This is a genomic window from Rhizobium sp. WSM1328 (assembly GCF_057653715.1).
The window spans coordinates 336539-393259 of record NZ_CM172788.1 but is presented as its reverse complement, the minus strand read 5'-3'; the positions used below and the strand labels follow the sequence as shown (position 1 = coordinate 393259).

54 protein-coding genes (2 of these 54 only partly in view) are annotated in these 56721 nt (G+C 61.1%); 8 read left to right on the top strand and 46 right to left on the bottom strand.

The window, feature by feature from the left end:
• A protein-coding gene (locus AC2444_RS01975) for a LysR family transcriptional regulator (RefSeq protein WP_012756105.1) crosses the window boundary here: on the bottom strand, positions 1-660 show its 5' portion. It extends 210 nt beyond the left edge of the window; the window shows 660 of its 870 coding nt (coding positions 1-660); it begins with the start codon at positions 658-660; the stop codon falls past the left edge of the window.
• 90 nt (positions 661-750) lie between these two features.
• Here AC2444_RS01975 and AC2444_RS01970 point away from each other — a divergent pair, with 90 nt between their 5' ends.
• On the top strand, positions 751-987 hold the full coding sequence (locus tag AC2444_RS01970; protein ID WP_012756104.1) for a hypothetical protein: 237 nt from the start codon (positions 751-753) through the stop codon (positions 985-987).
• Here the strand turns inward: AC2444_RS01970 and AC2444_RS01965 are convergent.
• The 4 genes from AC2444_RS01965 to AC2444_RS01950 form a co-directional block, all read right to left on the bottom strand.
• On the bottom strand, positions 960-2807 hold the full coding sequence (locus AC2444_RS01965) for a methyl-accepting chemotaxis protein (RefSeq protein WP_017992964.1): 1848 nt from the start codon (positions 2805-2807) through the stop codon (positions 960-962). The genes AC2444_RS01970 and AC2444_RS01965 overlap by 28 nt on opposite strands.
• A 231-nt stretch (positions 2808-3038) precedes the next feature.
• A complete protein-coding gene (locus AC2444_RS01960; protein WP_012756102.1) occupies positions 3039-5570 on the bottom strand; it encodes a methyl-accepting chemotaxis protein in 2532 nt (843 codons plus the stop codon).
• A 313-nt stretch (positions 5571-5883) separates the two neighbouring features.
• A complete protein-coding gene (locus tag AC2444_RS01955) occupies positions 5884-6027 on the bottom strand; it encodes a hypothetical protein (protein ID WP_012756101.1) in 144 nt (47 codons plus the stop codon).
• A 244-nt stretch (positions 6028-6271) separates the two neighbouring features.
• On the bottom strand, positions 6272-7492 hold the full coding sequence (locus AC2444_RS01950; RefSeq protein ID WP_012756100.1) for a BaiN/RdsA family NAD(P)/FAD-dependent oxidoreductase: 1221 nt from the start codon (positions 7490-7492) through the stop codon (positions 6272-6274).
• Between the two features lie 88 nt (positions 7493-7580).
• Between AC2444_RS01950 and AC2444_RS01945 the strand changes: the two genes are divergently transcribed.
• From AC2444_RS01945 to edd, 5 genes are all read left to right on the top strand, one after another.
• The gene (locus tag AC2444_RS01945) at positions 7581-9017 is read left to right on the top strand and encodes a glutamine synthetase family protein (protein ID WP_012756099.1); all 1437 of its coding nucleotides are present in this window, start codon (positions 7581-7583) and stop codon (positions 9015-9017) included.
• Positions 9018-9029: 12 nt separating this feature from the next.
• The gene (locus AC2444_RS01940) at positions 9030-10328 is read left to right on the top strand and encodes an NAD(P)/FAD-dependent oxidoreductase (protein WP_012756098.1); all 1299 of its coding nucleotides are present in this window, start codon (positions 9030-9032) and stop codon (positions 10326-10328) included.
• 134 nt (positions 10329-10462) lie between these two features.
• Entirely contained in the window at positions 10463-11938 is a 1476-nt protein-coding gene (gene zwf / locus AC2444_RS01935) for a glucose-6-phosphate dehydrogenase (protein WP_012756097.1), read from the top strand.
• A 10-nt stretch (positions 11939-11948) separates the two neighbouring features.
• Positions 11949-12647 (top strand): 6-phosphogluconolactonase, encoded by a 699-nt coding sequence (gene pgl / locus AC2444_RS01930; protein WP_128449662.1) that lies wholly within the window; start codon positions 11949-11951, stop codon positions 12645-12647.
• A gap of 77 nt (positions 12648-12724) precedes the next feature.
• Positions 12725-14548, top strand: a complete 1824-nt coding sequence (edd, locus tag AC2444_RS01925) for a phosphogluconate dehydratase (RefSeq protein WP_012756095.1) — start codon at positions 12725-12727, stop codon at positions 14546-14548.
• Positions 14549-14628: 80 nt separating this feature from the next.
• On the opposite strand, the gene AC2444_RS01920 is transcribed toward edd, so the two are convergent.
• From AC2444_RS01920 to AC2444_RS01895, 6 genes are all read right to left on the bottom strand, one after another.
• Complete coding sequence (locus tag AC2444_RS01920) at positions 14629-14982, bottom strand: hypothetical protein (protein ID WP_003545591.1); 354 nt, start codon at positions 14980-14982, stop codon at positions 14629-14631.
• Between the two features lie 176 nt (positions 14983-15158).
• A complete protein-coding gene (locus AC2444_RS01915; RefSeq protein ID WP_017992956.1) occupies positions 15159-16247 on the bottom strand; it encodes an ABC transporter ATP-binding protein in 1089 nt (362 codons plus the stop codon).
• 50 nt (positions 16248-16297) lie between these two features.
• A complete protein-coding gene (bglA, locus tag AC2444_RS01910) occupies positions 16298-17950 on the bottom strand; it encodes a beta-galactosidase BglA (RefSeq protein WP_012756092.1) in 1653 nt (550 codons plus the stop codon).
• A gap of 33 nt (positions 17951-17983) precedes the next feature.
• On the bottom strand, positions 17984-19147 hold the full coding sequence (locus AC2444_RS01905) for a carbohydrate ABC transporter permease (RefSeq protein WP_012756091.1): 1164 nt from the start codon (positions 19145-19147) through the stop codon (positions 17984-17986).
• Position 19148: 1 nt separating this feature from the next.
• Entirely contained in the window at positions 19149-20162 is a 1014-nt protein-coding gene (locus tag AC2444_RS01900) for a carbohydrate ABC transporter permease (RefSeq protein WP_003545587.1), read from the bottom strand.
• A 188-nt stretch (positions 20163-20350) separates the two neighbouring features.
• A complete protein-coding gene (locus tag AC2444_RS01895; RefSeq protein WP_012756090.1) occupies positions 20351-21712 on the bottom strand; it encodes an ABC transporter substrate-binding protein in 1362 nt (453 codons plus the stop codon).
• Between the two features lie 308 nt (positions 21713-22020).
• Between AC2444_RS01895 and AC2444_RS01890 the strand changes: the two genes are divergently transcribed.
• Positions 22021-23046 carry a LacI family DNA-binding transcriptional regulator gene (locus AC2444_RS01890; protein WP_012756089.1) on the top strand — a complete coding sequence of 342 codons (1026 nt, stop codon included), beginning with the start codon at positions 22021-22023 and terminating at the stop codon, positions 23044-23046.
• Positions 23047-23096: 50 nt separating this feature from the next.
• On the opposite strand, the gene folD is transcribed toward AC2444_RS01890, so the two are convergent.
• From folD to AC2444_RS01760, 26 genes are all read right to left on the bottom strand, one after another.
• On the bottom strand, positions 23097-23996 hold the full coding sequence (gene folD / locus AC2444_RS01885; protein WP_012756088.1) for a bifunctional methylenetetrahydrofolate dehydrogenase/methenyltetrahydrofolate cyclohydrolase FolD: 900 nt from the start codon (positions 23994-23996) through the stop codon (positions 23097-23099).
• Positions 23997-24114: 118 nt separating this feature from the next.
• Positions 24115-25887, bottom strand: coding sequence for a GumC domain-containing protein (locus AC2444_RS01880; protein ID WP_012756087.1), 1773 nt, complete (start codon positions 25885-25887; stop codon positions 24115-24117).
• A 156-nt stretch (positions 25888-26043) separates the two neighbouring features.
• The gene (locus tag AC2444_RS01875; RefSeq protein WP_012756086.1) at positions 26044-26883 is read right to left on the bottom strand and encodes a WecB/TagA/CpsF family glycosyltransferase; all 840 of its coding nucleotides are present in this window, start codon (positions 26881-26883) and stop codon (positions 26044-26046) included.
• Between the two features lie 291 nt (positions 26884-27174).
• Complete coding sequence (locus AC2444_RS01870; protein ID WP_012756085.1) at positions 27175-27714, bottom strand: hypothetical protein; 540 nt, start codon at positions 27712-27714, stop codon at positions 27175-27177.
• Positions 27714-28079 (bottom strand): hypothetical protein, encoded by a 366-nt coding sequence (locus AC2444_RS01865; RefSeq protein WP_012756084.1) that lies wholly within the window; start codon positions 28077-28079, stop codon positions 27714-27716. Before AC2444_RS01865 ends, AC2444_RS01870 begins: the two co-directional genes overlap by 1 nt.
• Before the next feature lie 124 nt (positions 28080-28203).
• Entirely contained in the window at positions 28204-28767 is a 564-nt protein-coding gene (locus tag AC2444_RS01860; protein WP_012756083.1) for a rod-binding protein, read from the bottom strand.
• Between the two features lie 32 nt (positions 28768-28799).
• Positions 28800-29213 carry a hypothetical protein gene (locus AC2444_RS01855; protein ID WP_012756082.1) on the bottom strand — a complete coding sequence of 138 codons (414 nt, stop codon included), beginning with the start codon at positions 29211-29213 and terminating at the stop codon, positions 28800-28802.
• Positions 29214-29220: 7 nt separating this feature from the next.
• The gene (gene fliR / locus AC2444_RS01850) at positions 29221-29973 is read right to left on the bottom strand and encodes a flagellar biosynthetic protein FliR (protein WP_012756081.1); all 753 of its coding nucleotides are present in this window, start codon (positions 29971-29973) and stop codon (positions 29221-29223) included.
• A complete protein-coding gene (flhA, locus tag AC2444_RS01845; RefSeq protein WP_012756080.1) occupies positions 29970-32057 on the bottom strand; it encodes a flagellar biosynthesis protein FlhA in 2088 nt (695 codons plus the stop codon). Before flhA ends, fliR begins: the two co-directional genes overlap by 4 nt.
• Before the next feature lie 215 nt (positions 32058-32272).
• The gene (gene fliQ / locus AC2444_RS01840; protein ID WP_009992823.1) at positions 32273-32539 is read right to left on the bottom strand and encodes a flagellar biosynthesis protein FliQ; all 267 of its coding nucleotides are present in this window, start codon (positions 32537-32539) and stop codon (positions 32273-32275) included.
• A gap of 99 nt (positions 32540-32638) precedes the next feature.
• On the bottom strand, positions 32639-33073 hold the full coding sequence (gene flgD, locus AC2444_RS01835; protein WP_012756079.1) for a flagellar hook assembly protein FlgD: 435 nt from the start codon (positions 33071-33073) through the stop codon (positions 32639-32641).
• A complete protein-coding gene (flbT, locus tag AC2444_RS01830) occupies positions 33064-33513 on the bottom strand; it encodes a flagellar biosynthesis repressor FlbT (RefSeq protein WP_012756078.1) in 450 nt (149 codons plus the stop codon). The genes flgD and flbT overlap by 10 nt, the downstream gene beginning before the upstream one ends.
• Positions 33510-33857, bottom strand: coding sequence for a flagellar biosynthesis regulator FlaF (gene flaF / locus AC2444_RS01825; RefSeq protein ID WP_003556569.1), 348 nt, complete (start codon positions 33855-33857; stop codon positions 33510-33512). Before flaF ends, flbT begins: the two co-directional genes overlap by 4 nt.
• 34 nt (positions 33858-33891) lie before the next feature.
• Positions 33892-34944, bottom strand: coding sequence for a flagellar hook-associated family protein (locus AC2444_RS01820; RefSeq protein ID WP_012756077.1), 1053 nt, complete (start codon positions 34942-34944; stop codon positions 33892-33894).
• A 3-nt stretch (positions 34945-34947) separates the two neighbouring features.
• Positions 34948-36435, bottom strand: coding sequence for a flagellar hook-associated protein FlgK (gene flgK / locus AC2444_RS01815; protein WP_012756076.1), 1488 nt, complete (start codon positions 36433-36435; stop codon positions 34948-34950).
• A gap of 19 nt (positions 36436-36454) precedes the next feature.
• Positions 36455-37753, bottom strand: a complete 1299-nt coding sequence (locus AC2444_RS01810; RefSeq protein ID WP_012756075.1) for a flagellar hook protein FlgE — start codon at positions 37751-37753, stop codon at positions 36455-36457.
• A 123-nt stretch (positions 37754-37876) separates the two neighbouring features.
• On the bottom strand, positions 37877-38548 hold the full coding sequence (rem, locus tag AC2444_RS01805; protein ID WP_003545558.1) for a transcriptional activator Rem: 672 nt from the start codon (positions 38546-38548) through the stop codon (positions 37877-37879).
• Between the two features lie 280 nt (positions 38549-38828).
• Positions 38829-39386, bottom strand: coding sequence for a transglycosylase SLT domain-containing protein (locus tag AC2444_RS01800; protein WP_012756074.1), 558 nt, complete (start codon positions 39384-39386; stop codon positions 38829-38831).
• The gene (gene fliK, locus AC2444_RS01795) at positions 39334-40767 is read right to left on the bottom strand and encodes a flagellar hook-length control protein FliK (RefSeq protein WP_012756073.1); all 1434 of its coding nucleotides are present in this window, start codon (positions 40765-40767) and stop codon (positions 39334-39336) included. The genes AC2444_RS01800 and fliK overlap by 53 nt, the downstream gene beginning before the upstream one ends.
• Complete coding sequence (motC, locus tag AC2444_RS01790; RefSeq protein WP_012756072.1) at positions 40764-42059, bottom strand: chemotaxis protein MotC; 1296 nt, start codon at positions 42057-42059, stop codon at positions 40764-40766. Before motC ends, fliK begins: the two co-directional genes overlap by 4 nt.
• A gap of 4 nt (positions 42060-42063) precedes the next feature.
• Positions 42064-43395, bottom strand: a complete 1332-nt coding sequence (locus AC2444_RS01785) for a MotB family protein (protein WP_012756071.1) — start codon at positions 43393-43395, stop codon at positions 42064-42066.
• Complete coding sequence (locus AC2444_RS01780; RefSeq protein ID WP_012756070.1) at positions 43392-44021, bottom strand: FliH/SctL family protein; 630 nt, start codon at positions 44019-44021, stop codon at positions 43392-43394. Before AC2444_RS01780 ends, AC2444_RS01785 begins: the two co-directional genes overlap by 4 nt.
• A 203-nt stretch (positions 44022-44224) precedes the next feature.
• Complete coding sequence (locus AC2444_RS01775) at positions 44225-45187, bottom strand: flagellin N-terminal helical domain-containing protein (RefSeq protein ID WP_012756069.1); 963 nt, start codon at positions 45185-45187, stop codon at positions 44225-44227.
• A 300-nt stretch (positions 45188-45487) separates the two neighbouring features.
• Entirely contained in the window at positions 45488-46399 is a 912-nt protein-coding gene (locus tag AC2444_RS01770; RefSeq protein ID WP_012756068.1) for a flagellin N-terminal helical domain-containing protein, read from the bottom strand.
• Between the two features lie 247 nt (positions 46400-46646).
• A complete protein-coding gene (locus AC2444_RS01765; RefSeq protein ID WP_011650481.1) occupies positions 46647-47555 on the bottom strand; it encodes a flagellin N-terminal helical domain-containing protein in 909 nt (302 codons plus the stop codon).
• 282 nt (positions 47556-47837) lie between these two features.
• Entirely contained in the window at positions 47838-48743 is a 906-nt protein-coding gene (locus AC2444_RS01760) for a flagellin N-terminal helical domain-containing protein (RefSeq protein WP_012756067.1), read from the bottom strand.
• A 430-nt stretch (positions 48744-49173) separates the two neighbouring features.
• On the opposite strand from AC2444_RS01760, the gene AC2444_RS01755 reads away from it, so the two are divergent.
• A complete protein-coding gene (locus AC2444_RS01755; RefSeq protein ID WP_012756066.1) occupies positions 49174-51147 on the top strand; it encodes an O-linked N-acetylglucosamine transferase, SPINDLY family protein in 1974 nt (657 codons plus the stop codon).
• 141 nt (positions 51148-51288) lie between these two features.
• Here AC2444_RS01755 and fliP read toward each other — a convergent pair whose 3' ends face one another.
• The 9 genes in view from fliP to flgC are tightly spaced (at most 19 nt apart) and all read right to left on the bottom strand, a layout consistent with a single transcriptional unit that may run on beyond the window.
• The gene (fliP, locus tag AC2444_RS01750; protein ID WP_003556541.1) at positions 51289-52026 is read right to left on the bottom strand and encodes a flagellar type III secretion system pore protein FliP; all 738 of its coding nucleotides are present in this window, start codon (positions 52024-52026) and stop codon (positions 51289-51291) included.
• Complete coding sequence (locus AC2444_RS01745; protein WP_012756065.1) at positions 52023-52529, bottom strand: flagellar basal body-associated FliL family protein; 507 nt, start codon at positions 52527-52529, stop codon at positions 52023-52025. Before AC2444_RS01745 ends, fliP begins: the two co-directional genes overlap by 4 nt.
• Before the next feature lie 12 nt (positions 52530-52541).
• Positions 52542-53258 (bottom strand): flagellar basal body L-ring protein FlgH, encoded by a 717-nt coding sequence (gene flgH / locus AC2444_RS01740; RefSeq protein WP_003556536.1) that lies wholly within the window; start codon positions 53256-53258, stop codon positions 52542-52544.
• Positions 53255-53797 carry a MotE family protein gene (locus AC2444_RS01735; RefSeq protein ID WP_012756064.1) on the bottom strand — a complete coding sequence of 181 codons (543 nt, stop codon included), beginning with the start codon at positions 53795-53797 and terminating at the stop codon, positions 53255-53257. Before AC2444_RS01735 ends, flgH begins: the two co-directional genes overlap by 4 nt.
• The gene (locus AC2444_RS01730; RefSeq protein WP_012756063.1) at positions 53794-54915 is read right to left on the bottom strand and encodes a flagellar basal body P-ring protein FlgI; all 1122 of its coding nucleotides are present in this window, start codon (positions 54913-54915) and stop codon (positions 53794-53796) included. Before AC2444_RS01730 ends, AC2444_RS01735 begins: the two co-directional genes overlap by 4 nt.
• Positions 54912-55394 carry a flagellar basal body P-ring formation chaperone FlgA gene (gene flgA, locus AC2444_RS01725; RefSeq protein ID WP_012756062.1) on the bottom strand — a complete coding sequence of 161 codons (483 nt, stop codon included), beginning with the start codon at positions 55392-55394 and terminating at the stop codon, positions 54912-54914. Before flgA ends, AC2444_RS01730 begins: the two co-directional genes overlap by 4 nt.
• A gap of 16 nt (positions 55395-55410) precedes the next feature.
• A complete protein-coding gene (gene flgG, locus AC2444_RS01720) occupies positions 55411-56199 on the bottom strand; it encodes a flagellar basal-body rod protein FlgG (protein ID WP_012756061.1) in 789 nt (262 codons plus the stop codon).
• 19 nt (positions 56200-56218) lie between these two features.
• Positions 56219-56560 carry a flagellar hook-basal body complex protein FliE gene (gene fliE / locus AC2444_RS01715; protein WP_003556525.1) on the bottom strand — a complete coding sequence of 114 codons (342 nt, stop codon included), beginning with the start codon at positions 56558-56560 and terminating at the stop codon, positions 56219-56221.
• Positions 56561-56562: 2 nt separating this feature from the next.
• Positions 56563-56721 carry the final stretch of a flagellar basal body rod protein FlgC gene (flgC, locus tag AC2444_RS01710; RefSeq protein ID WP_003556520.1) on the bottom strand. 258 nt of this gene lie beyond the right edge of the window, so the window shows 159 of its 417 coding nt (coding positions 259-417); the start codon falls outside the window, past its right edge — the gene reads right to left on this strand; the stop codon is at positions 56563-56565.

Genomic DNA, 56721 nt, shown 5'->3' with positions numbered 1-56721 from the left:
GCCGGCGCCGGCGCGCACCAGATCCGGCAGCGAACGCGGCCGATTGACGGTAGCGACGATCCCTGTTGCGGCATGGGCGTGCGGCCAGCGCAGATAGGCCGATATCGCCTCTTCCTCAGCAACGGCAATCCAGCGCTCGTCGGTCTCGGCGGCGTTGCGCCTGATATAGACGGCATAGGCCACCTCTCCGAGCAGACGTGCGGCAAGATTGGCCTCCTCAGGCTCGAAGGCGCGAATACCGATATCGCTCTCGCGATAGGCAAGGCTTGCCCGCGCCTCGCCAATGGTGAGCGAAATGGCGAAGGCATCGCCCGGCATGCGGATTGCGGCGAAATTCTCGGTCAGCAGCCAGGCGAGCCAGGTGCCGGCAGCGACCCTGACGGTCGTGCCGCCCTCGCCGGATTGCCGCCACGCCGCCACCTTGCGGGCGGCGGCCTCCATCTCCTGCAGGTGATCGAGCAGGGCCTGGCCATCCTGGGTCAGACGGTATCCGGTCTGGCTGCGCGAAAACAATGCGCGGCCGATTTCCTGCTCGAGATCGAGCATACGTCGGCCGACGGTCGCAGGACTGAGCCCGCTTGCGGTGCTTGCCCCCGTCAGCCCGCCAAGCCGGGCCACCTGCAGGAAAAGCTGATAGGAATCCCAACTTGCGTTTTTCATCAATGAAAAACATAGCGGGATTTTTCCCGTTTATAAAGAGAAATTCGACGCCTAAATCAGGTGATGTCTTATACAGGAAAGGACATCGTCATGATCGACATGCTCACCATCGCGGGCACCATCGGCTATCGGCACTATCCCAAGCGAAGCGGTTGCAAGGCGGAAGAGGACAGATTCTATGCCGAGTTCGGAAACAATAGCCTCATTGGCTTCGCCGCCTGGCTGACGTCGCTCGACCTCGACCTCAGAAGGCACCGCAAGACCGCGGCGCAATCCCGCAGCGGCTGCGGCTGCGCGGTTCAGGCGACTCTTCTTGCTCCGAGATGAGCCGGTGCCGATTCTGCGACGATGCGGAAGCGCTCGATCAGCGCCATCAGCGTATCGGCTTCGCCGGCAAGCAGGCGGCTTGCCTGCGTCGTCTCGGCAACCATCGCCGCGTTCTTCTGGGTCATCTGATCCATGGCGTTGACCGAACCGTTGACTTCCTGCAGCGCGGCCGACTGATCGCGGCTGGCGGTGGCGATGGTCTCGACATGGCCGCTGATCGCGATGATCTCCTGGCTGATCGAGGCAAGGACGCTGCCGGTCTTCTGGACCAGTTCGGAGCCTGCCGTCACTTCGCGGCTCGACGTCTCGATGAGCGACTTGATCTCGCGTGCCGCATCGGCCGAGCGCTGGGCGAGTTCGCGGACTTCCTGGGCGACGACGGCAAAACCCTTGCCCGCCTCGCCGGCGCGCGCCGCCTCGATGCCGGCATTCAGCGCCAGAAGATTGGTCTGGAAGGCGATGTCGTCGATCACCTCGATGATCTGCTCGATACGCTGTGATGCCTGCTCGATGCGATCCATGGCAGCAACGGCATCGCCGACGACGGCGCCGGAACTGTCGGCCGTTTTCTTGGTCGCAGCCACGACATTGTTGGCTTCACGGGCACGCTCGGCGGACGAACGAACGGTCACGGTGATCTCTTCCACCGCGGCCGCAGTCTCCTCGAGGTTCGCCGCCTGCGCCTCGGTGCGTTTCGAAAGCTCGCCGGCAGAGACGGAGACGGCGCCGCTGTTGCGCTGGATCGTCGAAGCGCTGTCACGGATACCGGACAGCGTATCCTGGAGCCGCAAGAGGGAAGCGTTGAAATCGACGCGCAGCTGCTCCAGCCGGCCAACGAAGGGCGTACCGATCGTCTGCGAGACATCGCCCTGCGACAGGCGCCCGAGGCCGGCGGCAAGCTGGTTGACGGCAAAGTCGATCTGGCCGTCGAGCGAGCGCTTGTCGGCATCGTTCCTGGCCCGTTCGGCATCGCTCAATTCGCGCTGTTCGGCAGCCTGGGTTTCCAGGTCGCGCCTTGCGCGGGCACTGTCGCTGAAAAGCGCCAAGGCCCGGCCGATGTCGCCGAACTCGTTCTTCTTTTCGACACAGGGGATCGCCCCTTCGAGATCGCCCGCGGAAATCGAGTGCACGCTCGCTGTCAGCGCCTGCAAGGGCTTCACCGACAGGCGGATCGCATAAAAGGCGAGAACGCCGACGATGAGCATGACGATGGCGCCGACACCGAGAACCAGCATCTGCAGCTCATACATGCGCTGGTAATAGACCTCCATCGGAATGCCGATGAAGAGAATGCCGACATTGGCGTTCGAGGCATTCTTGATGGGGAAATAACCGGTCATGAACTTGCGGCCGAAAAGCTCCGCCGGACCGTAATAAGCCTCACCCCTGGCGAGAACCGGCTGGGCCGGGTGCTCGGCTATCAGCTTGGTGCCGACGGCGCGGTCGCCGTTTTCCTTCTTGACGTTGGTGGATATGCGGACGTAGTCGCCGCCCTGCTTTTGGAAGATGGTCGCGACACCAGCGATCGACTGCGCGGTGCGGTCGACCAGCGAATGATCGGCAAGGGCCGGGATGGCGTCTTCGGTGACGGCGAAGAGCTGATTGTCCTTCAGTTCGATCTTTGCAGCCTGATCAGCCGCGCCGTAGAGGACAGCCATCGCACGGGCGGCGTCATTCGCATCGGAGACGGCCCCGTCCATGACCTGATGGCTCAAATTGTAATAGGTCACGCCAACGATGGCGGCCGTGCTGATCGCCAGCAGAAACAGCGTGATCGCAACGATCTGGCGTACGATCGACGTAGAGAATAGGCGCAGCATCGAGACCCCCGGGAGATAGACCGAGGTTAAATTAGACTAAAAGCGTTAAGGAAGATTCTCCGTAAATCAGGGTTGTCGGAGGTATTCATCGGTCTCGTTTCGGACGGACCGTCTCTGCGTGATGGCCACGCCGCCACTCGCAATCCGACCGGAGCGCGATTTCTGCGAAATAAAGAAAAACGGCCCCGGAAACTCCGGGGCCGCTCGCACGAAGGGCGGGTCGGTCGATGATCAGGCGGCGCGATAGACCGGCGCACTGGTGGCTTCGCCGTCGATCTTGAACTGCTGAATGAGCCGGCGCAGCGAACCGGCCTCGTCGGCCAGTTCGCGGCTGGCGGCAGTCGTTTCCTCCACCATGGCGGCGTTCTGCTGCGTCATCTGGTCCATCTGGTTGACCGTCGCGTTGACGCTCTGCAGCGCGTTGGACTGGTCGTGGCTGGCGCGAGCGATCATCTCGACATGCTGGCTGATCGTGACGATCTGGGCGCTGATCTTGGCGAGCACCGTGCCAGTCTCCTGCACGAATTGCGAGCCGGAATTGACCTCGTTGGTCGATTTGTTGATCAACCCCTTGATCTCCTGCGCCGCGGCTGCGGAGCGCTGGGCCAGTTCGCGGACTTCCATCGCGACCACCGCGAAGCCTTTACCGGCCTCACCGGCGCGCGCCGCCTCGATGCCGGCGTTGAGCGCCAGGAGGTTGGTCTGGAAGGCGATCTCGTCGATGACGCCGATGATCTGCTCGATCTGGCGCGAGGCACCTTCGATGCGGCTCATCGCGTCGATCGCATTGCTGACGACGACGGCGGAATCGTCGGCGCTGCGCTTGGCCTGGCGGACGATCTGGTCGGCATCCTTGGCGCGTTCGGCCGACGAGCGGACGGTGACGGTGATCTGATCGACGGCAGCCGCGGTCTCTTCGAGCGAGGCAGCCTGCTGTTCAGTGCGCTTGGAGAGATCCTCGGCCGACTGGGCCATCTGATTGCCGTTGCCCTGGATCAATTCGACATTGTCGCGGATCTGGCTCATCGTCGCCTGCAGTCGCATCATCGAACCGTTGAAATCCTGGCGCAGCTGTTCGAGGCGGCCGATGAAAGGCGTTTCGATCGTCGTTGAGATATCGCCCTGCGACATGCGTTCGAGGCCGGCGGCGAGCGCGTTGACCGCGAATTCGATCTGGCGATCCATCTCGCGCTTTTCGGCGTCGTTGCGCAGGCGCTCATGTTCGGCGGCGGCGCGTTCCTCGTCGCTCTGCTCCTCGATGCGGATCTTCGAGATGGCATTTTCCTTGAAGATGCCGAGCGCGCGGGCCATGTCGCCGATTTCATCGTGGCGCTGCTCGCCGGAGATGCTGGTGTCCAGCGCCCCTTCGGCGATGCGGCGCATGGCGGCGGTGATATGGCTGATCGGGCGCTGCAGCGTCAGCACCAGGGCAATACCGCCGAGGATCGACAGCAGGATGCCGAGACCGGTGGTCATGACGGAAATGCTGTTTGCCTGAGTGCGCTCGGTGCCGGCCGTCTGCTTCTGCAGTTCGGCGAAATCGGTCAGCTTTTTCCAGATCTGGTCGAGCTCCTGGCGGGCGGCGGCATAGGCCGTGACGCGCTCGCCGATCGTGTCGACGATCTTCGAGCCGCCGCCGGAGATGACGTCGAGCGCCGGCTGGATCGCGCCGGATATACCTTCGGCAAAGCCCATGCCCTTGGCGCTGGTGACCAGCACCTGCATGTCCTTGCCGAGCGTGCCGGCCTGCTGCTGCAGACGCACGAGATTTTCCTTGCTGGAGTCGGCGAGAAAGTCGGAAAGAACGATCTGCAGCGAATAGACGGAATTTTCGAGGCGCCTCGTATCCTGCAGGACCGAGTTGGCCTGGGCGATCCGGCCGTCGAGCGCCGCGAATTCCTGGGTCGCGTCACGCATCTTCTGCGTTGCGGTCAGCTGCGTATAGGTCGAGGTCTGGCGGAAGCGCGAAACAAGGCGGCCGAGTTCGGTGGCGGTCTCGTCGGTCGGATTGGGCGTCTGGACGATCGCCTTGATGCCGTCGATGGTCGCAGCCAGTGCCTCGATGACATTCTTCTGATTGCTCGGAACCGAGATGGCGATCAGACGCTGCGATTTGATGATCTCCGGCATCTGTTCGTTGATGAAGGCGATCTTGTCCTGCGGTGTCTGCGGCTTGCTGAAGCCGCTGGCGACGGTGCCGAGGAAATCGCCGCCCTTCAGCAGGCGGTCGGCCGTGCGAAGGGTGCTGGTGGCGGCGCTCTCGTCGCTCTGGACGGTGCTCTGCAACTGCTCGGCCTGGTAGGACACGGTGAAACGGGTGCTGATCACGCTTTTCTGGGCCGCGTCGATCTGCTCATGCAATGCCTGTTCCTGCTCGTGCAGGGCCCAGAGCTTGTCGACGACGCCCGAAATTTCCTTGGTGCGGCGCGATGCCTCCGCAAGGCTGTCACGGCCAGCGGCTTCGTCACCGACCTGGCTCAGCGTCTGGTCGAGCACGCCTTGCTGGATCTTCAGATCCGCGCTCAGTTTGTCACGCGCCTCAGGGCTGGTGACGCGCAGGAAATCATCCATCGAACCATAGAGATCCTTGAAGCCGCTGAGCGACTGCAGCACGCTGTTGGATATTTCCATGCGGCCCTGCAGTAGTCCCGAAGCGTAGAGGCCGGTCAGGCCCACCGCCGAAATGGTGACGACGAAAGGCAGAACGAAGATCAGAACCTTGGTCTTGATCCTGAAGCGGGAAAGAATCTTGTCAATCAACATGGCGTTCCGGGCCTTTCATACACCACTCCTCCCGCAGGCGGCCACATGGCGCCAGCCGGGTGCACATCGAGCTGTTCTTATTTTACATTGGGGAACCCGGAGGCCAGGCGGCAGTCATTGCCAGTTCACGTCCAAACAACTTGGAGATGCCCAAATATTCGCGAGCAATTGTGTCAGATTAGATATTAATTTTCGGATAAGCAGTGACGGCGGGTTAAGCCAAGGCAGTGAAATAGTTGCAAAATTATGGGCCGCGTCGTCGCGGTGAGGTGATCACCATGCCGGAACGTTTGCTCCAGGCCTGCGGACGGGATCAGATGAAGTGCGAGAGCAGCAGCGCGAGGCTGGCGGCGGTGGCGCCGGCTGCAAGCATCAGATAGCGCAGGGCGACCATTCGAGCGTTGGGCTTTGCCTCGGCAATTGCGATGGCGCGGGCGCGTCGTGCGTTTCTGTTCATGGTCGAAACCTCACTTCTCTCTGACACAACAACAATCCAACAAAACGGCTTGCCGGTAAAGCTTAATTTAGGAACGACCTTACAAACCGCCAATTGAGACAGGATGGCGCACCTCTATTAAAAAGTCTTGAATCGGCATTTCTAAAGCACGTCGCGCTGAATCGGGACCATGCGACGCGCTTTAGGTCTTTGTTTTATGCATGTCGTTATCTCAAAACCGCTGCACACTTTTGGGCGACCTGCATTAGACGCATTCGCCCGCGGCAAAACCGGAAGCCCAGGCCCACTGGAAATTATAGCCGCCGAGCCAGCCGGTGACGTCGACGCATTCGCCGATGAAATAAAGGCCGGGCACGGCTTTTGCTTCCATGCTGCGGGAATCGAGCGCTGCCGTGTCGATGCCGCCAAGCGTCACTTCGGCGGTGCGGTAGCCCTCCGAGCCGGAGGGTTTGACTGCCCAGTTCTGGACGCCGGCGGCAAGACGCAGCAGCGCCTTGTCGGGCAGGTCGGCCATGTTGCCGGAGATTTTCTCGCGCTCGACGAGAAATTGTGCCAGCCGCTTCGGCAGGATATCGCCGAGTGCCGTCTGCGGCGACTGACGGCCATTGAGCTGCTTTGCCACCTTCAGATGGGCGGCAATATCGATATCCGGTTCGATGGCGAGCACGATCTCGTCGCCCTCGCGCCAATAGGAGGAAATCTGCAGGATGGCCGGGCCGCTGAGCCCGCGATGGGTGAACAGCAGCGCTTCGCGGAAGCCGGTCCTGCCGTGGCGGATTTCGGCCGGGGCGGCAATGCCGGCGAGCGGCGCGATGCTTTCCAGCAGGCCGGGATCGAGCGTCAGCGGCACGAGGCCGGGTCGGGTTTCGAGCACGGCCAAGCCGAACTGCTCGGCGAGGCGATAGGCAAAGCCGGTGGCGCCCATCTTCGGGATCGACTTGCCGCCGGTGGCGACGATCAGCGACGATGCTTCACAGTGACCTTCGCTCGTCGATACCCGGAAGCCGGATTCGGTCTTTTCGACGCCTGATATCTCGGTGCCAAGATGCAGCGTTGCACCGGCCGCGCGCATCTCCGCCAACAGCATACGGATGATGTCTTTGGCGCTATCGTCGCAGAAAAGCTGGCCGAGCGTCTTTTCGTGCCATGTAATGCCATGACGGTCGACCATGGCGATGAAATCGGCGGGCGTGAAACGGGCAAGCGCCGACTTGCAGAAATGCGGGTTGGCGGAGAGGAAATTCTTCGGTCCGGCATGGATATTGGTGAAATTGCAGCGGCCGCCGCCTGATATGCGGATCTTCTCGCCAGGCGCCCTGGCATGGTCGAGGATGACGACCGAGCGGCCGCGTTTTCCGGCGCGGATGGCGGCCATCATGCCCGCCGCTCCGGCGCCGATGACGATAACGTCGCTTTTGCGCTGCAAACCCGTTTCCCCGATCAAACCCGCGTCTTCTTTTTCCATCAAAGGGCGAAAGTCAACGTTTGCCACCCCTCGCCAATTGGCAAAGTCTGGTTATGATGGCGCCACGATCAATACAAACCGGTGTGTCATGTCCCCAAAAAAGACGACGCTGAAGCCTGCCAGAAACGTACCCGCCTCGAAGAAAACTCCCCCGGAACCCGGATCCCTGCGTGGCGTTGCGAACTGGAAGGAAGCAGCGCGGTGGCTGAGGGCGAGAGGCATCGAAGACATCGAATGCATCACGCCGGACCTTGCCGGCGTTGCGCGCGGCAAGATGATGCCGAGCTCGAAATTCACCTCCAACACCTCGCTGGCGCTGCCTTCGGCCATCTACCGGCACACGATTTCGGGCGAATATCCCGACGAGACGGAGAGCTTCCGCTATGAGCCGCGCGACAGCGACCTGAAGCTGATGCCCGACCTTTCGACGCTGTCCGTCGTGCCCTGGGAGACCGACCCGACGGCGCAGGTGATCTGCGATATCGTCGATTCGGACGGCGGCGAAGTGCCCTATACGCCGCGCAACGTGCTGAAGCGGATCATGAGCCTCTATCATGAGCGCGGCTGGAAACCGATCGTGGCGCCCGAGATCGAATTCTATCTCGTCGCCAAAAACGACGATCCCGACTATCCGCTCCACCCGCCCAAAGGCCGGTCCGGCCGCTCGATCCTCGGCGGCCAGGGCTATTCGATCGCCGGCATCAACGAGTTCGACGAACTGATCGACGACGTCTATCATTTCTCGGAGAAGCAGGGGCTGGAGATCGATACGCTGATCCATGAAGAGGGACCGGCGCAGATGGAGATCAACCTGCGCCACGGCAATCCGATCGAACTTGCCGACCAGGTATTCCTGTTCAAGCGGACGATCCGCGAGGCGGCACTGAAACACGACATCTATGCGACCTTCATGGCCAAGCCGATGCAGGGCCAGCCGGGTTCGGCGATGCATATCCACCAGTCGGTGGTCGATATCGAGACCGGCAAGAACATCTTCTCCAATGCCGATGGCTCGGCTTCGAAGGAATTCTTCCATTTCATCGGCGGCATGCAGAAATTCGTGCCGAGCGCGATGGCGATGCTGGCGCCTTACGTGAATTCCTACCGACGCCTGCAGCCCGATATGTCCTGCCCGGTCAACAATGCCTGGGGTTACGACAACCGGACGACCGCCTTCCGTGTCCCGGTCTCCGATCCGCAGGCGCGGCGCGTGGAAAACCGGCTGCCGAGCTCGGACGCCAACCCCTATCTCGCGCTCGCCGCCTCGCTCGCCTCCGGCCTGCTCGGCATCATGAAGCAGATCGAGCCGACGGCGCCGACCGAGGATTCGGCCAATGAGGGATCGATCGACCTGCCGCGCGGCCTGCTGGAAGCCGTGGCGCTGCTCGAGGACGAACCCGCTTTCGAGGAGATGTTCGGCAAGCAGTTCATCGGCCTTTATGCCGGCGTCAAGCGCGGCGAGTTCGAGACCTTCATGCAGGTGATCAGCCCCTGGGAGCGGGAATTCCTTCTGCTCAACGTGTGAGGCAAGCATCAAATGGCATCGCAGGAGACGTGGCAGAGCCCGATCGCGCCCGGGCTGTCCTGGTATCAGGCAACCGTCGGGGAGCGGCCCACCTACCCCGCTCTCGACGGCTCGAGAACATGTGACGTCGCAATTGTCGGCGGCGGCTATACCGGCCTGCAGGCCGCCTATAATCTTGCCAAGTCAGGCGTTTCGGTGGTCCTTATCGAGGCCTACCGCTTCGGCGACGGGGCGTCCGGGCGCAATGGCGGCCAACTCGGCACCGGTCAGCGATGGTGGCCGGAAGAACTCGAGGAGAAGATCGGCTACGAACGCTCGAAGGCGCTGTTCGATCTTGCCGAAGCGGCCAAGCGCCATCTCATCGATTTCGCCCGCGAGCATCAGATCGAGATCGACTATGTGCCCGGCCAGCTCAACGTCGCACACAAGGCGAGCTACAAACGCGACTATTACGAAAATGCCGAAATCGCCGCCTTACGGTACGGCTATCCGCATCTAAGCTTTATGGACGAGAAGGAAACGCAGGAGAGGCTCGGTTCGAAGCGTTTCCATTGCGGTGTGCGCGATGTCGGCACCGGCCACATCCATCCGCTGAAACTGCTGGTCGGGCTGGCGCGGGTCGCCGCAAATGCCGGCGCTGAAATCTTCGAGATGACCAAGGCAACGGCGATCCGCCAAAGCGGCGGCAAGGTGACGATCGAAACCGAAAGGGGAACGATCACCGCCGAGCGCGCACTGATCGCCTGCAACGGTCATATCGGCGACCTTGAACCGGTAACGGCGAGCCATGTCATGCCGATCCGCTCCTTCATCGGCGCCACGGCGCCGCTCGACGGGCATGCCGGTGTGCTTCCCGGGGGCGAGGCCGTGGCCGATTCGCGCTTCGTCGTGCGCTACTTCCGCAAATTCGGCGATGGCCGCCTGCTGTTCGGCGGACGCGAAGCCTATACCTCGGACAATCCGCGCGACATTTCAGAGCACATCCGCCGGCAGATCGCCGAGATCTATCCAGAGCTGAAGGACATCGAGATCACCCATGCCTGGGGCGGCAGCGTCGGCATCACCCTGCCGCGCCAGCCCTTCGTGCGCGAGGTCATGCCCGGCGTCATCTCGATCGGCGGTTATTCCGGCCATGGCGTCATGCTGTCAAACTACTGTGGCAAGCTCTATGCGGAAACGGTGCTTGGAACATCCGGCGATCTCGATCTCTTCACATCGCTCGATATTCCCGCCTTTCCCGGCGGAGCCCGGATGCGCGCGCCGTTGCTTTTCCTCGCCTTGTCGTGGTTTGCACTTCGCGACAAGTTTTAGTCCGATTGCGGATTTCCTCTTCCGGAAATTCGCTCTAAAACCAGTTCCTGAGAGATTCATTGCACTGCACACTGGCTTTTTTAAATCGATTAGATTAAAAGAGCCGCCAACCAGCCTGATTGAGAGACAAGCTCATGAGCAGCCAAATCATTCCCGTTGAGCCCTTTGATTATGTCGTCTTCGGCGGCAGCGGCGACCTTGCAGAACGCAAGCTTCTGCCCGCGCTGTATCATCGCCAGATCGAAGGCCAGTTCAGCGAACCGACCCGCGTGATCGGCGCCTCGCGCAGCCCGTTGACGCACGAGGAATACCGCAAATTCGCCAAGGACGCGCTGAACGAGCACCTGAAGAAGGGTGAATATGACGAGGCGGAGGTGGAGAAATTCTGTGCCCGCCTCTACTACGTCTCGGTCGACGCCCGCACGGATGCCGGTTGGGATCAGCTGAAGAAGCTGCTCGACGAAGGCAAGGATCGCGTGCGCGCCTTCTACCTCGCCGTCGCTCCGGGCATCTTCGGCGACATTTCGCAGAAGATCCACGACCACAAGCTGATCACCAAGTCGACCCGCATCGTCGTCGAGAAACCGATCGGCCGCGACCTCGCCTCGGCGCTGCAGCTCAACGACACGATCGGCCGCGCCTTTAAGGAAGAGCAGATCTTCCGTATCGACCATTATCTCGGCAAGGAGACGGTGCAGAACCTGATGGCGCTGCGCTTCGCCAACGCGCTCTACGAGCCGCTGTGGAACGCCAACTACATCGACCACGTGCAGATCACGGTGGCTGAATCGGTCGGCCTCGAAGGCCGCGCCGGCTATTACGATACGGCGGGCGCACTGCGCGACATGGTGCAGAACCATATCCTGCAGCTGCTCTGCCTGACGGCGATGGAAGTACCCTCGTCGATGGATTCGGAAGCCGTGCGCGACGAGAAGCTGAAGGTGCTGCGGGCGCTGAAGCCGCTCAATGCCTCCAACGTCGAGCAGGCGACGGTCCGCGGCCAGTATCGCGCCGGCGCATCTGGCAGCGGCCCGGTCAAGGGTTACCTCGAAGAGCTCGAAGGCGGCGTCTCGAACACCGAGACCTTCGTTGCCATCAAGGCCGAGATCAACAACTGGCGCTGGGCGGGCGTTCCCTTCTATATAAGAACCGGCAAGCGCCTGACCGGGCGCATGTCCGAGATCGTCATCACCTTCAAGCCGATCCCGCACGCGATCTTCGACCAGGCGGCCGGGCGCATCAACGCCAACCAGCTGATCATCCGCCTGCAGCCGGATGAGGGCGTCAAGCAGTCGCTGATGATCAAGGATCCGGGTCCGGGCGGCATGCGCCTGCGCAACGTCTCGCTCGACATGAGCTTCGCCCAGGCCTTCAACGTCCGCAATCCCGACGCCTACGAGCGCCTGCTGATGGACGTGATCCGTTCCAACCAGACATTGTTCATGCGCCGCGACGAAGTCGAAGCCGCGTGGAAATGGGTGGATCCGATCCTCAAGGGTTGGGAAACGACCGGCCAGCAAGTGCAGGGCTATACGGCCGGCACCTGGGGGCCGAGCCAGGCCATCGCGCTGATCGAGCGCGACGGCCGCACCTGGCATGACGAAATCTAGGACGAAATCGATGGCATCGACCCTGCATTCCTTCGCCAGCGCCGCAGACCTCGCCGGCAGTCTCGCCGACAAGGTCGCCGATGCGCTTTCGGCGGCGATTGCCGCCCGCGGAACGGCGTCCATCGCCGTTTCCGGCGGCTCCACGCCGAAGGTCTTCTTCCAGACGCTTTCGACGCGCGACGTCGCCTGGGACAAGGTGACGATCACGCTTGTCGACGAACGTTTCGTGCCGGCCGACAATCCGCGCTCGAACCATCTGCTGGTCGATGCCAATCTGCTGCAGAACAAGGCAAAGGCGGCACGCTTCCTGCCGCTCTATCAGGATGCCGCCTCCGCGGAGGAGGCGGCAAGGCTCGCAACCGAGAAGACCAGGGCGATCAGTTCACCCTTCGACATCGTCATCCTCGGCATGGGTGGCGATGGACACACCGCCTCGTTCTTTCCCGGCGGCAGCAATCTTGCCAAGGCGATCGATGCGTCGACGCCGCGCGGCATCATTACCATGGAAGCGGAAGGAGCCGGCGAGCCGCGCCTGACCTTCACCTTCTCCAGTCTTGAGGATGCCGCACTCCTGGTTCTCCATATTGAGGGCGAAGGCAAAAAAGACGTTCTCGCCAAGGCGGAAGGCAGCGGTGACGAGGCAGAAATGCCGATCCGCGCCGTTCTGCGCCGGGCCACTTCCCCGGTCGAGATCTACTGGGCTCCCTGATCCACCGTCATCCGGATTGAGATTCAGGCCAGAGCCGCCGAAACAGATAAAGACAACGAACAAGGCAGGGATTTTCCATGTCCGCTCACGCACGCATTTCTGCGATCACCGATCGCATCGTCGAACGCTCGAAACCAAGCCGCGAGCGCTACCTGGAACGCCTGCGCGCCGCCGCTTCCAAGGGTGTCGCGCGCTCGGTGCTTGGCTGCGCCAACCTTGCCCATGGCTTCGCGGTCTGTTCCCCCGCCGACAAGGATGCGCTCGCCGGCGACCGCATCCCCAATCTCGGCATCATCACCGCCTATAACGACATGCTCTCGGCCCACCAACCATTCGAGACCTATCCGGCGATCATCCGCGAGGCGGCGGCCGAGGCAGGCGGCGTGGCGCAGGTGGCCGGCGGCGTGCCGGCGATGTGCGACGGCGTCACCCAGGGACAGCCGGGCATGGAGCTCTCGCTCTTCTCGCGCGACCTGATCGCCATGTCGGCGGGCGTCGGCCTGTCGCACAACATGTTCGATGCCGCCCTCTTCCTCGGCGTCTGCGACAAGATCGTGCCCGGCCTGGTGATCGCGGCATTGTCCTTCGGACACCTGCCGTCGATCTTCGTTCCGGCCGGTCCGATGACCACAGGCCTGCCGAACGACGAGAAGTCACGCGTGCGCCAGCTCTTCGCCGAGGGCAAGGTCGGACGCGCCGAGCTGCTGGAGGCGGAATCGAAATCCTATCACGGCCCCGGCACCTGCACCTTCTACGGCACCGCCAATTCCAACCAGATGCTGATGGAGATCATGGGCTTCCACATGCCCGGCTCGTCCTTCATCAATCCCGGCACGCCGCTGCGCGAAGCGCTGACGCGCGAAGCCGCCAAGCGGGCGCTGGCGATCACCGCGCTCGGCAACGAATTCACGCCGGCCGGCGAGATGATCGACGAACGCTCGGTCGTCAACGGCGTCGTCGGCTTGCATGCGACCGGCGGCTCGACCAACCATACGCTGCACCTCGTCGCCATGGCGCGGGCGGCCGGCATCCATCTTACCTGGCAGGACATTGCCGAGCTCTCGGAAATCGTCCCACTGCTTGCCCGCGTCTATCCGAACGGGCTCGCCGACGTGAACCATTTCCAGGCGGCCGGCGGCATGGGTTTCCTCATCAAGGAACTCTTGAAACACGGCCTGGTGCATGACGACGTGCGCACCGTCTTCGGCCACGGTCTCCAAGCCTATACGGTCGATGCCCGCCTCGGCGAAAACGGCGCCGTCCTGCGCGAGCCGTCGCCGGAAAAAAGCGTCGATCCCAAAGTGCTTTCCAGCATCGAAACGCCGTTCCAGGCGAATGGCGGGCTGAAGATGCTGCGCGGCAATCTCGGCAAGGCGGTCATCAAAATCTCCGCCGTCAAGCCCGAGCGCCACATCATCGAGGCCCCGGCAATCATCTTTCACAGCCAGCAGGAGCTGCAGGACGCTTTCAAGGAAGGTAAGCTCAACCGCGATTTCATCGCCGTCGTGCGCTTCCAGGGCCCGAAGGCGAACGGAATGCCGGAACTGCACAAGCTGACGCCGCCGCTCGGCGTGCTGCAGGACCGCGGCTTCCGCGTGGCGCTGCTCACCGATGGGCGCATGTCCGGCGCATCCGGCAAGGTGCCGGCGGCGATCCACGTCACGCCGGAAGCGGTCGATGGCGGTCCGATCGCCCGTATTCGCGAGGGCGACATCATCCGCCTCGACGCGATCAAGGGCACGCTCGAGCTGCTCGTCGATGCAGCCGACTTGGCCGAGCGCGACCCTGTCGTCGTCGATCTCTCCGACAATGAATTCGGCATGGGCCGCGAGCTCTTCGCGCCCTTCCGCCGCGCCGTTGGAGCTTCGGACCAGGGTGCGAGCGTGCTCTTCCACCACTGAGCATGGTCACTGGAGACAAACAAAAACCCGCGGAGCGCAAAAGCACCCGCGGGTTTTCTGTATCAGTCCCGTGCTATCCGTCAGGCTCGAATATCGAGAACGTAGTCGCGGTGCGCCGGATGGGTGCTGTAGACGAAGATCTTGTTCAGCTCTTTCTGCGTCAGCAGGCGCAAGAAGCGAACTTCCACTGTGTTGTTGGCGTTGACCTTCATCAGCAGGCATCCGACCTTGGTGATGCGGGCATCCGGAATATCCAGATAGAACTGCTTCGGCAGGCTGAACTGGGTCAGGATCGCGAGCGTCGCGCTGCTCATCGAGATCCGGACAATGTCGCAGCGGCGCGAAGCCGCGTGCATGACGCCCTTTTCCGTATATTCGATGCGCGCGGCGTTCATGGTGTCCTCCATCTTGAACCGCGCCTCGCGGTCATACATGAAGGATTCTTCCTTGCTCAGGAAATGAGATTTTGGCTGTGACGGATTGGAAGCGGCCACCTGCTTATCCCCCTCATAAATTGACAGGGAAAAGGTAGCAGCCGATCTTTAACAGAAAGTGAGAATTCGGCCCGTCCCGCACAATTCTTGGGGCCATCACCCCAAAAATGGCCGCCTCACTTTCGGTAGGTATGGCCGGTTGCGTCAAACAGATGCAACTTCTGCCTGTCGGCGGCAAACCGCATCCTCTGGCCCTTCTTCACATCATAGATGCCGGGCAGCTTGACGACGATCGGCTCGCCCGGGACCAGACCCTCGATATAAAGCAGCGTCACTTCGCCGAGCGCTTCGACGATCGACACTTCCCCTTCGAAAAGGTAGTCGGCGCCATCGGCAACCCGGAGATCCTCCGGCCGAACGCCGAAGCTTGCCTGCTTGCCCATTTCCGACGCGTCGGTCGCCACATCCAGCGTCACCGACATGCCGCCGGTCAGCGTCACCGTCGTCTGGCTTCCAGTCCCGGCGACCGTCGCCGGAATGATGTTCATCGCCGGCGAGCCGATGAATTTCGCGACGAAGAGGTTTGCCGGGCGCTCGTAGAGGTCCAGCGGCGCGCCGACCTGCTCGATATTGCCGGCGGAGAGAACGACGATGCGATCAGCCAGCGTCATCGCCTCGACCTGGTCGTGGGTAACGTAGATCATCGTCGTATCGGCCATCTGTTCGTTCAGGCGGGCGATCTCGATGCGGGTCGCGACGCGCAGCGCGGCATCGAGGTTGGACAGCGGCTCGTCGAACAGGAAGACCTTGGGATCGCGGCAGATGGCGCGGCCGATCGCCACGCGCTGGCGCTGGCCGCCGGAAAGCGCCTTCGGCAGGCGACCGAGATATTGGGTCAGCTGCAGGCTCTCGGCCGCCGCTTTGACGCGGCGATCGATTTCCTGCTTGCTTTCGCCGGCGATCTTCATGCCGAAAGCCATGTTGTCGAACACCGTCATATGCGGGTAGAGCGCATAGGACTGGAAGACCATGGCGATGCCGCGCTTGGAGGGCGGCACGTCATTGACGAGATGGCCATCGATATACATCTCACCGCCGGTGATCGCCTCGAGACCGGCGATCATGCGCAGAAGCGTGGACTTGCCACAGCCGGACGGACCGACGAAGACGATGAATTCGCCCTGCTTGATATCGAGGTCGATACCGTGGAGAACGTCCACGGAACCGTAGGATTTGCGGATATCCTTCAGCGTCAGTCCAGTCATTTCTCTCTCCCTGTGTTCCCTGGGCCTGTGTTTCCTTAGGCCTATGTTCCTTAGGCAAGACGGGCGAAATACGCCCCCCAGGCCGGAATATCGATCTTGTCGCCATAGTTGTTGCTGGTAAAGCCGTGGCCCGTCAATGCCTGCCATTCTCCCGCAGGCAGAATGACGGCGGCCTCGGCCGGGCTCATGTTGAAGATGCAAAGCAGCTTCTCGTTGCCGTATTCACGGGTGAAGACCAGGCTATCGGCCTGTTGTTCCTCGAATTCGATCTCGCCCTTGGCAAAAGCCGGATGCAGCTTGCGGAAAGCGATGAAGCGGCGATAGTGCTCCAGCACGGAAGCCTCGTCGCCCAGCTGGACGCTGACGGCACGCAGGATATGCTCGACCGGCACCGGCAGCCAGGGCTTGACCGTCGAGAAGCCGCCCTGGGCGACCTGGCTGTCCCAGACCATCGGCGTGCGGCAGCCATCGCGGCCCTTGAATTCCGGCCAGAACTGGATGCCATAGGGGTCCTGCAGATCCTGATAGGCGAGATCGGCCTCGGTCAGCGCCAGCTCCTCGCCCTGATAGAGGCAGACGGAGCCGCGCAGCGTCATCAGTAACGAGGCATAAAGCTTGGCAAAGGCGTCGTGATCGGCGACCAGCCCGCCCCAGCGGCTGACATGGCGCATGACGTCGTGATTGGAGAAGGCCCAGCAGGCCCAGCCATCGGGTGCGGCAGCTTCGAAATCCTGCATCACCTCCTCGACGCGCTCCGGCGTCAGCGGATCGGGCGCCAGGAACTCAAAGGCATAGCACATGTGCATCTTGTCATTGCCGGAGGTGTATTCGCCGACGATTTCAAGGCCGCGCTGGCTGTCGCCGACTTCGCCGACGGCGGCGATTGCCGGGAATTCCTCGAGAACGGCGCGGAAGCGCTTCAGGAAGGCAAGGTTCTCCGGGCGGTTCTTGTCGTAGAGATGCTCCTGAAAATTATAGGGATTGACCGCCGGCGCCGTCGAAGCGTTGCGGCGCTCGGGGGCAAGCGCCGGATTGTCGCGCAGCTGCGTGTCATGGAAATAGAAATTGATGGTGTCGAGGCGGAAGCCGTCGACGCCGCGATTGAGCCAGAAGCGCACGACGTCGAGCAGACGGTCCTGCACCTCAGGATTATGCAGGTTCATGTCCGGCTGCGAGGTCAGGAAATTGTGAAGGTAATATTGCATGCGCGTCGGATCCCACGCCCATGCCGAGCCGCCGAAGATCGACAGCCAGTTGTTCGGCGGCGTACCGTCCGGCTTGGCGTCGGCCCAGACATACCAGTCGGCCTTGGCGTTGGTCTTGCTGGAGCGGCTCTGCGCGAACCAGGGATGCTGATCCGAGCTATGGGAGATGACGAGGTCGATCATCACGCGGATGCCGAGGCGATGAGCCTCGGCGATCATCGTGTCGAAATCCACCAGCGTGCCGAAGATCGAATCGACATTCTCGTAGTCGGAAACGTCATAACCGAAATCGCGCATCGGCGAGGTGAAGAAGGGCGAGATCCAGATCGCATCGACGCCAAGGTTTGCCACATGCGGCAGGCGAGCGGTGATGCCCTTCAGGTCGCCGATGCCGTCACCGTTCGAATCCTGGTAGGAGCGCGGGTAGATCTGGTAGATCACCGCGCCGCGCCACCAGTCTTTGTCAGGGGTCGAGATCGATTGGGAAGCCACGTTCATGGAATATCCTGTTTGAAGTCACGTTTGGAATGGTCAGCCTCCCTTGACCGAACCCGCCAGCAGACCGCGCACCAGGTAACGCTGAAGCCCGAAGAAGACGAGCAGCGGCACGATGATAGTGACGAAGGCTGACGCCGTCAAAATCTCCCAATTGCCGCCGCGCGAGCCGAGCAGCGCGTTCAGGCTGCCGGTCAGCACGATGTGGTCCTTGTCGGTGCCGAGGAAGACCATGGCGACGAGCAGGTCGTTCCACACCCACAGGAACTGGAAGATGGCGAAGGAGGCGAGTGCCGGGAAGGACAGAGGCAAAACGATGCGGACGAAGATCTCGAAATCGCTCGCGCCGTCGACGCGGGCGGATTCGATGATCTCCTTCGGCAGGCCGGCGATATAGGCCCGCAAGAGATAGATGGCGAGCGGCATGCCGAAAGCGGTATGAGCCAGCCAGATGCCGGGATAGGTCTTGGACGGCTGGCCGAGCATGTTGCCGATCTCGTTATAGAGGCGCAGCAGCGGGATCAGGGACATCTGCAGCGGCACGACGATGAGGCCGACGACGAGCGCGATCAGCAGCCCGCGGCCGGGAAACTCCATCCAGCTCAGGGCATAGGCGGCGAAAGCGGCAATCAGGATTGGGATGATCGTCGCCGGGATCGTCACGGTCAGCGAGTTGATGAAGGATTGGCCGATGCCCTCGCCGGTCAGAACCGTGTTGTAGTTCTGCATCGTGAATTCCGGCGGCGCCGAGACGGATGCATAGATGCGCTTCGGGCGTTGGTCGGGCGAAAAGGCGGCGTTCTTCACATAGCGGTAGCTGCCGTCGCTGTTGATCTGCAGGGTTTCACCGTCGCCGAGATCGGCGGTCTCACCGGCCTTGAAGGCGGCCGGCTGCTGTATGCGGTTGCCGAAGGCCTTCACCGCGCGGCCGGTCTGGCCTTCCAGCACATTGCCCGAGATGACGTAGGTGGCACCCTCCTGCTTTTGCTGGTCGGGTGTACCAAGGCGGACCGCGGCCGTCTGGGTCGAGCCGACGAAGGCCGTCCACCAGCCGGAGACGACGATCTGGTCCTTGTCGCGCAGCGCGCTGACGAAGATGCCGAGCGTCGGGATCAACCAGATGATGACGATCAACAGAACGGCTGCGTGAACGAAGAGCCGGGCGGGGCCGATCTTGAAGTAGCTTCCGATAGCGGTCATCTCAGTGGCCCTTCAATTCGCGATTGGCGCGGCGCACGTTCCAGACCATGATCGGCGTGACAGCGAGCATGATGATGATGGCGATGACCGCACTTCGGCCGGAATCGCCGCCGCCGCGGAACATCCAGTCGAACATCAGGTTCGCCAGCACCATCGTCTGCCACTGGCCGTTGGTCATGGTCAGCACAATGTCGAAGACCTTGAGGACGAGGATGGTGATCGTCGTCCAGACGACGGCGATGGAACCCCAGACCTGCGGCACCATGATGCGCCAGAAGATCTGCCAGCCATTGGCGCCGTCGATCACGGCGGCTTCGATCGTCTCCTCGGGGATGCCGCGAAGGGCGGCCGACAGGATGACCATGGCGAAACCGGTCTGGATCCAGATCAGAATGATCATCAAGAAGAAGTTGTTCCAGAAGGGAATGGAGATCCACACCTCCGGCGTACCACCGAAGGTCTGGACGATAGCGTTCAGCAGGCCGATCTGGACGTCGTTGCCGCCGCGATATTCATAGATGAATTTCCAGATGACCGAGGCGCCGACGAAGGAGATCGCCATCGGCATGAAGACGATGCTCTTGGCGATATTGCCCCACCAGATGCGATCGGTCATCACGGCGATGACGAGGCCGAAGAAGGTGCAGGCGGCCGGCACGACGGCGAGCCAGAGGATGTTGTTGAAGATCGACTGGCGGAATTCGCGGTCGCCGAGCGCCCATTTGTAGTTGGCGAGGCCGACGAACTGCAGGCCGGCACGGTCGTAGAAGGAGAGGATGAAGGTCGCAACGACGGGATAGACGAGATAGACGACGAGCAGGAAGAGCGCCGGGCCGATGAACAACCACGGCCGGACGAGTGCACGCCGGTTGAGATTGCGCGATGCGGCGCGGATGTCACCATCCTTCACCGGCAGAGCGAGATCCAGGATCTTGTTCGAAAAATAGAAATAGGCCGAGCATGCGATAACGGCTCCGACCACGACGCCCAAAGCGGACACTATCTGCGACAGCATTTCGTCCCTCCCCTGCTTCCCCTGATCTTATTCCGACCGGCTTTTATTCTGACGGGTCAACGCCGGTCACCGTCAATCTATTTGTATAGCCTAATCACAATATATCCTGCGATGGCCGGGCTCTTTGCGAGCCCGGCCAGTCATGCAAGCCCATACCGCCGGCAAGCCGGCGGCATAATTTTGAAAGATTACTTGATGCCGTCCCAGGCGCTCTGGATTTCGCCAGCGGCCTCTTCAGCGGACTTGCCGCCGACGAAATCGACCATGCCAGTCCAGAAGGCGCCGGCGCCGATCTTGCCCGGCATCAGGTCGGAACCGTCGAAGCGGAAGGTGGTGGCCGAGGTCAGGATATCGCCTTCCTTCTTCATCTGCGGGTTGGCATAGGCCTCGGTGCTGACGCCCTTATACGGCGTCAGGAAGCTCGACTGCGCCATCCAGACCTCATGGGCGATCGGGGTCTTCAGGAAGTCGATGAAGGCGCGGGCCGTCTTCGAGTCCTTGGCGATCGAGACGAGCGTGCCGGCGCCGAGAACCGGCTTGCCGAGTTCGGGATGCGACGCAAAGGTCGGCATGTAGAAGAAGTCGGCATCCTGACCGAGCTTCGTGCCTTCAGGGAAGAAGGACGGGATGAACGAGGCCTGATGGTGCATGTAGCACTTCGGCGGAACCGCGAAGAGGCCCTTCGGGCTGTCGCGGAAATCGGTCGAGGCCACGGCTGCGACGCCGCCATCGACGTATTTCGCGTTCTTGGCGAACTTGCCAAACTCGTCGATCGCGGCAACGACCGCCGGATCGGTGAACTTCAGCTCGTTGGTCGTCCACTTGTCGTAGGCTTCCGGCGGCTGCATGCGCAGCATGATGTCCTCGACCCAGTCGGTCGCCGGCCAGCCGGTGGCGCCGCCGGAACCGAGTCCGATGCACCAGGGAACGCCGCCGTCCTTGACGATCTGGTCGGTCAGGGCATGCAGTTCTTCCATGGTCGTCGGGATCTTGTAACCGGCTTCCTCGAAATTCTCCGGCACGTACCAGACCAGCGATTTTACGTCGGCCTTATACGGGAAGGCGTAGAAGGCTTCCTTGCCGTCCTTGCCCTTGTAGGTACCGTAACCGACCCAGCTGTCGCCGGCGCCGTAATTGTCCTTGATCCACTTGGAGTTGTCATCGCCGAGCGGCGTCAGGAAGCCCTTGCTGGCGAGATCGGCCAGGAGGCCGGGCTGCGGCAGAACGGCAATGTTCGGCGGCGAGCCCGCCTGCGTGTCGATAACGATCTGCTGTTCGTAGTTTTCGGAAGACGAGTATTTGGCATCGATGCCGGTGGCTTCGGTGAAATAGGCAAGCACGCTCATGAAGAACGCCTCGTCCTCGCCGCGCCACGGCCCGAAGATCGTCAGCGGCTGACCCTTCAGATCGGCATGCGCAGCCTTGAACTCGTCATAGCTCTTCCAGTTGAACTTGGAATCCTGCCCCGGGGCAAATTTCAAATCGGCCGCGGACGCAGCACCGGCAAAAAGCGCTGCCACGGCAACGCCCATCAAAAATGACTTTTTCATGTGATCAACCTCCCATCACAATCCCAACCGCGCCGAATTCCCTCAATAAAGAAATTTCAAAGCGCTTTGACACCCAACTCATTCCACTTTCGGTGGAATGAAGTCAAGTTAATTCGCGAAAACCCGCTGCAAACACGCCAGATATCGGGGCATATCGCGGCGCAACAGCACCTATCGGGAACTATGGAGCGATTTTTCTTGAGTCAAGCGCGCCAGATGATACATAATTGAAAGCGCTTTGGATGCCACTGGGAGGCGGCAGGCCTTTTCAAGACGGCTGACGGGCGGGCCGGGAGGAAGCATAGCAGGTGAATCTCAAACAGCTATCGGAATTGCTGGGGCTGTCTCAGACGACGGTGAGCCGAGCGCTCAACGGCTATCCCGAGGTCAACGAGGCGACCCGGGAGCGCGTGCTTCAGGCTGTCAAGGAAACCGGGTACCGCCCGAACAAGGCGGCGCAACGGCTTGCGACCGGCAAGGCAGGCTCGATCGGCCTCGTCATGCCGACGGCGCCCGGCCACCAGTCCGACGTTCATTTCGGCGAATTCCTGGCAGGGCTGGGCGAAGAGGCCGTGCGCCACGACTTCCACTTCGTGATCATGCCGGCCGACCCGGATGACGAGGTGGCGGCGCTGCGCCGCCTTGCGATCAGCGGCAATGTCGATGCCCTGTTCGTCGCCTATATGCGCGGCCACGATCCACGGCTCGCCATGTTGAAATCGCTCTCGATGCCCTATGTCGTGCACGGCCGGTCCTTCGGTTCGGAGCCGGACTATCCCTATCTCGACATCGACAATGAAGGCGCCTTCTACGACGCGACGCGGCTCTTGCTACAGCTCGGCCATACGCGCTTTGCGCTGATGAACGGACCGATGCATCTCGATTTCGCCATCCGCAGGAAGAACGGTGTCGTCGCCGCCCTTGCCGAGCGCGGGCTTGCGCTCGAGGAGGGTTGCATGAGCCACGCGCTGATGACGGACGAACAAGGCCTGCTGGCAATGGAACACTTCCTGCAATTGCCGGAGCGACCGACGGCGATCCTCTGCTCCAGCACGGTGCTGGCGCTCGGCGCGATCCGCGCGGTCAACCAGGCCGGATTGCGGCTCGGCGAGGATATCTCGCTGATCGCCCATGACGACGTACTGCCGCTGCTGAAACCGGAAAGCTTTTCCGTGCCGCTGACGACGACCCGCTCTTCACTGCGGGCGGCGGGCGTTCGCATCGCGCAGCGGCTGATCGGCACGGTAAAGCAGGCGGGCCCCTTCCCCGACCAGGAGCTCTGGAAGACCGAGCTGATCGTCAGGGCCTCGACCGGTCCTGTTCCCCAGGCCTAGAACAGGATGTCGTCCGAAAACCGCTCACACTTTTCGGCATCATGCTCTAATCAAAACTGCGGCGGTGTCTGCCCTGCGGTGCGATGGGCGGCAATGACCGTATTGGCCATCAGCATGGCAATGGTCATCGGCCCGACGCCGCCGGGAACCGGGGTTATGGTGCTGGCGACCGCCGAAACCTCCTCGAAGGCGACGTCACCGACGAGCCGGGTCTTGCCCTCGCCTCTTTCGGGGGCTGCCACCCGATTGATGCCGACGTCGATGACCGTCGCACCGGGCTTGACCCAATCGGCCCTGACCATCTCCGGCCGGCCGACGGCGGCCACCAGGATATCGGCGTTGCGGCAGACCTCGGCGAGATTCTTGGTCCTGGAATGAGCGATCGTCACCGTCGCATTGGCGTTGAGCAGCAATTGCGCCATCGGCTTGCCGAACAGGTTGGAGCGACCGATGACGACGGCGTTGAGGCCGGAGAGATCCTCGCCATGGGTGCGGCGGACGAAGACCATGGCGCCGGCCGGGGTGCAGGAGACAAGTCCGGTCTTCAGATCGCCGGTGGCGAGCTTGCCGGCATTGACGACGCTCAGACCGTCGACATCCTTTTCCGGCAGGATCGACTGGATGATCGCCTCGCTGTCGAGCGGCTTCGGCAGGGGCAGCTGCACCAGAATGCCGTGGATCGACGGATCGGCGTTGAGGCTGGCGACGAGGGCTGCCAGATCCTCCTGCTTCGTCTCGGCCGGCAGCGTGTGCTGAACGGACTTGAAGCCGCACTCCTTGGCCATGCGGCCCTTGGAGCCGACATAGGCGTGGCTTGCCGGATCGTCGCCAACGATGACAACCGCAAGACCGGTGGTGACGCCGCTGCTCTTTTCCAGCGCCGCCGTCGCACTCTTGACCGTCTGAATGACCGATGCAGCTACGTTCTTTCCGTCGATTACTGTCGTCACGCGTCTCTCCGCCCTGTTTCGCGTCAATCTATGGATATTCGGCGAGCGTCAATTGCCCGCTAACGCCCTATCCTGTCCGAAAGCGGCAAGGCAATAGCAAGCTTGCAAGGAAATGTTTTCAGCGTAGCGGCTGCCGCGCTTCGAGCGCATGAACACGAAGCCGGTCGCGCAGGCCGGAGATCTCGGAGCGCAGCAGCTCCATCTCGTCGACCGGTGCGGGGGCCTGCGCGGGCATCGACGGCAGTGCGGCCTGCGGCCGAAGTACTGGCATTTTTTCCCTTGCGGGATCGGCGACGGGCCTCCGCAGCCGGAGCAAGAAAGCCGCGGCAAGGCCTATCGCAAGGCCCGCTGCGGCACCGGCCAGCGAGCGGCCGGTCAGGCCATCGCTTCCCGATACTGCGGTTGCCAATGCTGGCTTCAGGAGAACGATACGACCGTCGGCGGCCGTTTCCACCGCTGTGGACGTCGCCTCTTCGAGGCGCGAGCGGGCGGCATTCGCCTTTTCGCTGAGCTCGGTCAGGCGTGACAAATCGACGCCGGTGTCCCGGCTCTGGGCGATCAGCGTGTTGCGGCGATCGTTCAGGCCCTTGCGCGCATCGACGGCGGCTTTGGCGGCGAGGTTGGCAGTCTGGGCAAGACGGGTCAGCTCCTTGCCCATATTCTCCTTCAGACCGTCGGTTTCGGCCTGCTGCTGCAAGAGGCGCGGATGGCGCGGGCCGAGCTCGGCCGAAAGCTGCGCAAGCGTCGTTTTGGCGACGGCATATTTGTCACGCCAGTCCTGCAGCGCCGGCGAAAGCATATCGGAGGGGAGCGAACCGTCGAGCACTTCGGCAAGTTTTGCGGCTTTGAGCCGGTCGGTCTGCGCCTTGGCGGCAAGGATGTTCTGGTCGGCCGCTTTCAGATCGGCATCGAGCTGGTCGATCTGGCGGCGAAGATCGATCGCCACCTTGACGTTGCCCTCGCCGCTCTTCGCCGTGAAGGCGGCAAGCTCCACTTTCACCTCGTCATAGGTTTTGCGCAAGGCGGTATCGGTCTCGACGTTGCCGCCGGGTCCGTCTGCTGCGGACACCGCTTCGGCAAGCTTTGCGGCGATGCGCATGGATTTGCCGCTATTACCGGTCGTCGCCCTGACGAGGATGGTGCCGGCGGCGGCATCGGGCAGTATCTCGACCGCATGTTTCAGCGTCGCCTCGGCGCGCGAGGCCGGATCGGCAGCAGCGCCGGTCGCCGAGAGGAGATCGAGCGCGACGCCGAGCGCATTGGCACTGGCGCCGGCAAATTCGGGGTCGTGATCGAGTTTCAGGGCGGCCACCGTCGAAGCAACCACCCGCGCCGACAGCAGCCCTTTCGCCGCGGCCTGGGTGAAGGCAGCGCGGCTTGCGGCATCGCTCTTCACCGCAAGCGTCGCCTCGGCACGGTAGAGGGCCGGCGAAGCCGGCATCTGCGCCGGCAAGCCCGCGCCGACGATCGTCGCGGCGGCCACCATCATCACAAGACCAATGCCGCCCACGCGGCGGCGCGGTGCGACCGACCGGGCCGCCGCGGGTTCTTCACGGACCGCTGCCAACGGTTCGGGTGAGATCATCGGCTCGTCGGCCGGAACGCTCAGCTCTTCGTCGCCCGCCGGCTGCTGAAGAAGCAGATGGCCGACGTCGTTGGCGGCCCGGAGGCGGTTGCCGAGGATGGTTTCGATGCGGTCGACCAGCGGTGCGGTGCGCGCCGCCCTGGCGCGCTGCTCCTCCAGCACCCGGCCGATGGCGCGCAGCAATTCGGCCTCGGGCGGCGCGATATCAGGCTGGCGAGACCGGGGTGCCCCATAGGAATCGTCATCGTGGCGCGGCCCTGCGGCTACGCGATCCTGGAAGTTGTTTCTGGCCCTGATATCGTACATTTGCGCCACATCTCATGCACATGATGGCCGAGTTCGCTCATCCGCACGGATACAGATGATTAAGCCACTCTAAATATTCATGGCAAAGAAATGGTTAACCGCAGCGGGCAAAAATTGCTAAGCCGCGCGTCTTGTTAGACGCGCGGCGCTATAAGGTCAGCTCGCCTTCTTATGATCCGACCGCGGCTGCAGCGCGCTGCCGTGCTCTTCCGGATGGCTGAGGATCCTTTCGCGCCGGCGGAAGCGGTAGCGCAGGACATGGAAGAGAAACACCGGGATGCCGATGATGTAACGGCGCCAGAGGCGCGTCGGCTCCTGCAGCAGGCGATAGGCCCATTCCAGGCGCATCATCCGCACCGTCCTCGGCGCGCGTGGGACGGCGCCGGAGACAAAGTCGAAGAGAGCGCCCACCGTCAGCACCAGGCGTGCATGATCGGCGCGAATATGATCGTGAACCCATTTTTCCTGCAGCGGCGTCCCCATACCGACGATCAGGATATCGACCTTCTGGCGCTCGAGTTCCTCGATGACATCTGTGGGATCGACCTTGTCGAAGTAACCGTCGGAAACGACGACGAATTCGTGCCAGGGCGTGTGCCTGCGGAAATTTTCCGCCGCTGCCTCGACGACCGAACGCTCACCGCCGATGAGGCCGATGCGGCGCGGGGCCTCCATGAAGGTGAGGAAGGCCGGCACGAAATCGGTGCCGTTCAGATTGGCGGGAAACGGCGAACCATGGGCGATCTGCGATGCGATGTTGAGGCCGATACCATCAGGCAGCACCAGATTGTGCGACATGATCCGGTAATACTCGTCGTCGCGCAGCGCGGTCAGCATGTTGTGGGCGTTGACGAAGCAAACCACGGTCTGGCCGACGGGAATAGAGGCCAGCTCGTTGATGAAAACGAGGGCATCGTCCCAGCCGAGATCGCAGACCGGCAGATCGAAGATCGTCCGCCGCGATGCGAGCACCGCGAAGTTTGCAATCAGATTCATTCCTACCTCCTGCCGAGGGTGCTGCATGCGCCCGACATCCCGGAAAACAAGCCTATATTTCCGCACCGGAGGTCTCGAAAGGACCGGTCGCGTCCCGCCGGGACGGCGTCGCTCCGATCTCGGATAAGCGGCGCATGCCAAGCTGTGACACCTGATATAACAGGACGGTTTCAAACAACCCTTAGGAAAATTCCTTGAATTTCCATGCTCGCATAAGTGGATTATTAACCACGCGCGCCAACGACAAACGGCGCCCTCGGGCGCCGTTTGTCGTCGATGATCAGATGATGTTTAGTGGGCAGCTGGCGCCGGTGCTTCGGCGGCCGGTGCGGTCTCGACGATCTTGACGGGTTTGCCCACCTTCTTCGGCTGACCGGCGGAGCTTTCCTTGACCTCTTCCTTGGAGAGATAGTCGAGCTGCTCCAGCATCACGTCGGCGACGTATTCGCCGCCGAGGCGCTCGTTCATGCCCTTCTTGATCTCCTCGCGGAAGGCCTTCGGATCGAAGGATTTGATGTGGGCGATATCGACCATCTTATTGCCGACGAGCAGACTGAAAAGCTCGTCCGTCGTCATCTCGCTCAGCGGCAACGTCACGCCTTTCAGCATGTCCTTGTTCATCATGAACGAAACGCGGCCGAGGAAGTAACCGGTGATCGCACCGTTGCCGATGATCGGCACCGTGATCGTTTCGCCCTTCACCAGTTCAAGAGCGCTCTGCTTGGAATCCGTTGCTGCGGGCGCCGGCGCGGTCGCCAGGTACACCGAGAAATAGACCGATGCCAAGGTGATGGCGCAAACCCAGACACCGGTGAGGACGAGCTTGATCATCAGTTTCCACGCGCGGCGAATTGTTCCTGGGAATAGGTGCCGTCGGCATCGGCGTCCTGAACCGCGTTCTTCAGGAGGTCGGCGACGGCGCGAACCGCTTCGAGATGCGCCTCGACGCGACGGGCATTGAGAACCAGTTTCTTCTTCAAGCCGTGCAACTGATCGAGATGGGCAGCGGCAAGCTCGGCCGGATCGGTGTCGCGGAAAAGCGTCGACAGCTCGTAGAGGCAGCGGCTCTTATGCGCATTGGAGACCTTGAGATCGAACTGCGGATCGTTGCCGATCCGGGTGTTCTCATTATCGATGATCATTTCGAGGCGTCCGAGAACGGATTTGATCCTGTATTCGTTCGAAACTATTTCCATTGTACCCTCGGTTATGCGTCGCTTAGAGCATGATGCCGAAAAGTGTGCGCGGTTTTCGGACGGCATCACGCTCTAACTCTTTAATTGAGAACAGGATTCAGATTTCAGGCCAACGGGCCTAAAATCATCCTGTTCTATCGGTCTTGGCTTCGGCCGTCGGCGTGCCAAAGGTCTTGCGCTGGAAGTCGTCGATCATGCTGAGCGCGGTGTTGCGGTCATCGTCGTCGGTGGAGGCATTGACGATCTTACCTTCCTGCCGGCGCAGCTGCTCGCTGTACATCTGCTTGGCAATGCCGATGCCGTCTCCCTTGGCCATGACGTTGCCGAGCTGTTCGGCCATCATGCCTTTCCAGATATCGCCGGTCGCACCCTTGCCGTAGACGTCTTCGCTTTCGCTCGGCAGCATGGACTTGACGAAATTCTGCAGGACCATGGCCTCGAACTTCCGGTAGCTTTCCGGAGCTTCCTCGGCCTTGGTGCGGTTCTGAATGTTGTTGAGGCCACTCTTGTGGCCGACTTGATCGAGAACGTCGACCGTATTGGAGAAGCCCTTGCCATTCTCGGCGAGGCTCGTTGCGGCAAAGGCCGCACGATTTGCCTTCAACTTTTCCTGGGCTGCCTGAAGCTCCATGGGGTCGGCAGCTTTGACAACGTCCAGGACCAGATCACTGGGGGGCGAAATAGCCACGTTACAATCCTCTGAATTTAAGATCGTAACGACTATGGTTTTTGAAGCTTGCTGGAGGCTGGCGTTGCGAATTGCTGATCGATGACATCGTAGACGGCGTTGTCATCTGCCTCGCGGCGCTCGGCCTCGAGGGCTTCCTGCATGCCCTCTTCGAGGCGGTCGCCCTTGGCGCGCTCGCGCGTCAGCCGCATCTCGTGGATCTGATGCATGCCGGTCAGCTGCTGGTCCTTGATGGTGAGCCTGCCGAATCGGTCGGCGTAATTCTGCGAGAAGGCGTGGTGGACGGGGTCCATCGAGCCGAGCGCGAGGATGACGTCGTCCATCGCCACATTGACCTCGACACGCTGGCGGCTGGTTTCGGCCAGGTCGTTCTCGGCCATTCTTTCGATATGCCGCTGCACCGAGAGCAGCCGCTTGAGCTTCTGGGAGCGCTTCTTTTCGATCATATCAGCCTCATCGCCCGATATAGATCGAGCCGAAGGACTGGCCGAACTGGCTGACCATCGCCGCAATCGAGAAATAGATCAGGAAGAGCCCGCCCATCAGCAGATAGGGCGTGGAGATGAAGTAGACCGGGATCTGCGGCGCCAGCTTGTTGATGAAACCGATCGAGACGTTGAAGATCAGGCCGTAGATCAAAAACGGGCTCGACAGCCGCAGCATGATGTAGGTGGTCTGCTCCAGCGTGTCGGTAAAGGAGATCAGCGTCGCGCGCATCTGCATCAAGCCGCCGAAGGGCATGGTCGTGTAGGAATCGATCAGCGCGCGGAAGACGATGTGATGGAAATCCATAATGAAGAGAATCATCATGCCGGCAAAGGTAATGAAGCCGGAAAGGCTGGTCTCCGGCGTGTCTTCGAGGATGTCGGCGGAACCCGGCTGGGTGTAGCCGACCATCATGGCGATGATCGTCGCGGCGAACTGCATGCCGAGCGTGTAGATCCTCGCCAGCATGCCATACATCACGCCGATCAGCGATTCGCTGAAGATCAGGCCGATATAGGTTCCGGCACCGGTGTGAACGGCCGGATAGACGGTATCCCAGAGCAACGGCATGACGGCGATCGACAGCGCCCCCGCAATGAAGACGCGCAGCTGATCGGGCACGCGCGCCGAGGAAAAACCCGGAAGAGCCAGCACACAGCCACCGATCCGGCAGAAAACCAGAAACAGCGCGAGAACGGTCCCTTGCGGGTCTGTTATCATGAAATAGAGCCCAAAATCTTTATCTCGATGCCCTTGGCCAGTTCGACATGCGACAGGACCGGGAGCGTGGCGAACAGCCTCTCGATGATCATGCGCACATAGGAGCGTGTTTCCGGCGACGTGACAAGTGCGAATGGCAGGCCGCGATCCATGAACTCACGGATAACTTTGGTGGCCTGCTCGCTGAACTCCTCCAGGCTGCGCGGATCGATGTCGAATTCGATCACCTCGCCCTTGGCGTCGCGCTTCAGCGCCTGGTGGAAAGCGAGATCCCATTTGCTGCCCAGCCGCAGCACGCGCAGCACGCCGTTGTCGGCCAAGTCGCCGCAAAGCTGCTGGGCCATGCGGATGCGGACATGCTCGACAATCTGCTCGGTCTTCCTGACATGCGGGGCGAGCTCGGCCACCGCTTCAAGGATGAGGTGCAGGTTGCGGATCGAGACACGTTCGGCAAGCAGCAGCTTGAGCACCGCCTGCAGGCCGGAATAGGACATGTGCGACGAGCAGATCTCGTCGGCGAGCTTCTTGTATTCGGGATCGAGCCGATCGATCAGCACCTTGACGTCCTTGTAGGACAGCAGCTGCGGCAGGTTGTTGCGGATCACCTCGCTCATATGGGTGAGCACGACGGAGACGTTGTCGATCGGCTGGAAGCCCTCGCGTTTCAGATCGTCGGCGAAGTTTTCGAGGATCGAGACGGCAGGCATGCCGAAAGCGGGTTCGCGGATTTCGTCGCCGGGAATGCTCGGCCGGCGGCCGGCGCCGGTCACGACGAGGACTTCGCCGACGCGCAGTAGGTTGGAGGCGACCGTCGTGCCGTGGATACGGATCTGGTAGGACTTCTCGGCGATGGCGATATCGTCGGTGACCTTGATCTCGGGCACGACGAAGCCGTATTGCGTGGCGAACTTCTTGCGCATCTTGCCGACGCGGAAGGCCAGCTCCTGGTGGGCGCCGAGCAGGCGCGTCGAGACCATCTTGCCGAGTGCGAGCTCGATTTCGGAGGTGCGCAGCACTGCCTTGACCGAATCCTTTTCCAGTTCCTTGCTCTGGACGACCTTTTTTTCTTCCTGCTCGCGGCGAAGCATGTTCTCTGCCTCGACCTGACGTGGGATGAACCAGGCACCGAAGGCCAGAAGACCGCCGAGGGATACGAAGGGGACGAACGGCAGGCCCGGCATCAGGGCCAGGATGAACATCAGCACCGCCGAGACGGAAAGCGCACGGGGATAACCGCTCAGCTGATTGACGACCGCCTGGTCGGTGGAGCCGGTGGTGCCGCCGCGCGAGACGAGAAGGCCGGCCGCGAGCGAGACGATGAGAGCCGGCATCTGTGCGACGAGGCCGTCGCCGACGGAGAGCTTGACGAAAACGTCGGCCGCTTCGCCGATCGGCATGCCGTGGCGGAAATAGCCGATGATGATGCCGCCGAAGATGTTGATGCAGGTGATGATCAGGCCGGCGACGGCATCGCCGCGCACGAATTTCGACGCACCGTCCATCGCCCCGAAGAAGGAGCTTTCCTCCTCGAGCTCCTTGCGCCGGCGCTGGGCTTCCCTCTCGTCGATAATGCCGGCCGATAGATCGGCGTCGATCGACATCTGCTTGCCGGGGATGGCATCCAGGGTGAAACGCGCGCCGACTTCGGCGATACGCGTAGCACCCTTGGTGATGACGATGAAGTTGATGGTGATGAGGATCAGGAAGACGATCAGACCAATGACGAAGTCACCGGACATCACCAGGCTTGCGAAACCCGCGATGACACCGCCCGCCGCATCGTGGCCCTCATGACCATGCGAAAGAATGACGCGGGTCGTCGCGATGTTCAACGCCAGCCGCGTCATCGTCGCGATCAGAAGAATGGTCGGAAAAGACGAGAAATCGAGCGGTTTCTGGATCCACAACGCGACCATCAGGATCAGCACCGAGAGGGCGATCGAGAAGGCCAGTCCCATGTCGATCAAGAATGGCGGGATCGGCAGGAAGAGGATGCAGATGATAACGATGATGCCGAGGGCAAAACCGACATCGCGCAGGTTCGGGGCGACTTTCGGAAGGGGGAGTGCAGGTGGTTGCGCCATGACGATTCCGTCTCTTCATGAGAGGAGGCGGACATGCGGTCCGCCCAATTCGGATCGAGAGTTAAATGGCGAAGCTTGCGCGAAGGTGGCTCAGAGCGGTTCAGATTTTATGGAAGCGTAGAACCGCTCTAACCTTTTGTTTCTACGCAATCCCCCGGCAAAAGCCCTTCGCGCTTTGGCTAGCAAAACCGCTGTGCACTTTTGCTGGAATTGCTCTAGAAGCCGGACTGGATGCGCGAGAAGACCAGATTGGTGAAAATCGAGATCTGCGAACCGACGAACGGCGCGGTGACACCGACCGTGATCAGCACCGCGACGATCTTCGGCACGAAAGTCAGTGTCGCTTCCTGCACCTGGGTCAGCGCCTGGATCAAGGCAATGACGAGACCTACCACCATCGCGGCGATGACGGCGGGACCGGCAGCAATCAACACGGTCCAGATCGCCGCCTGGAACAGATCCAATGCATCAGCTTCATTCATCCGAAGGCAACCTCATATCGCCTTGAAGCAGCCCCGCCGTGGCCGGACCGCCATTGATTGGTATCACCCGAGCTATGCGGCGCACCGGCGCCGTGGGTATCAGGTATCGGTCGACGTCGTCGGCGCCTTGTCGGCAACGGTGATTCCCGCCTGCACGAGTATATTACCGCCATCCGTGGTCGTCGCAATGATTCCGTCGGAATAAACCTTGACGGATTCGATGGTGCCTTTGACGGTGCCGTCGGCGCTTTCCATGTATTTGCCGACGTAGCTGCTGGCCTGGGTGAGGCTCGAACTGGCGAGCAGCGTGTCCAGCTTGGTGTTGGTCTGGATCGTCTGCTCGACCTGCGAGAAGCTCGCCAGCTGCGACATCTGTTCGCTGGCGTCGACCGGATCGGTCGGATCCTGGTTCTTCATCTGCGCGATGAGCAGTTGAAGGAAATTGTCGTAGTTCAGCGTCGCCTTCTGCTGGGCCGTGTTCGTCGTACTCGTCGAACTCGTGTTGGCCACGCTTGATGTTGCATCTACCGCCATGGTGCAATCTCCCTGCGAATCTGCTCGACCATCGTCGGCGGCATTTCGTGGTTGTTGAGGATATTGTCTTCGATCGCGTAGAGGCCGCGGATCGCCTTGAGTGCATCGAAGGCGCGACCAGTCGAGACGAGCGCATCGATGCGCTTCAGTTCGGCGAGGATCTCTTCGTTCTTGAAGCAGGTGAGCAGCATGGTGATCGACTTGCGGAACAACGCCGTCGAGTGGTCCTTGCCCTCTGGATTGATGAGGATCATCTGCGCGATGAAATAGAGCTGACGCAGCGGCGTCGTGGCGCCCTCCGGCTGGAGGACGTGGTTTTCGAGAAGGAACGTCACATCATTCAGGAATTCCAGCGCGACCTTGCGGTCGACGCGCAGGACGGCGCCGTTGATGAAGATTCTTTCTCCGGCTTTCAGAGAAATGCGAAGTGTACTTTTCATTTAAGTCCATCCCTGATGATGGTGGTAACGTCGATGATGCCCTGGTAGTTATTAGACTGACGTTTTCTGATCCTGTCGCATTCCTTCAATATCCAGATCGCGATCGAGATGAGGTTGGCCCTGAGCCCGATCTCCAGCTGGTTGTCGGGATGTTTGAGATCCTCGATGAAGCTGATCCAGACCCGGCGTGTATAAAACAGGGCTTCAATGGCTTCCCGGCCGTATTTTTCCTTTTCGCGCGCCGCCGCCAGCAAGTCTATGGACCGGTCAAGAACCTGCCATTCCCGCTCTTTCGCGTCGGCTACCGAGTCCTGCATGACTTCGGCATATGAGAACTGATACATTCATGCATCCTTCTTTATTGCGCGCCTTTGCTCATCAAAGGTAGTTTACAAGACTCAACTGCTGGATCTTCGAGACGATCGTGTAAGCGGTTTCAAGCTGCGTTTCCAAAGTCTTGACGAGGGTCGAGGCTTCATAGGGATCGACGCCCTGGAGGTCGACGAGCTTGTTCTTGATGATGTTGGACTGGGCGTCGAGGGCGTCGTTGGACTTCTTGACGCGCTCCTGGGAAAGGCCGAGCTGGCTTGCCTGGGTCACGAGGCCGCTGGTCGCCTTGGTCGTATAGCTGATCGCCTGTTTGGACACCGTGCTCATCGCATCGCTGCTGAGGCCCTGGCCCAACAGCGCCGAGGTCATCACCGAGGCGAGCGCGAAGTAACGCATGCCCTCGGAATTGGCATTGGTCGAGGATTCGATCACCTCGGAGTTGCTGATGCGGCTCGTCATGTTCTGGCTCGATGCCTGCGACCAGCCGGTCGTCGGGTCGGTCCAGGCGGCCTGGCTGAACATCGGCTCTACCTTCGTGGTGATGAAGGTGCTCATTTCGGCGCCGGTGAGAGCACTGACCGCCTTCGGCGGGACGAGAGCGGCGGCGTAAGTATTCAACTCCGTGACGATGGCGGCACTGGTCGCGGTCGTCTTGTCGGTCAGCGGCTGCACATCGGTGTTGATGCCCGAGAACAGATATTCGCCGTTTACCATGGTATTGGCCGTGTCCATCATTGTGGACAGGGCGCTGGTCGCCGACTGGATGGCGACGGTGATGCTACCGGGATCATGGCTGCCCTGGAGCGCCGTCAGCTTCGAAACGAGGCCGTCGCCGACATCCTTCATCTTGGAAAGGCCGAGCTGCGAGGATTCCATGCGCGCGGTGACAAGCGAATTGCTTGATTTGATCGAGTCTATCCTGTCGACCTCGCGGCTGAAGTCCACGCTCCTGGCGGCGTTGCCGCCGAGCGAGACACCGATATCCGCATAGACTCCCGTCGTCGCTTCCATCGTCGCCTTCGTCATCTGGTTCTGCGCCTGACGGATCGTCAACCGCATCGCATTCTGAATGGCCGAACTTGAAATAAATGAGCTCTTCATGGCTTAACTCGCAATATCCAGCAATGACTTCAACATTTCGTCAACGGCGTTCAAGATCTTGGTCGCCGCCTTGTAGGACTGCTCTATGTCGAGGAGCAGCGTCAGCTCCTCGTCGAGGTTGACGCCCGTCTCGTTGGAATAGGCTTCGTCAGAGCGTGACAGCGCCGCCGAGGTGTTTTCCGCTGCCGTCGTGGCATTGCTACGGTACTGTTCGAGCCAGCCGAGGGAATTTGTGGCGAATTCCATGATGCTGACGTTTGAATCGATGCCTGTCGTGGCGTCGAACCCGACAGGCGTCCCCGCCGCTGGATCGAAATCGATGTCGGAGCCCAATGCGGTATAGAGACGATCGAGTTCCGTCGTATAACCGCTGGCGCCTGACGTGTTCAGGACGAGGCCGGTGGCGTTGACGCCGCCATCGCGCAAGCGCATCGGATCGCCGCCTTGCGAGGTGATGACGCGGCTGCTGACTGTGATGGTCGCCGCCATGCCGGCAACCGCGGTGGCGCCGGTATCGACCGTGCCGCCGCTCCAGGTGAAGAGGCCGGGCACATAGGCCGGGCCGGCTGCCGTGTTCTGCTCCTTGAAGAGCGAGACCAGGCCGCGGGCGACTTCGTCGAGCTGCTTCTGGAAATTCGGGGCGATCTCGTCGCGGACCTGGAGGAGAGACTGAAGGCTTCCCTGCCCCGTCGTCGTCGATCCGCTGCCGCGTGGAAGTGCCACACCGTCAACATAGACCGAATTGCCGGTGATGGTCGCGGTATAGACATCCTGAGACTTGAACGTCACCTTGCGCGGGATCGTCTCGAAGAGGATCGTCCCGTCAGAGGTGCTCAGCACCATGTCGTTATTGTCGCGCGTCGTCGTGTTGACGCCGACGATCTGCGAAATCTGCTTGAGAGCCTTCTCACGCTCGTCGAGCGCGCCGGATGCATCCGCACCCGAGGCCGTGGCGGTCTTCACCGCGTTGTTGGCCTTCTCGAAGTCGTTGAGAAGCGTATTCAGTTTATCGACGTCGGTGGCGATCTGCTTGTCGGCGGTGGCGCGGACGTTCTGAACGGATTGCGAGGCATTGTTCAGCGAGTTGGCGACGTCCTGCGCGGCGGTGATGGCGCCCTGAGCAGCGACGGTGCTGCCCGGCGTCGTGCGGAAGGCCTGAAGCTTCTGCTGGAAAACACCGAGATAGGTGGATGGCGACGTTTCGTAGTCGTTGCCACCCACGATCGACTTGAGGTCCTCGAGACCGCCGAGCAATGCCTGCTGGGCACTGTCCTGAGAGGATGTCTTCAGGTATTGGCGCAGCAGCGCCTCTTCCTGCGCCCGATCGATCTTGACGACCTGTGCGCCATTCAAGGACGTGGTGAGCATCGCCTGCCGGCGCACGTAATCTTTGTTGCCCGCATTCGAGATATTGTTCGATACGACACTGCTCTGAGTACCCGTATTGTTGAATATGTTCTGCGCGGTATTAAGTGCGGATGTGAGCGACATGGCTTACCCGGTACCTTGCTTATCTCTTGAGGTTGACGAGAACGTCCATAATGTCGGATCCCGTCTGGAACACCTTGGAATTGGCGGTATAGCTGCGCTGCGATTCGATCATCTCGGTCAGCTCGCCGGCGAGGTCGACGTTCGAACCTTCGAGAGCGCCTGATTTGATCGTGCCGAGACCGTTGGTCTGCGGGAAGCCGGTGACGGTGACGCCCGACTGGCCGTTGGCGCTGTAGACGTTGCCGCTCATCAGCGTCAGCTTGTCCGGGCTAGCGACATTGGCCAGCGGAATGCGATAGAGCGGCTTGGTGCTGCCGTCTTCGTATTTCGCGTAGACGATGCCGTCGCCATCAACCGTGACGTCCTTGACCGGGGTCGCTGCCTGACCGTTCGGCGTGCCGGTGCCGGAGAAGTCGGCACCGAGCTGTGTGAAGGCGGAGAAGTCCATGGCAATCGTCTGACCAGTCACTGGGTCGACGATGTTAACGGCGCCGCCCGCGGTCAACTTGCCGTTGGCGTCGAAGCTGAGCGTTCCGGTGCCGACAGAGGCGGTGCTGTAGGGGAAGGAGGTCGTGCCGCCCACCGCAGCATCGGCGTTGCGGAACATCGACACTTCCCAGGTGGCAGCCGTAGCGGGCGTTGCCGGCGGCGGCGTAACAACTGTTTTTTTCGTGAAGTAGAAGTCGTACATCACCTTGTTGCCGAGACGGTCATAGGCGACCATCGAGACCTTCTTGGTGTCGGTCGTCGTCGTGGCGAGGTTGGCGCTCGGCAGCGTCGCAGGAGCGACCGGAGCGATCTTGGCATTGGAGTCGAGGTTGCCCTTGAAGATACCTGAGGTCGAGGCGATGGCGGTCAACCCATCCTGGTTGACGTTGACGGGAACGAGGCCATCGAAGCCGTTGACGACGACAGCAGGAGAGCCGGAGTCGTAGGAATAACCCATCAGCATGAAGCCGGCGGCGTTGACGAGATTGCCTTCGTCGTCCTTGGTGAAGTCGCCGGCGCGGGTCAGAACCGGGGTGCCGTCAGGACCCTGGACGATGAAGAAGCCGTCGCCTGAGATTGCAAGGTCGGTGCTCGACGTGGTGTAGGAAATATCGCCCTGGTCGGAGACGGCTTGGCGGACGGAGGTCTGAACGCCGCCGGAATTGTAGTTGCCGCCCGAGGAGGGCAGAACCAGCGACGAGAAGCTCGTCGACACGGCCTTGTAACCGGTCGTGTTAACGTTGGCGATGTTGTCGGCGACGGTGCTGAGGCGGTTGGCCTGCGCGTTCATCCCCGATACTGCCGTCTTCATGCTGCCGAAAATGCTCATCTGAAAACCTCGCTTTACCTGTTATGCACGAGAGTATTTGTCGGGCCTTGCGTGAAGCTGTCTGTCATGCGAGCTGCGAGGCCGGATAATGCGGTTCAGCCAGGCGCCGCCCGGCCGAGAAAATCAGGCCCAATCGATGCAGTAACCAAGGAAGCGCTTGGAATCGACCGGATCGACGCCGAGCTTTTTGCGCAGCTTCTTGCGCAGCTTCGAGATGTGGCTTTCGACGACGTTCTCCTCGACCTCTTCATCGAAGATGCCGTAGATGGCGTTGAAGATCTGGGTCTTGGTGACGCGGCGACCGCGATTGGCGATCAAATATTCGAGGATGCGGCGCTCGCGCCGGGGAAGTGCGAAGACTTCGCCGTTGATCTCGGGGTCACGGCCATCCGAGAAGACGCGAATCCCGCCGATCTCGGTATAGTTGGTGATCGCCTTCAGCCGGCGCCGGATCGCAGCCGCCCTTGCGAGGATTTCGCGGGGATGCACCGGTTTGCGCACCACGTCGTCGACGCCGCAATCGAACAGCGCAAGGGTGTTTTCGAGCGAGTGCTGATCGCTGACCGCAATCACCGGCGCCATCGACCGATCCCGGATCGCCCGGGGCAGTTCGAAGTTGCGCTGGCCTTGACCGATCAAGAAGGCCTCGACTGCAGCTATATCGGAATCGGCGGCGGTTTGTACCCACTCGCCGAATTCCGCTGGATCAAAGCCGGTGGAGGGAATGCCCTCACGACCGAACAGAGATGTGTATCCATCTTTCACGAGCTCACGCTCATCAACCACTACGATCATTCGTCCGCCTCCGAATCAGTGTGGCACTTCGATGATCTATGGGTACGAATCGCACGAATCGGCGACAACTCGTTAAAGTTAATGGCAGAAACTAATAATTGATTAAGATTTGGGTAGCGATTTGATCTATATCTAGTGGGTAGCCCTAAATATGCCCACCAAAATTTCGTGGAAAAGTTAACAGTCGGTTAAATATGACTTGCGCGGGGGATTCACGCCGGATTCCTGCCACATTGTGACACAGTTTCGTCACAATACGCCTCTTCTATCTTTGGTTGAATCAATTTCGGCAAAAGTTACTCGCATTGAGAGTCCATTTGCCGTAACCCGTGGCGACGAGATTGGAGATGACGCGGCAGACATATTGCTTCTGTGCCGGATTATTGTTCGGTCCGGCATGGTATCTGGCCACCGCCATCGTCCATGTCTCGTGACGGTCATGCAGATTGCGGAGGAATTTTGCCGCATACTCGACGTTGCGATGCGGGTCGAACATCTCCTCGGCGGACCGGAAATTCTCGCCGTGAAAGTAATGGTTGATCTGCATGCAGCCGATGTCGATGAGCTTGGCGCCGCTGTTGCGGGCGACATCGAACTGTCGCATCGCGTCCTGCTCCGAGGGCGGAAAGATCGCCTTGCCTTCGACGTTCATGGCATAGGGATAGAGCGAGCCCTTGCGGCCGGTTTCCGTCAGACCGACCGAATAGAGGATCCCTTCCGGGATGCCGTATTTGGCCGCTGCCGACTGGATCTCGCGTTCGCAGGCGCCGGTGGAGGCGGTCGCCTCAGAGGTAAACGCCGCCAGTACCGCTGCTGCCGCCAGCACGAGCGTCTTCAATACCAGTCTCGCCTGCGCCATTGAAGCCTCCGTCCGTCCGCTGTGCCGTCTGATTGTGGCGCTCGCGCGCCTCGCCGCCCTGCCCCTGCTGGGGGGGCGACTGCTGCTGGGAGGCCTGGCCCTGGTTGCCGGCGTCGGAACGCTCGACCGGCGCCATGCTGATGGTGACGTTTTCGACCGCGTAACCCTGGCTGCGCAGAGCTTCGAGAATCTTGCCGTGATCTTCCTTCATCTGACGATAGGCGGCCCCGGTTTCGACCTTGAGGTCGACGTTCAGGGCGTCGCCGGACAGGCGCATGGTCGCCGTCACCAGACCGAGATCGAGCGGGTTCATCTGGATCTTCAACGTATTGACCACCCTGCCGGTGCTCGTCCATTCCGCCGCGTTGGAGAGCGCCGAGCTCGGCTCCATGGCGCGCGCCCATTCGGAATCGCCGGAGAGAGCGGCGGTAACGGCAGCGGAATTCGAATTCTGCATCAGGCCGATATAGCGGCGCGATTCGAGCACCGAAACGTTTTCGACATCGGCCTTCTTCGAGCCATCTTTCGGACCGACCTGATCGGTGCCGATGTGGACATCCATCGAGACGCCGCGGCCATCGGCGCGGCTGATCCTGAATGTCTTTCCATCGGCGGCTTCGGCAGCCTGCGATCCGGGAACCTTGATATTATCCGCCTTGCCGCTCTCGACGTTGCCGCTGACGGCGGCAAGAGCGTCGGACGCATGGCCGCCCGCCTTGGCTTCGATACCATCGATTTTTTTGTCGGCAGCTCCAGCCTCGTCGACGTTTGCAGAGACGTGATGCGCGGTGGCCGCCGGCAAAGTCACGGTCCCGTCGGCAGGCTCCTGCTTCAGCAGACCCAGAACATCGGAAATGCCGCCGTCATCATCGTCGCTGGCCTTATCCGTATCGGTTTCCAGCGCGTCGGCCTTGGTGTGTTTGCCGCCCTTGGCTGCCGGAGCGACCCCGTTTGCGGAACTGTCCTTCGGATCGAGCTTGCCGAGGCCGAGATCGGTCGGCATTTTGATCTCGGCCTTTACCGGCTTTGCCGCGGCCTTGTCAGCACTGACGATCGTTTCCGGCTGCGCCTCCGCCTGTGCCTTCAGCGCGGCGTCGCTAAGATCGATCAACGGCTTTGCGCCGTTGCGGCCGCGGATCGACTGCGCCGCTTTCTCGGCGCTGCCATCGGCTGCCACGCCCTGATTCGGCTGCGCATCGTCGGCATCGTCATTGGCAGCACTGCCGCTTGCCTTGGCCAGCGCGTCGGAGAAGCCGTTCTTTTGGCCGGCGGCATCGTCTTTTCCGGCCGGTCGCGCAGATTTCGCAGTCGCGGCGGACTCCGCACCGGGGGCTCCGCCCGAGACGCTCATATCCATCATTGTTCGTTGCCTTCCTGCGCCAGAAGACCGTCGATCTCGTCGAGCTTGGATCGATTGGTCGTCACAAATGCGTTGAATGAGGGGTCGGTATCCTGGCTTTGGCCAGTCGATGCCACACCTCCCGGAACAGGCTCGGGAAGCGCGCCTGGCGCTCCCGGTTGCGTGGCTATAGCCGCAGCCTTTTCAGAAGTGATTTCTTGATGGTCAGTGTTAGGATCCGAGGCTTGCGTCAGGCTTGCCGGGTCGGGAGCGCGCAGGATCTGGTCGGCGACGGACCGCGCGGCCTCCTGCAGCGCCTGATCCCGCGGCGACAGCGCGTTGCCGTCGATGCCGCTGACATTCTTCGCCGCCTGATCGATATCCTCTGTGGGAAGGCCGGCCATGCCGCCATAGAAATCTGCAAGCGAACCGAAGGGATTGTCGGTGCCGGCGCCAAGCGACTGCACGCGACCGACCGCCATGCGCGCCAGCTCCGGCTTGCCTGATATCGCGGCAGCGCGGGCGATGCGCAGATAGACCTCGCGTTGGCGCGGGGCGTCCATGAAGGACAGGATGTCGATGACATCCTGCGGTTTCACGTCGTGATCGTGGCCGACGACGAGCGTGACGAAAAGATCGGCGAACTGGCTGGCATAGGGCGAATGCAGGAAGCGTCTGACATAGCGCTGCGAATAGGCCATTCCCCTGTCGAGCATTCCCTTGTCGACGCAGATGGCGACGGAGCGGCGCAACGCCGCCTCCTCGACGATCGTACCCGGAGCGGCAAGACGCGCCTGGTCGTAGAGATCCAGCGCGTCTGTCGGTTTCGTCGCGATCAATACGTTGCCGCCGATCAGGGCAAGGTAGGGGCCGATCTTCTTGTCGCGATATTCTCTGGCCGTCTCCTCCAGTGTCTTGGCGACGAGCAGCCCCTTGCCGCTCAGATATTTGCGCAGCACATCGGTGACGCGGTTGTCGAAATAGCCGTTGACGTCATGGGCGATCAGATATTCGAGTGTCTGGGGATTGCCGCCGCTCATCGCGTAGATCAGCGCTGCGTCGACGTTGCGGTCGTCGTCGAATGTCGAAGGATCGACAGTGCGCAGCCGCTCGTCGATCGTGCCCAGCATGAAGCGTTGCATCTCGCCGGCCGAATGATCGCCGCTGACGACGGAATCCTGCACGAATTGCAACGATCGCAGCATCTTGTAGGGCGCGAGATCGTCCGGATCCTGCGCGTTGCCTCCGGCCGGCGAAAGCATCGCCAGGCCGAGGGCCACAAATCCGACGTAACGGTGCTGCCGACGCGCCATTCGACTATCCTTGATCCGCCTGCACCAGGATCTCGATCCGGCGATTGGTCGCGTTGAACGGGTCAGACGGCAGCTTCAGCCGACGATCGGCAAAGCCGGAGACCTGGGAGATGCGTTTCTCGTCGAGCCCGCCGCGTACGAGCATGTAGTAGGCGCTTTGGGCGCGATCCATCGAAAGCCGCCAGTTCTCATTCTGCGTGCCCTTATACTGGCGACCATCCGTGTGGCCGCGGACGGCAACCGCACCACCCCTCTCCTTCAGGATCGCGCCGATCTTTTCCATGGCCAGCACCATCTCCTGGCGCGGAACCGCAGAACCGATATTGAACATCGAATCGTCGGTCTGATCGGAGATGCTGACCAGCAAACCGCCTTCGGACGCCGTCACGGTCAGACCTTCAGCGAGCTTGCCGGCAACGCCGCCGATCTGCTGGGCGATCTGCGCCTGCAGCTGCTCTGCTTCCTTCTGCTGCTGCTGCTCGGTCTCGGCGGCACTCTTGTCCGCATCCTTCTGATGATCGGCGTCCTTCTGAGCTTCGGCCTTCTTGTCTTCGGGCGACTTGCCACCCGGCGTCTTGCCGTCCTTGGCCTCGACCGCGCCCTTGGTTTCCTTCGTTTCTTTGGTTTCCTGGGCGGCCTTCTGATCGGTAGTCAGCGGTATCGGCTTGGCGTCCTCAAGCTTGGCGATCTCGGTCGTCTCGCTCTCGACCGCCTGGTCGTCGCTCTTGCCGGGCGGCAACGGCTTGCCGGCCGTCGTGACCTCGACCTGCTTCGTCCAGAAATCCGGATCGAAGGGATCACGATAGGCCTCGCCGCCATCGGCGCCGGTGGCCGGGCCGGAATCGGCGGCACCGCCGTCGCCCTTGGCGCTGACATTGGCCTGCTGGCCGACTTCCTGGGCGATCTCGGCCAGAACCGAATAAGGATTTTCGAAGAAATCGGCCTCGGAATAATTGGTTTGGTCGCCTGAGGTCGATGTCTGGTCGTCACCATCCGCCGCGGCCTTGCCGTCGTTCGGATCTTCTTCCTTCTGTTTCGACTTCTCCTGCTTCTCTTCGCCCTCGGCGTTGTCGACGGGCTTCTTCAGGCCCTTCTCGGTCGGCTTTTCGTCGGAGAGTTTGATCGGATTGAAATAGGTCGCGACCGAGGCCTTGGTCTCCTCGTTGGCGGCATTGACCAGCCACATGACCAGGAAGAACGCCATCATCGCCGTCATGAAGTCGGCATAGGCAATTTTCCACGCACCGCCATGGGCGCCATCGTGATCACCGCCGCCATGTCTCTTGACGATGATGATCTCGTTCTTGCCGTGGTGGTGGTTTTCGCCTTCGCTCATTCGAGAACTTTCTTCAAGCTTGCCGCCCAGGCGGACATACGGGTGACGATGACGGCATCACCGATTTCGACGGCAAGATCGATATCGTCGGTCTCAATGTGGCGAACCGCCTCGGCATGTTCGCCGAGCTCGGCCTTCAATATGTCGAAAAGCCGGGTCGGCCCCCTGACGACGACCGCTCCGGCCGCGCCTTCGAGGATCGCGTCACGCAGCAGAGAGGCGAGGCTTTCGGCAGCCTTGGCGGCAAGCGCTTCGGTCATCACAGGCGCGATGGCAACGGCGGCGCCGGCGCTGACCAGTTGAGCGATCTCTTCGGCGATATCGCGGATGCGGGATGCAATGACCGCCGCCGCCTCGACTTCGTAACGCAGCTTCAGCTCTTCGAGTTCACGCGCATGGACCTCCGCCAGCATCCGCACCTCGCGTTCGTATTTCTCAGTCAATTCCACGGTCGCTGCGGCATGACCTTCCGCATAGGCTTCGCGGCGCTCCGCCTCGACGTCGATCGCCGGTTCGCTCGCCATTTCGGGGAAAGCGTCGCTGCCGAAATCGTCCATGTCGAGGATCGGCGCTGACGATTCCGGTTCACCGAAATCCTTCAAATACCGGGAAAGCGCAATGCTCATAAAAAACCATCCAGCATTCGGGAGGCATGCAACATGCCCGCCCCCGCTCAAAGTGACGTTGTGCGTCGGCATCCCCTTCGAAACGGGCAAGAGCCTGACCTTGCGCCGGCACGGATTCGGACGATGCCTTCATGCCGGAAACTAGGCAGTCAAACTTGCGCGAGGATGAATGGCGCCGCTGCCACCCGTGATCGCGCCCGCCCCTATTCCAGCAGGATCAGGATCTTGCTTGCGGCCGTGTTGAGGATCGAGATCGCTTCGACGGCCATCTGCTTCTGGGTTTCGATCGCCTTCTGCCGGATCGAAGCCTCGTCCATGTCGGTATCGACGAGCGCACCGACGCTTTTGTCGATCGAATCGGACAGATTGGCGGTATAGTCGATCTGATCGTCGATGCGCGTCTTCATCACGCCGATGGACGCGGCCGTGGTCGTCAGCGAGGAGAGCAGCGAGTCGGTCACGTCAAGCATGTCGGTGAGTTGTGCATCGGTCGTGTTCTTGCCAATCGCAATTTCCGTACCTGTCGCCGGCGTGGTGGAGTTGGCGTTCAGCAGATAATAGTTCCGCGACGTCGCGCCGCTGTTGTTGATCGCGTTGGCATCGACCGACTTGGTCAGCAGGCCGCCGCTCGCATTGTTCTTGTCGATGAGGATGGTCTGCGAGGATGGGAAATCGATGGTCTGAGCCTGATATTCGCCGGTTGGAGCGCGCACGAAACCAGAGATCACCTGCCATGTCGGCGGCGCGGCGGCATCGCCGTTCAACAGCCAGTTTTCACCCGCAAACGACGTCGATTCGACGACCGTCTGCAACTGCTCCTTGTATTCACTGATCTCGGCGTTGATCTTGTCCTTGTCGGCGCCTGGTTCTCTTGCCGAAACCAGCTTGGCGCGAATCTCACCGATGAGATCGATCGCGGAGTCCATCGCCGTGTAGGTCGCATCCACCTTGGCAGCGCCGAGGCCGAGCGCATCTCCGATCGTTCCGAGATTGGTGCTGTCCGAACGCATGACGGTCGCGACCGACCAGTAGGACGCATCGTCGGCGGCCGTCTCGATACGATATCCCGAGGATACTTGCTGTTGGGTCTGGCTGGCTTCTTTGTTTATGCTGCGCAGCACCGCAAGCGCATTCACCGCGGCCGCGCTGGTAATCTTAACGGTCATCGACAGGTCTCGGAATCGGGGTGAAAGGGCAGGCCGGAGTGCCGGCGGCGACTGGGGTGGCGTCATGCCTCCGGCAGAGTTTCCACCGGTGTGTCGCAAAGCAAATCAACTCAAAGCGAAGTTAACTCGATATCAACCGGTTGGGCAAGAGCCTGGCGCCGAGCCCGGCGCGTCGCCAGAAATTTCGATCAAGCCGTTGATATAAAAGGAAGAACCGCGCCGTTTTGAGGCGCGGTCCGGGAGGCTTCTCGTTTGCGGCCAGACGACGGCGCAAGATTCGGTCCAGCTTCAGCGCCTGACTTAGCTACGGAACAGCGTGAGGATGTTCTGAGCGCTGGAGTTGGCGATCGACAGCGACTGGATGGCCAGCTGTTGCTGGGTCTGCAGAGCGCTGAGCTTGGAGGATTCTTCTTCCATATTGGCGTCGACGAGGCGGCCGACACCGGAGTCAATCGAATCGCTGAGCGCGCTGACGAAGCCTTCTTGCAGCTCAATGCGAGTGGAAATAGAGCCGAGCTGCGATGCAGCCTTGGTCATCGCCTCAAGGCCTGCCTCGATTGACGTCAGGGCCATGGAGATCTCAGGCGAATCGAAGTTGGTGATGTCCATCGAGTAGATCGAGCCGATCGTACCGGATGATGTGCCGATAAGGCCGGAGCTGGTCTCGATCGCGCCGGTCGAGTCCATGCCGAAGAGAACGTTGCCCGTGGAGCTCGTGTCCAGAATGTAGTCCGTCGTCTTGACCGAGACATTGCCGTTGCCATCGCGGACGAACGAGGAAACGACGCTCTTGGTGCCGTCAGCGCCCGCGACCCAGTTTTCACCGGAGAAGGAAGCCGATTGCGCGATGCTCAGGAGCTGCTGCTGCAGCTGGCCGATTTCTTCCTGCACTTTAGCCTTGTCGACACCCTTTTCGGTTGCAGCGACGATCTTCGCCTTGATCTCGCTGATGACATCGATGGCACTGTCCATGGCGGAGTAAGCGGTGTCGACCTTGGCAGCGCCGAGGCCGAGAGCGTCGGAGACAGCCGAGAGAGCCTTGTTGTCGGAACGCATGGTCGTTGCGATCGACCAGTAGGCGGCGTTGTCGGCCGCCTTCTCGACGCGGTAACCCGATGATACGCGGTTCTGCGTATCCTCGAGGCTGTCGTTGATTCCGCGAAGTGTTTGAAGAGCGGCCATTGCCGCAACGTTCGTCAAAATGCTGGTCATGAAATGATTGCCCCTTGTTGGCAGATGGAAAAAAGGGACATTCCGGAAAGCTACCGGGAACGGGGACCAGCCTCATGCCTGTTAACCGGTTCTTAAATTTGGTTAACCCACCGTCTCGTTGACCGCAGAAGACAGCATTATGGTTAATCGATCGTTAACGGACATTAAAAAAGCCGCGCTCCATTGAAGCGCGGCTCGATTCCGAGATGCCCGCCGGAGACCGGCGGGCTGATGTTTCGGCGGGTTATTAGCCGCGGAACAGCGTGAGGATGGTCTGCGAAGAGGAGTTCGCGATCGACAGCGACTGGACGGCCAGCTGCTGCTGGGTCTGCAGGGCGCTGAGCTTGGAGGACTCTTCTTCCATGTTGGCGTCGACGAGACGGCCGACACCGGAGTCGATCGAGTCGCTGAGAGCGGACACGAAGTTTTCCTGTAGTTCGATGCGCTTGGAGATCGAGCCGAGCTGAGCGCCGGCGCTGGTCATCGCCTTCAGAGCCGATTCAACGTTAGTCAGAGCCGACTGGATTTCGCCGAGGGTGAAGTTGGTGATATCCATTGCGTAGACAGAACCGGTCGCACCATTCGAAGTACCGAGGATACCCGTGGAGGTTTCGACCGAGCCGACGCTCATGCCAAACAGAACGTTGCCCATGGAGGAGCTGTCGAGAACATAGTCGGTCATCACGACCGAAACGGCGTTGGAGCCGTCACGGACGAAGGAGGCAACGACGTTCTTGGTGCCGTCAGCGCCAGCAACCCAGTTTTCACCGGAGAAGGAAGCCGACTGAGCGACGCTCAGGAGCTGCTGCTGCAGCTGGCTGATTTCTTCCTGGACCTTGGCCTTGTCGACGCCGCTTTCAGTGGCGGCAACCAGCTTGGCCTTGATGTCGCCGACGACGTCGATGGCGCTGTCCATAGCAGAGTAAGCGGTGTCGACCTTTGCAGCGCCGAGGCCGAGAGCGTCGGAGACAGCCGAGAGAGCCTTGTTATCAGAACGCATGGTCGTTGCGATCGACCAGTAAGCAGCGTTGTCCGAAGCCTTGCCGACGCGATAGCCGGACGAAACGTGGGCCTGGGTTTCCTGGAGACCCTGGTTGATGCCACGGAGAGTCTGGAGGGCTGCCATTGCAGCGTTATTGGTGTTGATGCTCGTCATAGTTTGCTTGCCCCTTGTTGGCAGATTTTAAACAGGGACATTCCGGATTTTCGGCCGGCCCACAGCGATCAGCATCATGCCTGTTAACCATTTCTGTTAAGGTTAACTCGCCGTTTCGATGGGCCTAGAAAACACCAAGATGGTTAAGGAAAGCTGAATTCGAATTGGAAATTACTTAAAAATATCTGAGGCTTAGAAGGATTTTCATTAACCTTATATTAAAATATTTCGCGGCCGGGGATGACCCGGCCGCGAAACTTGGAAACCTTGTGCCGACCGGTCTTAGCGGAAGAGCGACAGGATGTTCTGCGAAGAGGAGTTCGCGATCGACAGCGACTGGATCGCCAGCTGCTGCTGGGTCTGCAGGGCGCTGAGCTTGGAGGACTCTTCTTCCATGTTGGCATCGACGAGACGGCCGACACCGGAGTCGATCGAGTCGCTCAGAGCCGAGACGAAGTCGTCCTGGGCGTCGATGCGGCTGGAGAGCGAGCCGAGAGCAGCGCCTGCGCTGGTCATGGACTTCAGAGCTGCTTCAACGTTGGTCAGAGCCGACTGGATCTGGCCGGCGGTGAAGCTGGTGATGTCCATCGCGTAGATCGAACCGGTCGCACCGCTCGAAGTACCGAGGATACCCGTGGAGGTTTCGACCGAGCCGCCGCTCATGCCGAACAGAACGTTGCCTGCAGAGCCGCTGTCGAGAACATAGTCGGTCGTGGTGATCGAAACGGCGTTGGAGCCGTCACGGACGAACGAGGAGACGACGCTCTTGGTGCCGTCAGCGCCGGCAACCCAGTTTTCTCCATTGAAGGAAGCCGACTGAGCGATGCTCAGGAGCTGCTGCTGCAGCTGACCGATTTCTTCCTGGACCTTGGCCTTGTCGACGCCGTTTTCAGTGGCGGCAACGAGCTTCGCCTTGATGTCGCCGACGACGTCGATGGCGCTGTCCATGGCGGTGTAAGCAGTGTCGACCTTGGCGGCGCCTACGCCGAGAGCGTCGGAGACGGCCGAGAGAGCCTTGTTATCAGAACGCATGGTCGTTGCGATCGACCAGTAAGCAGCGTTGTCCGAAGCCTTTTCAACACGGTAACCAGAAGAAACGTGGTTCTGCGTGTTGTTCAGGTTCTGGTTGACGCTGCGCAGCGTCTGGAGAGCGGCCTGTGCGGAAGAATTCGTGTTAATGCTTGTCATAAGTCTGTCCCCTGGAAACTAGATACAAAAAGGAGGACATACCGGACTATAGTACCGGCGATGACGGACCAGCTTCATGCTACTCGGCGCCTGTTTTGTTTGGCCCAAACCCGTCATGTCCAGGGCAATCTCGCAGCCAATGCTTGCCAACTCCTTAAAAATACGGACCCTCGGCCGGCTCCTCGCAGGGCATAGTTAATGCCTTCTCACAAGGCTTAGTTAATGCCTGCTGAAGATAATTTTCGGCATCCGAATTCGAGCGACAAAAGAAAACTTTACCGGCGGAAGGGGCGTTTTCCTGGGACAGTCGAGGCTTTCCGGACAAAGCAGGCACTCATCGCGCCACCGGTTTCAAGCAAGCTTCGAATGCCAGTATGGCAGATGCCGGGATAGCATCATCGGACTGACCTCGTTTTTGGGAGGACGGTCCATGCGCGCTTCGGCGATCGACAGCCATGCCAGAACATTTCCTTCACGGAGTTGGGTTTTGAACAGCAAAGTTTCGTTCTCTGCGGCATCCAAGGATTACCAGATGGGCCGCTACACACAGTCCTTGGCGACGCTCAACCAGTTGATGGATATCCAGCAGGACGCCAAGACCTATGCGCTGCTGGCCAAGAACCTCGTGCAGCTCGGCTTCAAGGCCGATGCCGCGAAAGCCTATGGCCTGGCCGGGAATTGCGAAGGACCGAATTCCTACGAATACCAGAAACAGGCTGCCAAGCTGCATTACGAGACCGGCAACGAGGACGATGCTCTGCTGATCGCCATGCGAAACCTCACCAAGGCGCAGGAAGACGCGGAACTCGCCTTCATCATCACCGCGATCTATCTGAAGCGCCAGCAGCGGGATATCATCCGCCCGTTCAAGACGGTGCTGTCGCAGAGTGCCAATCCCGATCATATGCGCCTGGCGGCCCTGCTGCTGAGCGACGATCTGAACGACGCAACCAACCAGAACCTCGCGCGCAACATCTTCAAGCGTTTTCCTGGCAACCTCGCATTTCGCTTCCTTCACCTTGTTTTCGCCCGCGAATTCAATGAGTTCGAAGAGGCGAGCAAGCATCAGGCGGTAATCGACGCGGCCCTTGCAAAGGGCGATATCGAGATCCTGCGCAAGGACAACCCGTTCTATCATCTGCACTGGTGCGGCAACGAAGACTTCAACCGGTATGCGACGATCGGCACCACCCCCCTCAACCAGGAACGGGTGGCCTTCCGCCGCAATCAACCGCACACATGGTCGGACAAGATCCGCATCGGCTACATGTCATCAGACTTCTGGGATCGCCATGCGACGATGAAGCTCTTGCAGCGCATCCTGGAACTGCACGACACGGACCGGTTCGAGGTGACGCTCTTCTGCCATACGGGCCCGGAATACCTCAAGCACAACACGATCGACCGCAGCCGCTGGGGCCGGATCGTCACCGTTCACGGCTTCTCCGATCAAGCGGTGCTGGAAGCGGTGCGCGAGCATAATATCGACATCATGGTCGACCTGAAGGGCCACACTTCGGGCAGTCGCGCGACGGCCTTCAACCTGCCGCTCGCACCGGTGCATGTCGGCTGGCTCGGTTTCCCCGGCAGCACGGTCAATGTCGATCTCGATTACGTCATCGGCGACCATTTCGTCCTGCCCGAGGTGGCCAAGCCCTTCTACCACGAGAAGTTCTGCCGCCTGCCGGAGAGCTACCAGCCGAACGACCCGATGCATCGTCCGAAGCCGCGTCCTGTCACCCGCGAGCAACTCGGCCTGCCTGATGACGCCTTCATCTTCGCGTCCTTCAACGGTAACCGCAAGATCACGCCGGAGACGATCGACAGCTGGTGCCGCATTCTCAAGCGCGCACCGAACAGCGTGCTCTGGCTGATGGCGAATACGCCGCGCAACCAGGCAAACCTCCTGAAGCAATTCCAGACGGCGGGCATTTCCGCCAAGCGGATCATCTTCTGCCCCCGCGCGCCCTATGAACAGCACATCGACCGCCAGCAGGCGGCCGATATCGGCATCGATACCTTCCCCGTCAATGGCCACACGACCACCTCGGAGCAGCTCTGGGGCGGCCTGCCGGTCCTGACCGTCAAGGGCACCAACTTCGCCTCACGCGTCAGCGAGAGCCTGCTCAGGGCCATCGACCTGCCTGAGCTCGTCGCGCCCGACCTGCGGGCCTATGAGGATATGGCTGTCGAACTGGCTGAGAATCCCGGACGGATCGCTGAGTACAAGGCGCATCTCAAGGAGAAGCGCTATACCGCGCCGCTCTTCGACGCAGAACGGTTCTGCGACCATCTGGAGCAGGCCTATCAAATCATGGCCGAGCGCGCCAAGCAGGGTCTTGCCCCCGATCACATGGACATTCCGGCGTTGCCGCCGCGCACGGCGCCGTTCGCGGCCGAATGAGGCTTTTCGACCGCTACAGCGCCGCGCGTCTTTCAGACGCGTAACGGACGCTGTAGCTCTTTGAATTGCTGCATAATGAGAAACCCGCCGGAGCGATCCGGCGGGTTTCTCATTGGCGAATATCCAAGCGGCGGCAGCCGGTCAGCTGAACGAGCGCACCAGGCTGCCGACGAGCAGGTTCCAGCCGTCGATCAGCACGAAGAAGAGAATCTTGAAAGGCAGCGAGATCGAGGTCGGCGGCAGCATCATCATGCCCATCGCCATGGTGATGGTCGCGACGATGAGGTCGATGACGAGGAACGGCAGCACGACGAGGAAGCCGATCTCGAAGCCGCGGCGAATTTCGGAAATCATGAAGGCCGGGATCAGCACGCGGTAGTCGATCGGATCGGTCGTCTGGATATTCTGTCCGCGTTCGCGCGCCAGATCGACGAAGAGCGCCAGATCCTTGTCGCGGGTATTGGCCGCCATGAAGGTGCGGAAGGGTTCGGCGATACGCTGGACCGCTTCGGTCTCGTTGATCTGATTGGCAAGCAGCGGCTGCACGCCGTTCTGCCAGGCCTGATCGAAGGTCGGCGACATGACGTAGAAGGTCATGAACAGCGACAGCGACAAGAGGATCATGTTGGAGGGCGTCGAGGAGAGGCCCATCCCCGAGCGCAGGATCGAGAAGGCGATGATGAAGCGCGGAAAGCTCGTCACCATAATCAGGATGCCCGGAGCGACCGAAAGAATGGTCAGCAGGCCGAATGTGCGGATGATCCAGGCGGCGACGGAGCCATCGACCGGCACGTTCAACAAGTCAGTCGGCAGCTGCTGTGCCACCGCCAGTTCCGGTACCGCCATCATGGCGGCAAGGAAAACTATGAGACGAATCATTCGATGACAAATGTCCTGAACATGACCTTCGATACCCGCCCTTGCGAGCGAAGGTCAACACGTTCCTGTATGTCATCCTTGAGATATTGAAAGCCGCGCGGCCCCTCGATCTGCTGGAGGGAAACGGTCCTGATATAGGCGAGGATATCCTGGTGAATATCCTCGGAAACCTTGACATCCGGCGGCCCGTTGAACAGCAGCGCGACTTCGAGTCGCACCCAGTTTTCTGAGGGGTAGGCGAGGTTCGAGGTGATCGGCTCGAGCTGGACGACGTTGTTGGCCTCGGTCGAGATGCGCGCCAGGCCTTCCTCGGCCTTCTTCTTGGCCTCAGCATCCTTGGCCTGCTCGACCTCCTTGGCGCCCTTGATGTTGGGCGCGACGATCGTGCCGACCGCCCAGCCGCCGCCGGCGCCGAGCAGGGTCAGGACGGCGATGCCGATGATCGTCATCAGCGCGCCGGATTTCTTCTGCGATTGACCTGCGCTTGCGTCTGGCTCTGCCATCGTCGTTCAGCCTCAAAGCGGCGAGAAAAGATCGACGGCCTGCTGGCCGCGCGGAGGCTGCTGCACTTCCATCAGACGGCCGCGGCCGCCGTAGGAGATGCGGGCTTCGGCGATCTTGTCGTAGGAGATCTGGTTTTCGGCATTGACGTCCTGCGGACGAACGATACCGGCAACGTTCAGGATGCGCAGTTCCTGGTTCAGGCGGACTTCCTGCGAGCCTGATATGACAAGGTTTCCGTTTTCGAGAATGCCGGTGACGACGGCGGCGACCAGAAGGGTGAGCTTGTCGGTGCGCTCGATCTTGCCCTTGCCGTCGGTGCTGGTGTCGGAACCATAGGTGAGGTCGGTCTTGGACTCGGGCGTCCAGCCGAAGATCTGGGCGTTGACGTCCCAGTTCATGCCGCTCGAATTCTTCCGGCTGCGGTTGGTCTCGTTGTCGAAGGAGCCCTTGTCGTTGATCTGGATGTCGACGGTCAGGATGTCGCCGACGTTCAGCGCGCGCGCATCCTTGAAGAGGGCGGCCTGCGAATCGCTCCACAGCGAATAGCCCTGCGCCACGGCGCGCGGCTGCTTCGGATAAAGCGCCATCTGCGGCGTCTGCCCGTAGGCAAGGCCGCTGCCGATCGGGCTCATGGCAGGCGCACGGCCGATCTCGCTGACCGCCGTCGGAGACTGGCAACCTGCAAGGAGTGCGAGGGCGGCGATCGCGGCCGGGAAACGCATATTCATGAAGGATCCTTCGACGTATTGGGATCGGACGCACTGGCGATGACGCTGGCGATGACCGCGGCCTTCTCAGGGTCCATCTCGTTGAGGATGAGGCTCGACTGACGCGGCCCGAGCCGCATGATCACGGCGGAGGCCACCTCGATCTTCATGTCCTGCAGCTGGAGTGCGGCCGCATCCGGCTTCATCTTCCTGTAGATTTCGGTGAGGCCGGCCTCCGCCTGCTTCAGGAAATCGTCGCGCCGCTTCAGCCAGTCCTGGTACTCGGCCTTGCGCTTGTCCATTTCCGCCATGCGGGCGTCAATGTCGGCGCGAAGCTTTTCCAGTTCCTGCTTCTGCAGGAGGTAACGCTGGTCGCGGGCGGGCTCGGCGATGTTGGTGCAGAACTGCTTGATCTCGTCCTGGGACGTGATGTCGCCGGCCGGCGCATGTTCCTGCGCGAAGGCACTGGGGATCGACAGAAGGACGAGGCCTGCGGCGGGCAGCGCCAGCCGGCGCAGCAATTGCAAAACCGTCATGTCAGGGTTGATGATATCAATCATTGCAGCACAAGCTCCGCCTGCAGGGCGCCCGCCGACTTGATGCCCTGGAGAATGGCGATGATGCCATCCGGTTTCACGCCGATATTGTTGAGACCGGCGACAAGGGTCCTGAGATCCGGACCATCGATGATGGCGACGCGCCCGCCGGTCTGCTCGGCCGCAATATCGGTCTGCGGCTGGACGGCGGTCCGGCCTTGCGAGAAGGGTTCGGGCTGGATGATCTGCGGCGTCTCGGTGACCTGGACGGTCAAGGTGCCGTAGCTGACGGCGACCGGCGAGACGCGGACGTCGGACCCGATGACGATCGTTCCGGTGCGTTCGTTGATGACCACCTTGGCCGGCGTGTCGGTCTCGACGATGAGATTTTCAATATCGGCCATCAGCCGGGTGAGATCGGCTGTGCGCGGCTTCTGGATCACGACTTCCTGCGAATCCTTGGCTTCGGCGACCGGCCCGCCGAAGCGCGCCGAGGCATAACCGTTGACGATGTCGGCGATGCGGATCGCCGTCGAGAAGTCGGGGTTGCGCAGCTGCAGGACGAGATTGACCGAGTCCTTGAAGCGGGACGGCAGTTCACGTTCGATGATCGCGCCGCCGGGCACGCGGCCGGCGGTGGTGACACCTTCGGTCACGGTCGCCGCCTGGCCCTGCGCCTGAAAACCGGAAACGATGGCGGCACCCTGCGCGACGGCATAGATTTGGCCGTCGGCGCCAGAAAGCGAGGTCATGACGAGCGTGCCGCCGCGCAGCGACGTCGCATCGCCGAGCGAGCTCACCGTCACGTCGATGCGGCTGCCGGGGCTTGCGAAGGGTGGCAGGTTGGCGGTGACCATCACGGCCGCCGTGTTCTTGGCGTTGGACTGGCCGCCCTGCGTCGAGATGCCGAGATTCTGCAGCATCGCGCGCATCGACTGCTCGGTGAAGGGCGAGGACCGGAAGCCGTCGCCGGTCCCCTGGAGGCCGACGATGAGGCCATAACCGATCAGCTGGTTGTCGCGGCCGGCCTGAAGGGAAGCGATGTCCTTGATGCGGGAAGTCAGCGCCCAGGCGGGCACGACATCAGCCAAACTCATGGCGAGAACCGCGACAAGGGTGACGAAGCGGAAGAACAATTTCATTTTGCCCTCACATGGACCGTGCCGTCCGCAAGCACCGTGCCGCTGACGATGACGCCGGAGTCCATATTGCGCGCGCGGACGACCTGCCCGGTCGTGCCGTCTTCGAGCGGCGTGCCGGCGGCGGAAATCGTCAGCGCGCCGAACGACAGAACCAGACGGATCGAAGAGCCGCGCGTCACCGTATAGGCCTCGCGCAGGCCCGAAACCGAAATCGTCCGGCCCGGCAACAGCGTACGCTTGGAGACCATGCCTTCGACCTGGGAAATGGATTTGGCATAGTCGCCGGCGAGGTTGGGGTTGGTAACCTCGACCTCCTGAAGCTGGCTGGACGACAATGTGTCGCCGGGATAGATGATCGTCGTCGGAACGACGGCATAACCCATGCCGGCATCCACGTCCGCGGGCAAGAAAATGCCCGCGACTGCGATCGTGGCTGCTGCCACCCATCCTGAGATGTGTCCTGCCCGGCAAAACATCATGTTTCGGCCCTTCCCTTTACTTCAGATTCTTGCTGACGATGGAGGCCATTTCGTCAGCGGTGGTGATCACCTTGGAATTCATTTCATAAGCGCGCTGGGCCGAGATCAGCTCGGTGATTTCCTTCACCGGGTCGACGTTCGAAGATTCCAGGTAACCCTGCTTCATGTAAGCGAAACCTTCCTCGTCGGGATTGCCGATGACGGCTTCGCCGGAGGCCGGCGTTTCCTGGAAGAGATTGTCGCCGAGCGGCTGGAGACCCGCCTCGTTGACGAAGTCGGCAAGGGTCAACTGGCCGAGCTCGGTTGCCTCCGTCGCACCCGGCAGCTTGGCTGTGACCTGGCCGGAGCGGCTGATCGTCAGTTCGGTCGAGCCCGTCGGAATGGTGATGCCGGGAAGGACCTCGTAGCCGTCGATGGTGACGAGCTGGCCCTGGTCGTTCTTGTTGAAGGCGCCGGCGCGGCTGTAAAGCGTCGTCCCGTCGGTCGACTGGATCTGGAAGAAGCCCTTGCCGATCAGCGCCACGTCGAGATCGTTGCCGGTCTGGGTCAGTTCGCCCTGGAGATGCAGGTTGCGGACCGCTGAGGTCTGGACGCCGAGGCCGATATTGGCACCTTCCGGAACGACGGCCTGGTTGGCGCGGTTGGCGACACCCTTGGCACGTTCGGTCTGGTAGAGAAGATCCGAGAATTCGGCGCGGGCGCGCTTGAAACCGGTCGTATTGATGTTCGCGATGTTGTTCGCGATGACTTCCAGATTGGTCTGCTGGGCATCCATGCCCGTTGCTGCGATGGCGAGCGCTCTCATGTGTTCGTCCTCAAATCAGTTACATCTGCATCTTGGTGACTTCGAGAAAGGCCGAGACGACCTTGTCGCGGATGGCAATCGCGGTCTGCAGCGTCTGCTCGGCCTGGAGCATGGAATCGACGACTTCGCGCGTCGTCGCCGTGCCCTTGATACCGGCAAAGGACATGCTTTCCGCACCCTTCAGGCTGCTGACCGCGTCGCTCGCCATGTTACCCATGACGGAGGCGAAGCTCATGCCGTTGGCCGCACCTGCGGCGCCCGGCATGGTGGCGGCAGACGACGAGGTGGAATTTTCGGTGTCGACGGCGCCGAGCGCACGGGTCATCGAAAGGTTGCTGACGTTCTGGACGCTGCTGATCATTATTATTGGCTCTTCAGGAGGTCGATCGTGGAGGAGATGAGATCGCGGGTCTGTTTGATGGTCTGCAGATTGGCGTCATACGAGCGGTTGGCTTCGCGCATGTCGGCCATCTCAACCAGGATATTGACGTTCGGCAGTTTGACGACGCCCTTCGGGTCCGC

Bases quoted from the DNA above. Each gene is read 5' to 3' on its own strand.
- AC2444_RS01970 (WP_012756104.1), top strand. From the start codon at position 751: ATGATCGACATGCTCACCATCGCGGGCACCATCGGCTATCGGCACTAT.
- AC2444_RS01965 (WP_017992964.1), bottom strand. From the start codon at position 2,807: ATGCTGCGCCTATTCTCTACGTCGATCGTACGCCAGATCGTTGCGATC.
- AC2444_RS01960 (WP_012756102.1), bottom strand. From the start codon at position 5,570: ATGTTGATTGACAAGATTCTTTCCCGCTTCAGGATCAAGACCAAGGTT.
- AC2444_RS01955 (WP_012756101.1), bottom strand. From the start codon at position 6,027: ATGAACAGAAACGCACGACGCGCCCGCGCCATCGCAATTGCCGAGGCA.
- AC2444_RS01950 (WP_012756100.1), bottom strand. From the start codon at position 7,492: ATGGAAAAAGAAGACGCGGGTTTGATCGGGGAAACGGGTTTGCAGCGC.
- AC2444_RS01945 (WP_012756099.1), top strand. From the start codon at position 7,581: ATGTCCCCAAAAAAGACGACGCTGAAGCCTGCCAGAAACGTACCCGCC.
- AC2444_RS01940 (WP_012756098.1), top strand. From the start codon at position 9,030: ATGGCATCGCAGGAGACGTGGCAGAGCCCGATCGCGCCCGGGCTGTCC.
- zwf (WP_012756097.1), top strand. From the start codon at position 10,463: ATGAGCAGCCAAATCATTCCCGTTGAGCCCTTTGATTATGTCGTCTTC.
- pgl (WP_128449662.1), top strand. From the start codon at position 11,949: ATGGCATCGACCCTGCATTCCTTCGCCAGCGCCGCAGACCTCGCCGGC.
- edd (WP_012756095.1), top strand. From the start codon at position 12,725: ATGTCCGCTCACGCACGCATTTCTGCGATCACCGATCGCATCGTCGAA.
- AC2444_RS01920 (WP_003545591.1), bottom strand. From the start codon at position 14,982: ATGTATGACCGCGAGGCGCGGTTCAAGATGGAGGACACCATGAACGCC.
- AC2444_RS01915 (WP_017992956.1), bottom strand. From the start codon at position 16,247: ATGACTGGACTGACGCTGAAGGATATCCGCAAATCCTACGGTTCCGTG.
- bglA (WP_012756092.1), bottom strand. From the start codon at position 17,950: ATGAACGTGGCTTCCCAATCGATCTCGACCCCTGACAAAGACTGGTGG.
- AC2444_RS01905 (WP_012756091.1), bottom strand. From the start codon at position 19,147: ATGACCGCTATCGGAAGCTACTTCAAGATCGGCCCCGCCCGGCTCTTC.
- AC2444_RS01900 (WP_003545587.1), bottom strand. From the start codon at position 20,162: ATGCTGTCGCAGATAGTGTCCGCTTTGGGCGTCGTGGTCGGAGCCGTT.
- AC2444_RS01895 (WP_012756090.1), bottom strand. From the start codon at position 21,712: ATGAAAAAGTCATTTTTGATGGGCGTTGCCGTGGCAGCGCTTTTTGCC.
- AC2444_RS01880 (WP_012756087.1), bottom strand. From the start codon at position 25,887: ATGTACGATATCAGGGCCAGAAACAACTTCCAGGATCGCGTAGCCGCA.
- AC2444_RS01875 (WP_012756086.1), bottom strand. From the start codon at position 26,883: ATGAATCTGATTGCAAACTTCGCGGTGCTCGCATCGCGGCGGACGATC.
- AC2444_RS01870 (WP_012756085.1), bottom strand. From the start codon at position 27,714: ATGATCAAGCTCGTCCTCACCGGTGTCTGGGTTTGCGCCATCACCTTG.
- AC2444_RS01865 (WP_012756084.1), bottom strand. From the start codon at position 28,079: ATGGAAATAGTTTCGAACGAATACAGGATCAAATCCGTTCTCGGACGC.
- AC2444_RS01855 (WP_012756082.1), bottom strand. From the start codon at position 29,213: ATGATCGAAAAGAAGCGCTCCCAGAAGCTCAAGCGGCTGCTCTCGGTG.
- fliR (WP_012756081.1), bottom strand. From the start codon at position 29,973: ATGATAACAGACCCGCAAGGGACCGTTCTCGCGCTGTTTCTGGTTTTC.
- flhA (WP_012756080.1), bottom strand. From the start codon at position 32,057: ATGGCGCAACCACCTGCACTCCCCCTTCCGAAAGTCGCCCCGAACCTG.
- fliQ (WP_009992823.1), bottom strand. From the start codon at position 32,539: ATGAATGAAGCTGATGCATTGGATCTGTTCCAGGCGGCGATCTGGACC.
- flgD (WP_012756079.1), bottom strand. From the start codon at position 33,073: ATGGCGGTAGATGCAACATCAAGCGTGGCCAACACGAGTTCGACGAGT.
- flbT (WP_012756078.1), bottom strand. From the start codon at position 33,513: ATGAAAAGTACACTTCGCATTTCTCTGAAAGCCGGAGAAAGAATCTTC.
- flaF (WP_003556569.1), bottom strand. From the start codon at position 33,857: ATGTATCAGTTCTCATATGCCGAAGTCATGCAGGACTCGGTAGCCGAC.
- AC2444_RS01820 (WP_012756077.1), bottom strand. From the start codon at position 34,944: ATGAAGAGCTCATTTATTTCAAGTTCGGCCATTCAGAATGCGATGCGG.
- flgK (WP_012756076.1), bottom strand. From the start codon at position 36,435: ATGTCGCTCACATCCGCACTTAATACCGCGCAGAACATATTCAACAAT.
- AC2444_RS01810 (WP_012756075.1), bottom strand. From the start codon at position 37,753: ATGAGCATTTTCGGCAGCATGAAGACGGCAGTATCGGGGATGAACGCG.
- rem (WP_003545558.1), bottom strand. From the start codon at position 38,548: ATGATCGTAGTGGTTGATGAGCGTGAGCTCGTGAAAGATGGATACACA.
- fliK (WP_012756073.1), bottom strand. From the start codon at position 40,767: ATGATGGATATGAGCGTCTCGGGCGGAGCCCCCGGTGCGGAGTCCGCC.
- motC (WP_012756072.1), bottom strand. From the start codon at position 42,059: ATGGCGCGTCGGCAGCACCGTTACGTCGGATTTGTGGCCCTCGGCCTG.
- AC2444_RS01785 (WP_012756071.1), bottom strand. From the start codon at position 43,395: ATGAGCGAAGGCGAAAACCACCACCACGGCAAGAACGAGATCATCATC.
- AC2444_RS01780 (WP_012756070.1), bottom strand. From the start codon at position 44,021: ATGAGCATTGCGCTTTCCCGGTATTTGAAGGATTTCGGTGAACCGGAA.
- AC2444_RS01775 (WP_012756069.1), bottom strand. From the start codon at position 45,187: ATGACCGTTAAGATTACCAGCGCGGCCGCGGTGAATGCGCTTGCGGTG.
- AC2444_RS01770 (WP_012756068.1), bottom strand. From the start codon at position 46,399: ATGACCAGCATTTTGACGAACGTTGCGGCAATGGCCGCTCTTCAAACA.
- AC2444_RS01765 (WP_011650481.1), bottom strand. From the start codon at position 47,555: ATGACGAGCATCAACACCAATAACGCTGCAATGGCAGCCCTCCAGACT.
- AC2444_RS01760 (WP_012756067.1), bottom strand. From the start codon at position 48,743: ATGACAAGCATTAACACGAATTCTTCCGCACAGGCCGCTCTCCAGACG.
- AC2444_RS01755 (WP_012756066.1), top strand. From the start codon at position 49,174: ATGCGCGCTTCGGCGATCGACAGCCATGCCAGAACATTTCCTTCACGG.
- fliP (WP_003556541.1), bottom strand. From the start codon at position 52,026: ATGATTCGTCTCATAGTTTTCCTTGCCGCCATGATGGCGGTACCGGAA.
- AC2444_RS01745 (WP_012756065.1), bottom strand. From the start codon at position 52,529: ATGGCAGAGCCAGACGCAAGCGCAGGTCAATCGCAGAAGAAATCCGGC.
- flgH (WP_003556536.1), bottom strand. From the start codon at position 53,258: ATGAATATGCGTTTCCCGGCCGCGATCGCCGCCCTCGCACTCCTTGCA.
- AC2444_RS01735 (WP_012756064.1), bottom strand. From the start codon at position 53,797: ATGATTGATATCATCAACCCTGACATGACGGTTTTGCAATTGCTGCGC.
- AC2444_RS01730 (WP_012756063.1), bottom strand. From the start codon at position 54,915: ATGAAATTGTTCTTCCGCTTCGTCACCCTTGTCGCGGTTCTCGCCATG.
- flgA (WP_012756062.1), bottom strand. From the start codon at position 55,394: ATGATGTTTTGCCGGGCAGGACACATCTCAGGATGGGTGGCAGCAGCC.
- flgG (WP_012756061.1), bottom strand. From the start codon at position 56,199: ATGAGAGCGCTCGCCATCGCAGCAACGGGCATGGATGCCCAGCAGACC.
- fliE (WP_003556525.1), bottom strand. From the start codon at position 56,560: ATGATCAGCAGCGTCCAGAACGTCAGCAACCTTTCGATGACCCGTGCG.